The sequence below is a fragment of the Ectobacillus panaciterrae DSM 19096 genome, from assembly GCF_000430785.1.
Taxonomy (GTDB): domain Bacteria; phylum Bacillota; class Bacilli; order Bacillales; family Bacillaceae_G; genus Ectobacillus; species Ectobacillus panaciterrae.
This window is the reverse complement of sequence record NZ_AUMR01000047.1, coordinates 1-54,744: the sequence shown is the minus strand read 5'-3', so window position 1 is coordinate 54,744 and position 54,744 is coordinate 1. Positions and strand designations below refer to the sequence as shown.

49 protein-coding genes, 1 pseudogene and 3 other annotated features are annotated in these 54,744 nt (G+C 42.9%); of the genes and pseudogenes, 48 read left to right on the top strand and 2 right to left on the bottom strand.

Going from position 1 to position 54,744, the window contains the following annotated elements:
• The 22 genes and pseudogenes from H540_RS34575 to H540_RS0112320 form a co-directional block, all read left to right on the top strand.
• Positions 1-130 (top strand): hypothetical protein (locus H540_RS34575; protein ID WP_245592231.1); only part of this gene is annotated, 130 nt, incomplete at its 5' end.
• 19 nt (positions 131-149) lie between these two features.
• Entirely contained in the window at positions 150-1,088 is a 939-nt protein-coding gene (gene mdh / locus H540_RS0112420) for a malate dehydrogenase (protein WP_028400942.1), read from the top strand.
• Between the two features lie 205 nt (positions 1,089-1,293).
• Positions 1,294-1,767 (top strand): MaoC/PaaZ C-terminal domain-containing protein, encoded by a 474-nt coding sequence (locus H540_RS0112415; RefSeq protein ID WP_028400941.1) that lies wholly within the window; start codon positions 1,294-1,296, stop codon positions 1,765-1,767.
• A gap of 153 nt (positions 1,768-1,920) precedes the next feature.
• The gene (locus H540_RS0112410; RefSeq protein ID WP_028400940.1) at positions 1,921-2,637 is read left to right on the top strand and encodes a response regulator transcription factor; all 717 of its coding nucleotides are present in this window, start codon (positions 1,921-1,923) and stop codon (positions 2,635-2,637) included.
• Positions 2,630-4,384: a two-component system histidine kinase PnpS gene (pnpS, locus tag H540_RS0112405; RefSeq protein ID WP_028400939.1), complete on the top strand. Its 1,755-nt coding sequence runs from the start codon at positions 2,630-2,632 to the stop codon at positions 4,382-4,384. Before H540_RS0112410 ends, pnpS begins: the two co-directional genes overlap by 8 nt.
• 403 nt (positions 4,385-4,787) lie before the next feature.
• Entirely contained in the window at positions 4,788-7,421 is a 2,634-nt protein-coding gene (gene polA, locus H540_RS0112400; protein ID WP_028400938.1) for a DNA polymerase I, read from the top strand.
• A gap of 12 nt (positions 7,422-7,433) precedes the next feature.
• Positions 7,434-8,270 (top strand): DNA-formamidopyrimidine glycosylase, encoded by an 837-nt coding sequence (gene mutM / locus H540_RS0112395; RefSeq protein ID WP_028400937.1) that lies wholly within the window; start codon positions 7,434-7,436, stop codon positions 8,268-8,270.
• Between the two features lie 123 nt (positions 8,271-8,393).
• Positions 8,394-8,996, top strand: coding sequence for a dephospho-CoA kinase (gene coaE / locus H540_RS0112390; protein WP_028400936.1), 603 nt, complete (start codon positions 8,394-8,396; stop codon positions 8,994-8,996).
• Between the two features lie 110 nt (positions 8,997-9,106).
• Positions 9,107-10,135: a glyceraldehyde-3-phosphate dehydrogenase gene (locus H540_RS0112385; RefSeq protein WP_028400935.1), complete on the top strand. Its 1,029-nt coding sequence runs from the start codon at positions 9,107-9,109 to the stop codon at positions 10,133-10,135.
• A gap of 404 nt (positions 10,136-10,539) precedes the next feature.
• Positions 10,540-10,923, top strand: coding sequence for an adenosylmethionine decarboxylase (speD, locus tag H540_RS0112380; RefSeq protein ID WP_211241894.1), 384 nt, complete (start codon positions 10,540-10,542; stop codon positions 10,921-10,923).
• A gap of 86 nt (positions 10,924-11,009) precedes the next feature.
• A complete protein-coding gene (locus H540_RS0112375) occupies positions 11,010-11,411 on the top strand; it encodes a cytosolic protein (RefSeq protein WP_034670903.1) in 402 nt (133 codons plus the stop codon).
• A gap of 54 nt (positions 11,412-11,465) precedes the next feature.
• Positions 11,466-11,927 carry a transcriptional regulator NrdR gene (gene nrdR / locus H540_RS0112370; protein WP_028400932.1) on the top strand — a complete coding sequence of 154 codons (462 nt, stop codon included), beginning with the start codon at positions 11,466-11,468 and terminating at the stop codon, positions 11,925-11,927.
• 85 nt (positions 11,928-12,012) lie between these two features.
• Positions 12,013-13,281 (top strand): annotated as a pseudogene (locus tag H540_RS0112365) (replication initiation and membrane attachment family protein); the annotation flags it as partial.
• 126 nt (positions 13,282-13,407) lie between these two features.
• A complete protein-coding gene (gene dnaI / locus H540_RS0112360) occupies positions 13,408-14,337 on the top strand; it encodes a primosomal protein DnaI (protein ID WP_028400930.1) in 930 nt (309 codons plus the stop codon).
• 139 nt (positions 14,338-14,476) lie between these two features.
• Positions 14,477-15,319 (top strand): putative sporulation protein YtxC, encoded by an 843-nt coding sequence (ytxC, locus tag H540_RS0112355; RefSeq protein WP_028400929.1) that lies wholly within the window; start codon positions 14,477-14,479, stop codon positions 15,317-15,319.
• A gap of 62 nt (positions 15,320-15,381) precedes the next feature.
• Positions 15,382-15,602, top strand: a binding site (T-box leader).
• A 42-nt stretch (positions 15,603-15,644) separates the two neighbouring features.
• Positions 15,645-17,576 carry a threonine--tRNA ligase gene (gene thrS / locus H540_RS0112350; RefSeq protein WP_028400928.1) on the top strand — a complete coding sequence of 644 codons (1,932 nt, stop codon included), beginning with the start codon at positions 15,645-15,647 and terminating at the stop codon, positions 17,574-17,576.
• Positions 17,577-18,006: 430 nt separating this feature from the next.
• Positions 18,007-18,138: a sequence feature (ribosomal protein L20 leader region), on the top strand.
• A 62-nt stretch (positions 18,139-18,200) separates the two neighbouring features.
• Positions 18,201-18,704, top strand: coding sequence for a translation initiation factor IF-3 (gene infC, locus H540_RS0112345; RefSeq protein ID WP_155891014.1), 504 nt, complete (start codon positions 18,201-18,203; stop codon positions 18,702-18,704).
• A 21-nt stretch (positions 18,705-18,725) separates the two neighbouring features.
• Positions 18,726-18,926 carry a 50S ribosomal protein L35 gene (gene rpmI, locus H540_RS0112340; RefSeq protein ID WP_028400926.1) on the top strand — a complete coding sequence of 67 codons (201 nt, stop codon included), beginning with the start codon at positions 18,726-18,728 and terminating at the stop codon, positions 18,924-18,926.
• A 38-nt stretch (positions 18,927-18,964) separates the two neighbouring features.
• Entirely contained in the window at positions 18,965-19,324 is a 360-nt protein-coding gene (gene rplT / locus H540_RS0112335) for a 50S ribosomal protein L20 (RefSeq protein ID WP_028400925.1), read from the top strand.
• A 209-nt stretch (positions 19,325-19,533) separates the two neighbouring features.
• On the top strand, positions 19,534-20,151 hold the full coding sequence (locus H540_RS0112330; RefSeq protein ID WP_028400924.1) for an acetate uptake transporter: 618 nt from the start codon (positions 19,534-19,536) through the stop codon (positions 20,149-20,151).
• Between the two features lie 147 nt (positions 20,152-20,298).
• Entirely contained in the window at positions 20,299-20,790 is a 492-nt protein-coding gene (locus tag H540_RS0112325) for a dUTP diphosphatase (protein ID WP_028400923.1), read from the top strand.
• Between the two features lie 71 nt (positions 20,791-20,861).
• Positions 20,862-21,947 carry a M42 family metallopeptidase gene (locus tag H540_RS0112320; RefSeq protein WP_028400922.1) on the top strand — a complete coding sequence of 362 codons (1,086 nt, stop codon included), beginning with the start codon at positions 20,862-20,864 and terminating at the stop codon, positions 21,945-21,947.
• Positions 21,948-22,060: 113 nt separating this feature from the next.
• On the opposite strand, the gene sspI is transcribed toward H540_RS0112320, so the two are convergent.
• Positions 22,061-22,273, bottom strand: a complete 213-nt coding sequence (gene sspI / locus H540_RS0112315; RefSeq protein ID WP_028400921.1) for a small acid-soluble spore protein SspI — start codon at positions 22,271-22,273, stop codon at positions 22,061-22,063.
• A 104-nt stretch (positions 22,274-22,377) separates the two neighbouring features.
• Here sspI and H540_RS0112310 point away from each other — a divergent pair, with 104 nt between their 5' ends.
• The 24 genes from H540_RS0112310 to uvrC all read left to right on the top strand — a co-directional run bounded on the left by H540_RS0112310 (position 22,378) and on the right by uvrC (position 52,798).
• Complete coding sequence (locus H540_RS0112310) at positions 22,378-23,142, top strand: TrmH family RNA methyltransferase (RefSeq protein WP_028400920.1); 765 nt, start codon at positions 22,378-22,380, stop codon at positions 23,140-23,142.
• Positions 23,143-23,178: 36 nt separating this feature from the next.
• Positions 23,179-23,409: a binding site (T-box leader), on the top strand.
• Positions 23,410-23,463: 54 nt separating this feature from the next.
• Positions 23,464-24,498: a phenylalanine--tRNA ligase subunit alpha gene (pheS, locus tag H540_RS0112305; protein WP_028400919.1), complete on the top strand. Its 1,035-nt coding sequence runs from the start codon at positions 23,464-23,466 to the stop codon at positions 24,496-24,498.
• Between the two features lie 15 nt (positions 24,499-24,513).
• Positions 24,514-26,934, top strand: coding sequence for a phenylalanine--tRNA ligase subunit beta (gene pheT, locus H540_RS0112300; RefSeq protein ID WP_028400918.1), 2,421 nt, complete (start codon positions 24,514-24,516; stop codon positions 26,932-26,934).
• A gap of 599 nt (positions 26,935-27,533) precedes the next feature.
• Positions 27,534-27,797: a cell division protein ZapA gene (gene zapA / locus H540_RS0112295; protein WP_028400917.1), complete on the top strand. Its 264-nt coding sequence runs from the start codon at positions 27,534-27,536 to the stop codon at positions 27,795-27,797.
• A 3-nt stretch (positions 27,798-27,800) separates the two neighbouring features.
• Positions 27,801-28,343, top strand: coding sequence for a CvpA family protein (locus H540_RS0112290; protein ID WP_028400916.1), 543 nt, complete (start codon positions 27,801-27,803; stop codon positions 28,341-28,343).
• Positions 28,344-28,615: 272 nt separating this feature from the next.
• On the top strand, positions 28,616-30,334 hold the full coding sequence (gene polX, locus H540_RS0112285) for a DNA polymerase/3'-5' exonuclease PolX (protein ID WP_028400915.1): 1,719 nt from the start codon (positions 28,616-28,618) through the stop codon (positions 30,332-30,334).
• A 16-nt stretch (positions 30,335-30,350) separates the two neighbouring features.
• Positions 30,351-32,711, top strand: a complete 2,361-nt coding sequence (locus H540_RS0112280) for an endonuclease MutS2 (protein WP_028400914.1) — start codon at positions 30,351-30,353, stop codon at positions 32,709-32,711.
• A gap of 956 nt (positions 32,712-33,667) precedes the next feature.
• Entirely contained in the window at positions 33,668-34,408 is a 741-nt protein-coding gene (cas6, locus tag H540_RS0112265; RefSeq protein WP_028400913.1) for a CRISPR-associated endoribonuclease Cas6, read from the top strand.
• A gap of 888 nt (positions 34,409-35,296) precedes the next feature.
• Entirely contained in the window at positions 35,297-35,644 is a 348-nt protein-coding gene (locus tag H540_RS0112260; protein ID WP_028400912.1) for an RRXRR domain-containing protein, read from the top strand.
• 169 nt (positions 35,645-35,813) lie between these two features.
• On the top strand, positions 35,814-37,499 hold the full coding sequence (locus H540_RS0112255; protein WP_028400911.1) for an AMP-binding protein: 1,686 nt from the start codon (positions 35,814-35,816) through the stop codon (positions 37,497-37,499).
• Between the two features lie 108 nt (positions 37,500-37,607).
• Positions 37,608-38,195: a fatty acid metabolism transcriptional regulator FadR gene (locus tag H540_RS0112250; RefSeq protein ID WP_425388114.1), complete on the top strand. Its 588-nt coding sequence runs from the start codon at positions 37,608-37,610 to the stop codon at positions 38,193-38,195.
• A gap of 15 nt (positions 38,196-38,210) precedes the next feature.
• On the top strand, positions 38,211-38,984 hold the full coding sequence (locus tag H540_RS0112245) for an enoyl-CoA hydratase (protein WP_028400909.1): 774 nt from the start codon (positions 38,211-38,213) through the stop codon (positions 38,982-38,984).
• 79 nt (positions 38,985-39,063) lie between these two features.
• On the top strand, positions 39,064-39,837 hold the full coding sequence (locus tag H540_RS0112240; RefSeq protein WP_028400908.1) for an electron transfer flavoprotein subunit beta/FixA family protein: 774 nt from the start codon (positions 39,064-39,066) through the stop codon (positions 39,835-39,837).
• A 30-nt stretch (positions 39,838-39,867) separates the two neighbouring features.
• Positions 39,868-40,845, top strand: coding sequence for an electron transfer flavoprotein subunit alpha/FixB family protein (locus H540_RS0112235; protein WP_028400907.1), 978 nt, complete (start codon positions 39,868-39,870; stop codon positions 40,843-40,845).
• A 670-nt stretch (positions 40,846-41,515) separates the two neighbouring features.
• Positions 41,516-41,830: a thioredoxin gene (trxA, locus tag H540_RS0112230; RefSeq protein WP_028400906.1), complete on the top strand. Its 315-nt coding sequence runs from the start codon at positions 41,516-41,518 to the stop codon at positions 41,828-41,830.
• Between the two features lie 486 nt (positions 41,831-42,316).
• Positions 42,317-43,501: a hypothetical protein gene (locus H540_RS0112225; protein WP_028400905.1), complete on the top strand. Its 1,185-nt coding sequence runs from the start codon at positions 42,317-42,319 to the stop codon at positions 43,499-43,501.
• A gap of 71 nt (positions 43,502-43,572) precedes the next feature.
• Positions 43,573-44,520, top strand: a complete 948-nt coding sequence (locus tag H540_RS0112220; protein WP_028400904.1) for an SDR family NAD(P)-dependent oxidoreductase — start codon at positions 43,573-43,575, stop codon at positions 44,518-44,520.
• Positions 44,504-45,421: a lysylphosphatidylglycerol synthase transmembrane domain-containing protein gene (locus H540_RS0112215; protein ID WP_081415114.1), complete on the top strand. Its 918-nt coding sequence runs from the start codon at positions 44,504-44,506 to the stop codon at positions 45,419-45,421. The genes H540_RS0112220 and H540_RS0112215 overlap by 17 nt, the downstream gene beginning before the upstream one ends.
• Positions 45,409-46,881, top strand: coding sequence for an alkaline phosphatase family protein (locus tag H540_RS0112210; RefSeq protein WP_028400902.1), 1,473 nt, complete (start codon positions 45,409-45,411; stop codon positions 46,879-46,881). The genes H540_RS0112215 and H540_RS0112210 overlap by 13 nt, the downstream gene beginning before the upstream one ends.
• Positions 46,878-47,630: a glycosyltransferase family 2 protein gene (locus tag H540_RS0112205; RefSeq protein WP_028400901.1), complete on the top strand. Its 753-nt coding sequence runs from the start codon at positions 46,878-46,880 to the stop codon at positions 47,628-47,630. Before H540_RS0112210 ends, H540_RS0112205 begins: the two co-directional genes overlap by 4 nt.
• A 64-nt stretch (positions 47,631-47,694) precedes the next feature.
• Complete coding sequence (locus H540_RS0112200) at positions 47,695-48,444, top strand: hypothetical protein (protein WP_028400900.1); 750 nt, start codon at positions 47,695-47,697, stop codon at positions 48,442-48,444.
• A gap of 62 nt (positions 48,445-48,506) precedes the next feature.
• The gene (locus H540_RS0112195; protein WP_028400899.1) at positions 48,507-49,418 is read left to right on the top strand and encodes an FTR1 family iron permease; all 912 of its coding nucleotides are present in this window, start codon (positions 48,507-48,509) and stop codon (positions 49,416-49,418) included.
• A gap of 154 nt (positions 49,419-49,572) precedes the next feature.
• Positions 49,573-51,000 (top strand): hypothetical protein, encoded by a 1,428-nt coding sequence (locus H540_RS0112190; RefSeq protein WP_028400898.1) that lies wholly within the window; start codon positions 49,573-49,575, stop codon positions 50,998-51,000.
• Between the two features lie 16 nt (positions 51,001-51,016).
• Positions 51,017-52,798 carry an excinuclease ABC subunit UvrC gene (uvrC, locus tag H540_RS0112185; RefSeq protein ID WP_028400897.1) on the top strand — a complete coding sequence of 594 codons (1,782 nt, stop codon included), beginning with the start codon at positions 51,017-51,019 and terminating at the stop codon, positions 52,796-52,798.
• A 106-nt stretch (positions 52,799-52,904) separates the two neighbouring features.
• On the opposite strand, the gene H540_RS0112180 is transcribed toward uvrC, so the two are convergent.
• Positions 52,905-53,333, bottom strand: a complete 429-nt coding sequence (locus tag H540_RS0112180) for a YslB family protein (RefSeq protein WP_034670905.1) — start codon at positions 53,331-53,333, stop codon at positions 52,905-52,907.
• 340 nt (positions 53,334-53,673) lie between these two features.
• On the opposite strand from H540_RS0112180, the gene H540_RS0112175 reads away from it, so the two are divergent.
• Complete coding sequence (locus H540_RS0112175; protein WP_028400895.1) at positions 53,674-54,300, top strand: succinate dehydrogenase cytochrome b558 subunit; 627 nt, start codon at positions 53,674-53,676, stop codon at positions 54,298-54,300.
• Positions 54,301-54,313: 13 nt separating this feature from the next.
• A partial coding sequence (locus H540_RS29580; protein ID WP_034670899.1) for an FAD-binding protein occupies positions 54,314-54,744 on the top strand: 431 nt, incomplete at its 3' end.

Sequence of the window (54,744 nt, the reverse complement as noted above, 5' to 3'; positions counted from 1 at the left end):
GATTGCTTCTAAAGTTGTAACGTATGACTTCGCTCGTCTTATGGACGGTGCAACAGAAGTGAAATGCTCTGAGTTTGCGAATGAATTAATCAAAAATATGGACGTGAAGAAAGCGGTAGAAAACGCGTAATCGTGTAGGAGGAAAAATTATGACAATCACACGTAAAAAAATCACTGTAGTAGGCGCGGGATTTACAGGCGCAACAACAGCATTTTTAGCTGCTCAAAAAGAACTGGGAGACGTAGTGCTAGTTGACATTCCACAGCTTGAAAACCCGACAAAAGGTAAAGCATTAGATATGCTTGAAGCAAGCCCGGTACAAGGCTTTGACGCAAATATCATCGGTACGTCAGACTACGCAGACACAGCTGATTCCGATGTAGTGGTAATCACAGCTGGTATTGCACGTAAACCAGGCATGAGCCGTGACGATCTTGTTGCAACAAACTCCAAGATTATGAAGAGTGTAACGCAAGAAATTGTAAAATACTCTCCAAACTGCGTAATCATCGTATTAACAAACCCAGTTGATGCTATGACTTATACAGTATTCAAAGAGTCCGGCTTCCCGAAAGAGCGCGTAATTGGTCAATCCGGCGTACTTGATACAGCTCGCTTCCGTACATTCGTAGCACAAGAGCTTAACCTATCTGTAAAAGATGTTACTGGCTTCGTATTAGGCGGACACGGCGACGAAATGGTGCCGCTTGTACGCTACTCTTACGCTGGCGGTATTCCGCTAGAAACATTAATTCCAAAAGACCGCTTGGATGCAATTGTAGAACGCACGCGCAAAGGCGGCGGCGAAATTGTAAATCTATTAGGAAACGGCAGCGCATATTATGCACCTGCAGCTTCTCTAGTAGACATGACAGAAGCGGTTCTTAAAGATCAGCGCCGTGTGGTGCCGGCTATCGCTTATTTAGAAGGCGAGTACGGCTACAGCGATCTTTACCTTGGTGTACCTATTGTCCTAGGAGGCAACGGCATTGAGAAAATCGTTGAGCTTGATCTTCTTGATGAAGAAAAAGCAGCTTTAGATCGTTCTGCTGAATCTGTACGCAACGTTATGAAGGTTCTTGCTTAATAAAAGCAAAGCTTCATCAGTCAGAATGCAAGATTTCTTCACTGATGCCAGCATAAGAAAAAGATTCGGGAGCAAGTCCCGAATCTTTTTCCCTTATTAGGGGATTATTTTTGTGAAATAACTTGAAAGCGCTACCAAAAAGGTGCAGGACAATCTGTATGCCTAGAGTATGCAGTCGGAACAAAGACTCGGAGGTGGAGAGGATATGTTAAGGAAGAAGTTTAAGCTAGGCCGTAAAATGGATGAGATTTCAATAGGGGAAAAACTTACTATTACAGAAAAAATTGAAGACAAGGATTTGCTTTTATATTTAGGTCTGACAGACGATGCGAATCCTTTATACATTCAGCATGACTACGCTTCGCAAACTCCATATCAAAAGCCAATCGTTCCAAGTGTGATGCTGACAGGGATTGTAACTACTGCGGTTACGAAGTATTTGCCCGGCCCCGGCAGCCATGTTGTAAGACAAGAACTGGAATTTCCGAAATCCGTGCACCATTATGCGACGCTGCATTTTCACTTTGAAGTAATTGCTGTTTATCCGGATAAGCACGTAATTGAAATGCGAGTCGCTGCTTATGATGAGGAAGAAGATAAGGTCATTCAAGGACTTCTTGCAGTAGCTCCGCCCCATCACCTCACTTCTATGATGGAAAGAGCGCTCGATAATTTTTAAAGGACGACTTTTCGTCCTTTTTTTTTGTTCAATCACGGAATCTTTTCTTTTTCAATTGAGCATCCAATTATTTTCTAGTATCATAAAATTGATAGAGTAGACAAAGACTATATGGATGAAGATCGGTTTTACTTTGTGACTTGGAGGAATAGAATGAGTAACCGGATTTTAGTAGTAGATGACGAGGAATCTATCCTAACCTTAATTGAATTCAATTTGCAGCAGGCAGGTTTTGAAGTCATAACAGCCATAGATGGAGAGACTGGTTTAAAGAAAGCGACAGAAGAACGGCCTGATTTGATTATATTAGATCTTATGCTTCCAAAAATGGACGGTATGGAAGTATGTAAAGAGCTGCGTTTGCAGCGTATGATGACTCCAATCTTAATGCTGACGGCAAAAGATGATGAGTTTGATAAGGTGCTCGGACTTGAGCTGGGGGCGGATGATTATATGACAAAGCCATTCAGCCCAAGAGAAGTAGTGGCACGTGTAAAAGCAATTTTACGCCGTACAAAGCTTCAGGAGGAACATACACCAGACGAAAAGGAAGACGGAAAACTTACAATTGCCGATTTGAAAATTCTGCCGGAGTATTACGAAGCTTATTTCCAGGAGGATAAGCTGGAGCTTACACCGAAGGAATTTGAATTGCTTGTATACTTGGCAAAGCATAAAGGGCGTGTTCTGACGCGGGATCAACTGCTCAGTGCAGTTTGGAACTATGACTTTGCAGGAGATACACGCATTGTAGATGTGCACATCAGTCATTTGCGCGATAAAATTGAAAAAAACACGAAAAAACCAGTATATATTAAAACAATTCGGGGATTAGGGTATAAGTTAGAGGAGCCAAAGGCTGATGAATAAGTTTCGCTCGAGGCTTCTCTTTGCTTTAATTTCTCTTATCATCGCCGTGCTTGTTGGACTCGGCATCCTATTGGGCCAGCTTTTTAAAGGGTTTTATATGGAGAATTTCAACAAGCGCATGGAGAAAGAGCTTCAGTATGTTGCTTCCGTTATGGAATGGGAGGGAATTCGTTATTCCTTGTTTTATCCGGAAACGCTGCAGCGAGTAGAAGAGAATTTAAAGGTAAACCTCAGCTTGCTCGATGAAAAAGGAGAAGTTTTATATGACTCCAAAGGACGTAAGAAGCTTGCTGAGTCCAATGGAGCAGTTCAGGGAATTATTACAAAATTGGATAAAACTCCAGATGTAGTTGAAGCGAAAAGCGGAGATTCGGAAACATATTATTACGGCATCCTGCTTCGCGATAAGCATGATGACCGAGCGTACTTAATTGTTGATTTATCCGTAAGCTCGTTAACAGACATTCATAAAAAAATTTGGTACCTTCTTATTACGAATTTTCTGATCGCATTTGTCGTAATCGTGTTTCTCGGGATTAAGATTACCGCTCAATATACAAGGCCGATTGAGAATGTCGCGAAGGTCGCCATTGAACTTGCGAAAGGAAATTACAAAGCACGGGCATATGGCAGCAATGCAGATGAAACAGAAATGCTCAGCCAAGCGATCAATATTTTAGCGCGCAATTTGCAGGAGATGACCTCGGCACAAGAAATGCAGCAGGACAGGCTTCATACGCTCATTGAAAATATGGGAAGCGGCATGATTTTAATCGACAGCCGCGGCTATATTAATCTCGTTAATCGCTCGTACAAAGAAACATTCCATGTTACAAACGAACAATATCTTGACCGTTTATATTATGAAGCTTTTTATCATAAAGAAGTTGTTGCTCTTGTGGAAGAAATTTTTATGACAGAAGTAAAGGTGCGAAAGCAAATGCTCTTGCCGCTTCGCATTGAGCGCAAGCACTTTGAAGTGTACGGCGCTCCCATTATCGGAACAAACCATGAGTGGAAAGGGATTATTCTTGTATTCCACGATATAACGGAGCTGAAGAAGCTGGAGCAGATGCGGAAGGATTTTCTCGCTAATGTATCGCATGAATTAAAAACGCCGATTACCTCTATTAAGGGCTTCTCTGAAACGCTGCTGGACGGGGCGATGGAGGATCAAAAGCTGCGTGAGTATTTCCTTTCTATTATCTTGAAAGAAAGCGATCGGATGCAAAGCTTAATTGAGGATTTGCTCGATTTATCGAAAATCGAGCAGCAGGGTTTTAAATTGAACATGGGCATAGTGGACTTGAAGCTGCTGCTTGAAGAAATCGGCGTGATTTTACAAGCGAAGGCGGAGGATAAGCAAATAGAGCTTGCATTTCATATAGATGAGCATATTTCTGTGTCCGGTGATCCATATCGTCTAAAACAAATCTTTATCAATTTAATTAATAACGGAATTTCTTATACGCCTGCAGGAGGGCGTGTCAGTGTAACAGTAGAAGATGAGCAGAAATGGGCTCGCATCAAAATATCCGATACAGGAATCGGAATAAACAAAGAGGAAATCCCGCGTATTTTTGAACGCTTTTATCGCATAGATAAGGCACGCAGCCGCAATACGGGAGGAACAGGTCTTGGCCTGTCCATTGTAAAGCATCTTGTAGAGGCGCATCATGGCAAAATTACAGTGGAAAGTGAAGTAGGGGAAGGTACAGTATTTACTGTTATGCTTCGAAAAGAATAGATTTACATTATGTTAACAATACATTCATGTCTCGTTAATATATCTCTGTTATTCTAATTAACGAAAACCCCTTCATCCAAGGAGTAGTTTTGGGTGAGAATAGATTCTTTCTATTCTCATCCCTTCCCTTTTTTAAATCTTTCGTTATGTACAAAATATATTTTGGCAACAAACCGTTATTTTCCTTCTCTTATCAGGTCATGATATGATAGAGAGGGAAAATAACGGTTTTTTTGATGAGTAAGAAAGTATAAAATTCCGGGAGTATGTCTAGCGCAGCCTTCGCCGCAAAAAGGCAAAAAGCGCCTTTTCGGGCGGAGAACCTTGACCTCTGCGCCTCGAAGGCTGCGCTTTTCTCATGCAAAACACTTTATATAGAAAGGAAATGGGGAGAATGATGAGCTTGAAGAAAAAGGTCGTCTTACTTGATGGAAACAGCATCGCATACCGTGCATTTTTTGCATTGCCGCTGCTGAATAATGATAAGGGAATACATACGAATGCCATTTACGGTTTCACAATGATGTTAATGAGGATATTGGAGGAAGAAAAGCCAACACATATGCTTGTCGCGTTTGATGCTGGAAAAACAACATTCCGCCACAAAACATTTAGTGAGTATAAAGGCGGACGCCAAAAAACGCCGCCGGAGCTGTCTGAGCAGTTTCCGTTTATTCGCGAACTGCTGGATGCTTTTCATATTAAGCGTTATGAACTGGAGAATTATGAAGCTGATGATATTATCGGTACGCTCGCAAAAGAAGCTGACAGTGAAAATGTTGAGGTAAAAGTTATATCCGGTGATCGTGATTTGCTGCAGCTCGTTTCTGAGACTACAAAAGTTTCCATTACGCGAAAGGGCATTACAGAAGTAGAAGAATACACGCCAGAAGCATTGTTCGAAAAGTACAGCCTCACTGCCAAGCAAATTATCGACATGAAAGGGCTGATGGGGGATACATCTGATAATATCCCTGGCGTGCCCGGAGTAGGCGAGAAAACAGCTATTAAGCTGCTCAAAGAATTTGAGACAGTGGAAAATCTATACGAGAACTTGGAAGGTGTAAGCGGCAAAAAGCTTAAAGAGAAGCTCGAAGCGAATAAAGAGCAGGCGCTCATGAGCAAGGAACTGGCTACGATCAATACGACAGCGCCTATCGCTGTTCATTTACATGATATCGCATATAACGGCTATGAACCGGCAGATGTAGTTCCGATTTTCCAAAATCTTGGGTTCAACTCTCTTCTTGATAAGCTGGATGTAAAGCAAGAGGAACAAGAGCCGACAGCTTTGGACGAGCTGTCTTTTGAGCGAGCAGAAGAGTTTAACAGCGACGTATTGCGTACTGACAGCGCACTTATTGTGGAAGTGCAGGAAGACAATTATCACGGTGCAGCCATTCAAGGCTTCGGTATTGTAAATGATACGGGCTGTTATTTTGTTCCGGCAGAGCTGGCTTTAAAATCCGAAGAGTTTAAAGCGTGGCTTGCTGATGAAAATATTGCTAAGTCTACATTTGATGCGAAGCGAGCAATCGTTGCGCTAAAATGGAAAGGCATTGAACTGAGAGGAATTGATTTCGATCTTCTCGTCGCAGCTTACTTGCTCGATCCGTCGGACACGGATAAAGATTTTCGTTCTGTTGCTAAAATGAAGGGCGCTCACACTGTGCAATCGGATGAAGAGGTGTACGGTAAAGGGGCAAAGCGGGCGGTACCAGCTGAGGAAGTGCTGGGAGATCATATCGCGCGCAAAGCGAGCGTACTGTACAACGTCAAACAATCCTTTATAGAAGAGCTTAAGAGAAATGAGCAATATGAATTATTCACAGAGCTTGAACTGCCGCTTTCCCGCGTATTGGCAGATATGGAGTACACGGGCGTGAAGGTGGACACGGGTCGTTTGCGCGGCATGGGCAATGAACTTTCTGCAAAGCTTGGGCATATCGAGAAAGACATCCATGAGCTGGCTGGCGAAGGGTTCAATATCAATTCACCGAAGCAGCTCGGAACCGTGCTGTTTGAAAAGCTGAACTTGCCGGCTATGAAGAAGACGAAAACGGGATATTCCACATCCGCTGATGTTCTTGAGAAGCTGGTAGATCATCATGAAATTGTTGAAAAAATTCTGCTCTACCGTCAATTAGGAAAGCTGTATTCCACATATATTGAAGGTTTATTAAAGGTTGTTCATGAAAATACATCAAAAATCCATACGCGTTTTAACCAGGTGTTAACGCAAACGGGCCGGTTGAGTTCTACAGAACCGAATTTGCAAAATATCCCGATTCGTTTAGAGGAAGGGCGAAAAATTCGTCAAGCTTTCATTCCGTCTGAAGAGGGCTGGGTCATATTTTCTGCAGATTACTCCCAAATCGAGCTGCGTGTGCTGGCTCATATTGCAAGAGATCAGGGGCTGATTGATGCGTTCCGTCACGATATGGACATTCATACAAAAACAGCAATGGATGTATTCGATGTTGCAAATGATGAAGTTACATCCAATATGAGACGGCAGGCAAAAGCGGTTAATTTCGGGATTGTGTACGGTATCAGCGATTACGGCTTGTCGCAAAACTTAGGAATTACACGAAAAGCAGCTGCGGAGTTTATTCAAAAGTATTTAGAAAGCTTCCCTGGCGTAAAGGAATATATGGATGCCATTATTCAAGAAGCGAAACAGCAAGGGTACGTTACGACACTGCTCAACCGCCGCCGTTACATTCCTGAGATTACAAGCCGCAACTTCAATCTGCGCAGCTTTGCGGAGCGGACAGCAATGAACACGCCGATTCAAGGAAGTGCAGCCGATATCATCAAAAAGGCGATGATTGTTATGTTTGACCGCTTGCAGGAAGAAAAGGTGCAAGCGCGTCTATTGCTGCAGGTTCACGACGAACTCATTTTTGAAGTTCCGAAAGAAGAAGTAGAAAAAATGGAGAAGCTTGTACCGGAAGTAATGGAGCACGCAATTGAATTAATGGTTCCGCTGAAAGTGGATTATTCTTATGGTCCAACCTGGTACGACGCAAAATAAGGAAGTGAGACAATGCCGGAATTGCCAGAGGTAGAAACGGTTAGAAGAACATTGGAATTGCTTGTGAAGGGCAAACAAATTGAGGATGTTATCATTACGTATCCAAAGCTCATTAAAGAGCCGGATGATGCAGAGATGTTTAGAAGCATGCTGCAAGGCGAAACGATTGAATCGATTGACCGAAGAGGAAAATTTCTGCTGATTTATGTGACTGATTATGTAATTGTTTCGCACCTTCGCATGGAGGGGAAATATAGATTGCATGAAGCAGCAGATCCTGTGGATAAGCATACACATGTCCGGTTCCGCTTTACAGACGGATCGGAGCTTCGCTATAACGATGTCCGCAAGTTTGGTACGATGCACTTGTTCCAAAAAGGGGAAGAGAAAGAACGGCTTCCGCTCGCTGATTTGGGACCAGAGCCGTTTTCTGAAGAATTAACTGCAGCGTACCTGCAGAAGCATTTGCAAAAGACGAATCGAAAAGTGAAGGTTGTATTATTGGATCAGAGAGTGCTTGTCGGCCTTGGCAACATTTATGTAGATGAAGTACTGCACCGTTCAAACATTCATCCAGAGCGAGAGGCATCATCTCTGCTTCTGGAGGAAATTGAAAAGTTGCAGGAAGAGATTGTACTGACGCTGATGGAAGCCGTAGAAAAGGGCGGCAGCACAATCCGTACGTATATCAATTCGCAGGGCCAAATCGGGACGTTCCAGAAAAGTTTATTTGTTTACGGCAGAAAAGGAGAAGCGTGCGAAACATGCGGGGCCCCTATTGAAAAAACAGTTGTCGGCGGACGGGGCACCCATTATTGTCCCGTTTGTCAGCCTAAGAATTTTGAATAACATCGGATAGTTTTGTCATATACGTACAGAAAGCTGTGTATATGGAAAATGTAGAAAAGACGCAGAGCGGTTTGCTCTGTGTCTTTTGCGTTAGAGTATAATAAAAGAAAAGGAGGAATGTATATGACAGTAGTAATTGGTCTTACTGGAGGAATTGCAAGCGGAAAAAGCACGGTATCCGCTATGTTTCGTAATTTGCATATTCCGGTTATCGATGCAGATGTGATTGCACGAGAAGTGGTAGAACCGGGAAGAGAAGCATACAATCGAATTGTAGAAGAGTTTGGGGCGAATGTATTATACGAAAATGGAACGATTGACCGTCCAAAGCTCGGCAACATTATTTTCAATGATGAAAAGAAACGCTTGTTATTAAACAGCATCGTTCATCCGGCAGTTCGCGCTGAAATGAATGCACAAAAGGATGCTTACATACAAAAAGGCGAAAAGGCTGTAGTTTTGGATATTCCGCTTTTATTTGAAAGTAACTTAACATCTTTGGTTGATAAGGTGTTGCTTGTATATGTAGATGATGAAACACAATTGGAACGCCTTATAAAACGCAACGAATTAACGGAAGAAGAAGCAAAGGCGCGCATAGCTTCGCAAATGCCGCTGGCTCATAAAATTGCATTAGCAAATAAAATGATAAATAATAATGGCACAATTGAGGAGACAAAAGCCCAATTGGTATGCATTTTAGAACAATGGGGTGTAGTGAACTAAGAAATTTTTAAAATTAATGAAATTGTTTAGTGATTTATCCTCATTTTGTGCTATACTATTAATAGAATCTGAGATAAATAGTATAACTCAATCAAGGAGGATTAACTTATATGATTCGTGTGGCAATTAACGGATTTGGACGTATTGGGAGAATGGTATTTCGTCAAGCAGTGAAAGAAAGCGCATTCGAAATCGTGGCGATTAATGCAAGCTATCCATCAGAGACTTTGGCGCACCTAATCAAATACGATACAGTTCACGGCAAATTTAACGGAACAGTAGAAGCGTTTGAAGATTATCTGTTAGTAGACGGAAAAATGATCCAGCTTCTTAACAACCGCAATCCGCAGGAATTGCCTTGGGATACAATGGGTGTAGATGTTGTGATTGAAGCAACAGGGAAATTCAACTCCAAGGAAAAAGCAATTCTCCACTTAGAAGCGGGAGCAAAGAAAGTAATTTTAACAGCTCCGGGGAAAAATGAAGATATAACAATTGTAGTTGGGGTAAACGATGAACAATTGGATCTTTCAAAGCATGATGTCATTTCCAATGCTTCTTGCACAACAAACTGCCTTGCTCCTGTAGTGAAGGTGTTAGATGAGCAGTTTGGCATTGAAAACGGTTTAATGACAACAGTTCATGCATATACGAACGACCAAAAGAATCTTGATAATCCGCATAAAGATTTACGCAGAGCGCGCGCTTGTGCACAATCTATTATTCCTACTACAACAGGTGCTGCAAAAGCATTGGCAAAAGTGCTTCCGCACCTGTCCGGCAAGCTTCACGGTATGGCGCTTCGCGTTCCTACTCCAAATGTGTCACTTGTTGATCTCGTTGTGGACGTAAAGCGCGATGTAACAGTAGAGCAAATTAACGATGCGTTCTTTGCTGCATCTCAAGGGTCCATGAAAGGCATCATTGAATTTTGCGAAGAGCCGCTTGTATCTGTGGATTTTAACACAAATACACACTCCGCTATAATCGATGGTTTGTCTACTATGGTAATGGGCACACGCAAAGTGAAGGTTCTGGCTTGGTACGATAACGAGTGGGGCTATTCCCGCCGTGTTGTAGACCTTGTAGGAATCGTTGCGGAACATTTTGTTAAACAAGAAAACGTGCAACATATTTAATGTACACTGCCTAAATGCACAGGAGAGCATTTAGGCAGCTTATATTTTTTATATTGAATCCACCGGCTAGTTTAGGCGCAGAACCTTTTGTTCTGCGCCTAAACTAGCCGGTTCTGCGTTTCTTGTTTTGTTATATTCGTTACTTTTCAATGGGAAAATTAACAAACGAGTCGCTGCTATCATCCTTTAATATTTTGCAAAAAAATAGAAAAGACATGTTGCAAAATGAAAACAAACCAAGTATACTAACTTTCGTAAACGAAACGCGCGGATAAAGTAACTACTTAAAGGGTTAGGACCTCTTTGGACTAACTTTCCCCCGTGGTAGTTGAACGTATCGATTGCGGGTTAGTTTAAGTCGAACAGTTAAATATCGTTAAAGGGGGAAGTATTAAATGCATACTATGGACACTATGGGCCGCCATGTTATCGCTGAATTATGGGGCTGTGATTTTGACAAATTGAACGACATGCCGTTTATTGAACAATTATTTGTAGATGCTGCGCTAAAAGCTGGAGCTGAAGTACGCGAGGTTGCATTCCACAAATTTGCACCGCAAGGAGTTAGCGGGGTTGTTATCATTTCTGAGTCTCATTTAACAATCCACAGCTTCCCGGAGCACGGCTATGCGAGCATTGATGTATATACTTGCGGAGACCGCATCGATCCGAATGTTGCAGCTGAATTTATCGCAGAAGGATTAAATGCTAAGACAAGAGAAAGCATTGAGCTCCCACGCGGTACAGGAAGCTTTGAAATTAAAAAACGTGAAGCAAAAGTTCTTTAAAAAAAAAGATATTTGTTTTAAAATGTAAAGAGGTGTGCTATACACCTCTTTTTCATTTATTTTTTGCGATAGTGGAGGACCTGTATATGAGCATCATAGCGAAGGTAAAGCAGTTTTTTACTACGCAGGCAGAAACAACAGATACTCATAAATACGAACAGTTAAGAAGCCGTTACTATAAAACAAATACGCAAAATGCATTAAAAGTGACAGAGGAAATGCTGCAAGGCATAAAGGACTGCCGCATTACATCTGTTTCCCCTGAACGAGGAGAAATCAGCGCTGCTTTTACTGGAAAGACAAAGGCGCTTCTTGTAGTCACGGTTGTGACAATTCGTCCGTTTGAAACAGCTGTGGATTTCATGGTATTTACTGAAACTGTGCTGCCGACTGATTTCGGCTTTAGTAAGCGTTTGATTATTGATCTGTACAACATGCTGGACAAGCGGCTTGTGTTCATCGGCACGGGATTAGGCCAAAAGCTATAGCTTGTATACGTACACTGTTTTTTGTAACATAAGACTAAAATGGGAGTGATGGCATTGCGTTGTCCAGCCTGTCTTCATAATGGCACAAGAGTACTGGATTCTCGTCCTGTTGACGATAGTCGTTCCATTCGCAGACGACGCGAATGCGAGAGCTGCTTTTACCGCTTTACTACATTTGAAAGAGTAGAGGAGACGCCGCTCATCGTTGTAAAAAAAGAAGGCACACGCGAGGAATTCAGCAAGGAAAAGATTTTGCGGGGATTGATTAAGGCGTGTGAAAAGCGGCCTGTATCTCTGAAACAGCTTGAAGAAGTGACGCAGAGCATAGAGCGTGATTTGCGCAATCTCGGCATATCAGAGGTGAAAAGCGAAATGGTCGGAGAAATGGTGATGGAACAATTGCGCTGCATTGATGACGTCGCTTACGTTCGTTTTGCTTCCGTATACCGTCAGTTTAAAGACTTAAATGTATTCATTGATGAACTTAAGGATATTTTACAAAAGGGAAGAAAATAAAAAAGAGCTTGAAGCGAAGGCTGTCGGCTCTTTTTTGTACAATGAGGATGTTTTCCTCTACCTTGATGAGAAAGGACTTGCAGGCATGGAAAGAAAATCGTGGATGGATTTGCTGCCTATAGATCGTTATAAAGTATGCGCAGCCGGTCTGTTGCATGAGTATGACCGGAAAGTACTGACGATGCTCTATCAGCCGCTGATAGGCGCGGGGGCTTTCAGTCTGTATATGACCTTATGGAGTGAGCTTGAACAAAACAGTCTCAGCGGACAAGAAAACGGCCATCACGTATTAATGGTTAATATGTCCATGCAGCTGCCTGATATATATCAAGAGCGTTTAAAACTTGAAGCGATTGGGCTGCTTAAAGTATATATGAAAAAAGAAGAAGACATACGGAAATTTGTATATGAGCTGCAGCCTCCTCTTTCACCGAAGCAATTTTTTGATGAAATTGTACTTAATATTTTCTTATATAATCGTCTCGGGAAAAATAAATACAATCAAGTCAAGCAATACTTCCTTGAACAAGTGCATGATTTATCATTGTACAGAGAGGTTACGCACTCCTTTAACGATGTGTTTCAATCTATGACAACCGACCAGATGGCTCAGCTTCAGGAAGAAGTCGCAATGCCCGAGAGCTATAAAGCGCCGGAGCGCGCAAAAGGAAGCTCTTCCAAGATATACAACGAATTTTTTGATTTTGGCTTATTCATAGAGGGTTTGTCTTCTCTTGTACCGAAAAAGGCGATTACTTCACAAATAAAGGAATGCATTATTACACTGGCTTATGTGTATGGCATTGCTCCGCTGGTGATGCAAAATATTATTTTAGGCGCCGTTACGGATCAAAATACCATTGATATGGAAGCACTTCGAAAGAACGCACGCGATTGGTATCGTTTTGAACATGGACAAAACCTGCCGGTGCTTATTGAACGAACACAGCCGCTGAACGCACGCACAATGCAGACGAAAGAACCAGCCAGTCAAGAAGAGTTATTAATTAAGCAGCTGGAAGAACTGTCGCCGCGGCAGCTGCTCATAGAGATTTCTGGAGGAGCAGAACCGACTGCAGCAGACTTAAAAGTGATAGAAGAAGTTATGATGAAGCAGAAGCTGCTGCCGGGCGTTGTGAATGTGCTGATTTATTATGTTATGCTAAGAACAGATATGAAGCTTGCCAAATCCTATGTAGAGCGAATTGCCGGTCATTGGGCCCGCAAAAAAATTACAACAGTCACAGAAGCTATGGCGCTCGCTAAGGAAGAGCATCGGCAATATCAGCAATGGGCAGAAGGCAAAAAACAAAACAGACGCTCAACTCGTAAAGAAATGCTTCCAGATTGGCTTGAACAGCAGCAAATTTCTGCAGAAAAGGAACAGCAAGCTGAGGCAAATGTCGAAGAGCAAAGAAAACAATTAGAAGAGGCGTTAAAACAATACAAAAAAGAGTAACAGCGTTTTAGAGGTGAAAGAATGGAACCTATCCAAAATGCATTTGGAAAACTTATTCAAAAAGAAGGCTTTAAAGAAAGATACGAATCGCTTAAAGAAGAAGTAATTTCTCACCCGCATATACAGCAATTTATAGAAGAACACGAAGAAGTGACAACGTCCATGGTAGAGCGCAGTTTAATTAAGCTGTATGAGTACATAGGACAAAGCGTTGCGTGCAAAGAATGTCCGAGCTTAGAAGGCTGCAAAAATATGATTCAAGGCTATCACCCGCACCTCATCATACAGGGAAAAATGATTGATATTCAGTATGAGCGCTGTCCCCGAAAAGTGACCCATGATGAACGGAAAAAGCAGGAGTCGCTCATTCAAAGTGTATATATGCCAAAAGATATCTTGGAAGCTAGCATGGCATCAGTAGATTTGGGGGATCCACAGCGCTTTAATGCCATTTTGGCGGCTAAGCAGTTTTTGGATGAATACGAACCCGGCAAGCGTGTACAGGGCCTCTATTTATATGGAGCGTTTGGAGTAGGCAAAACGTATATCTTAGGAGCTGTTGCCAATGCTTTGGCTGAAAGGCAGATCGCATCTATGATTGTATATTTGCCGGAATTTTTACGGGAATTAAAAAGCTCGATTCAAGACAATACACTTCATGATAAGATTGATGCCGTAAAGCGTGTACCCGTTCTCATGATGGACGATATAGGAGCTGAAGCGATGTCCAGCTTTGTGCGGGACGACATTTTAGGCACAATCCTGCAGTTCCGCATGCTTGAAAATTTGCCTACCTTCTTCACATCTAACTTCGATTTTAAGGGATTAGAACATCACCTCACGTATACACAGCGGGGCGAAGAAGAAAAAATGAAGGCAGCGCGTATTATGGAGCGCATTAAATATTTGGCGAAGCCGGTCGAAGTGCTGGGCGGAAATCGTCGGTTATAAGGAGAATGGGGGAGATGCCCCATTCTCCTTATGTTTTTGTTACATTTCTTTTACAGGTACAGGTCCCCCTTATCATTTTTTGGACAGTTTTCTAATATACATAAGAACAGATGAGAAGCACCTTAAAGGGGGGACAAAATTGATCGAAATCCACTTTGACGAAGAGTACGATGCGAAAATATTGTACGAGCAGCTATTCCATGAGGCGAAACAGATGTATAAAGAGAGCATCCTTCTCGAGGAGCGAACCGTGATTGTATGCATGCCTGATACACATGCGCGTGATGTGGAAGAACGATTGGTTCAAAATCTTGTTCAATTCATTTTGAAGGTGAAAGAAAAAAAATGGATGAACGCTATATTAGAACAAGTATTTTACTATCGAGATGCGGAAGAGCAAAATCAAATTTTACATATCGCTCATGCGATTTTGGATGGAAGCCGGAAAGGGGTGCCCCGTAAAGGACTGGAGAAATCCAGGGAGCAGCTTTTGTATGAATCGCTGCAGGACGTATTGCAAGCTCCGACATCGTTCTCCTTCGAATCATACGTTCGTTTCCGGCTGCGAGAGTATCTTTCTTATTTGAGCCGGTGGGCGGAACTCGCGATTGACGAATATAAATTGGAGCAGGAATATCAAACATTTATTGAAATGCTGAGACAGCAGGTAAGCATACGGAAATCGCGTTTATCGTGTCTGCATCTTGTATTTCATGAAAGCTTTATTTTTTATGATGAAAAGGGCTCGCGTTTAAATCAAGATAAACTTGTTCAGTATATAGATGAGAAGATAATCCACAACAAGGAAATATACGTAGATGCAAATGTAATTGCACCGCTTGTATCCATTGCTCCAAAGACGATTCATCTGTATACAGCACATGCGGATCACAATATGGTCGTTACGATTCAGAACGTATTTCAAGAGCGGGTCAAACTATATTCTGTCAATGAATTTGAGAAAATAAGAGGGAATTTATAAAATAGGCGAATGCTCCCTTGATTTTCTCGTATGTTCAGCATATAATTACGTACATAATACAGGAATAAGTTATGATGAGGACATGAGCTTCTTTTTACGATTCTCAGAGAGGGAAGTCTTTGGCTGTGAACTTCCTAATACGAAAAAGCTGTTTACCGCCTCTGAACTTCAGCAGTGAATTCATAGTAATTGCTGACGGCACGCACCGTTATGACATCTTGAGCAAAGGACATCTGTCCTTTGAAACAAGGGTGGAACCACGAATACAACACTCGTCCCTTTTTTGGGTACGGGTGTTTTTTATTTTATTAAAGGAGTGAGACACATGGCAGAAGTAGTAAAAATGACTTTCCCTGATGGAGCTGTAAAGGAGTTTGCGGCGGGAACGACAACAGAAGATATCGCTGCTTCCATCAGTCCGGGTCTTAAGAAAAAGGCTATTGCTGGGAAGCTGAACGATGTACTCTTGGATTTAAAAACACCGATTCAACAGGATGGGGCCATCTCCATTATCACTTTAGATTCACAAGACGGCGTGGAAATTCTTCGTCACTCTACAGCCCATTTGCTTGCACAAGCACTGAAAAGGTTATATAAAGATGTAAAGCTGGGGATTGGGCCTGTAATTGAAAAAGGCTTTTACTATGACATTGACATGCCGGAATCCATTACTGTAGAAGACCTTCCGAAAATCGAGAAGGAAATGGAGCGCATCGCTAAGGAGAACTTGGAGATTATGCGCAAAGAAGTAAGCCGTGAAGAAGCGCTTGCGCGTTATGAAGAAATCGGCGATGAATTAAAGCTGGAGCTTATTAATGAGCTGCCGGAAGGCGAAACAATTTCCATCTACGAGCAAGGTGAATTTTTTGACCTTTGCCGCGGCGTGCACCTTCCGTCTACTGGCAAAATCAAAGCGTTCAAACTGTTAAGCGTAGCAGGTGCATACTGGCGCGGCGACAGCGACAACAAAATGCTGCAGCGCATTTACGGAACTGCATTCACGAAGAAGGAAGAGCTGGATGAGCATCTTCGTTTGCTGCAGGAAGCAAAGGAGCGCGATCATCGTAAGATCGGCAAAGAGCTGAAGCTGTTCACAAACTCGCAGAAGGTCGGACAAGGCTTGCCGCTTTGGCTGCCAAAAGGTGCGACAATCCGCCGCATCATTGAACGCTATATTGTTGATAAAGAAGTAAGTCTAGGCTATGATCACGTGTACACGCCGGTTATGGGAAGCGTGGAATTATACAAAACTTCCGGTCACTGGGATCACTATCGTGACGGCATGTTCCCTCCAATGGAGATGGACAATGAGCAATTGGTATTGCGCCCAATGAACTGTCCGCACCATATGATGGTATATAAACACGATATCCACAGCTATCGCGAGCTGCCGATTCGTATTGCCGAGCTTGGAACAATGCATCGTTATGAGATGTCCGGCGCATTATCCGGTTTACAGCGCGTACGCGGCATGACTTTGAATGATGCTCACATTTTTGTGCGCCCGGATCAAATTAAAGAAGAATTCATTCGCGTTGTACGTCTCGTGCTGGACGTATACAAAGACTTTGGGTTAGAAGATTACTCCTTCCGTCTTTCTTACCGTGATCCGGAAGATAAAGAGAAATACTATGATGATGATGAAATGTGGAACAAAGCGCAAAGTATGTTAAAAGAAGCAATGGATGACATGGGACTTGCGTACTATGAAGCGGAAGGCGAAGCTGCATTCTACGGTCCGAAGCTTGATGTGCAGGTTCGTACAGCTCTTGGGAAAGATGAAACACTTTCCACTGTTCAGCTTGATTTCTTATTGCCGGAACGCTTTGATTTAACATATGTCGGTGAAGACGGCAAGCCGCACCGCCCGGTTGTTATTCACCGCGGTGTTGTTTCTACAATGGAACGCTTTGTAGCCTTCTTAATTGAAGAATATAAGGGAGCCTTCCCGACATGGCTGGCGCCTGTACAAGTGCAAGTGATTCCGGTTTCTCCGCAAGTGCACTTAGACTATGCGAAGAAGGTACAAGAAGAGCTTCAGCTGGCAGGAGTGCGTGCGGAAGTAGATACTCGCGATGAGAAAATCGGGTATAAGATTCGTGAAGCGCAAATGCAAAAGATTCCGTACATGCTTGTGGTTGGTGACAATGAGGTAACTGAAAACGGCGTAAACGTACGTAAATACGGCGAGCAAAAATCCGAAACAATGCCGTTTGCGGCGTTTGCGGATATGATTGCGAAAGAAGCAAAGCGCTAACGGGAAGCTGCGGAGATTTCCGCAGCTTCTTTTTCAAGGGGAAGTGTAAGTTAAGGTGCATGTCTATATACAAGTGAATAAAAAAACCGTTGATAGTGGGGAGAGATCATCCGGCGGCGTGCAGAAGCGGTCAAACCTTTGGTTCATGCAAGGGGAAACCAGAGAGAAGAAGCATACCATACTCCCTTTTGCTTGCACATCGCACATGGAAATGCCGAAATTATCATTCACTCATATATTTGTGAGCACGATGCCCGCCTCAAAAGAACATAGCACGGGATACACGTGCTATGTTTTTTCTTATAAAAAAACTATTGCCATCTCGTGAATTGTCTGTTAAAATATTTTTTGTGTCAATTGATTGTTTTGTCTTCTTGACAAATCATTATGAACTATGATATAGTTTTCAAGGATAAATTGAATACGAACTTGTGAAAAGAAGGAGCACCCCGCTTCTCACCTGATGGACGCATAAAGCAGTTGCCAGGTTTGACGATAAATGTAACCAATGTGAACAGTTGCAGTGCGGGTGTATTATGTACACCCGCACTTTTTATTGTGTTCGGGGCACATCACAAACGTATTCCCATAAAACCTTGGAGGTGGCTTACTATTAGCAAGGACATGATGATCAACGAGCAAATTCGTGCTCGTGAGGTACGTCTCGTTGGACCAAACGGTGATCAGCTCGGAATTAAATCTCGTCAAGAAGCATTGGAAATAGCTGCAAATGTGAATCTCGATCTTGTAATGGTTGCACCAACTGCGAAACCGCCGGTATGCCGCATTATGGACTTCGGCAAGTTCCGCTTTGAGCAGCAAAAGAAAGATAAAGAGATGCGTAAGAACCAAAAAATTATTACTCTAAAAGAAGTTCGTTTGAGCCCGACAATTGATGAACATGACTTTAACACAAAACTTCGCAACGCAATCAAGTTTTTGGAGAAAGGCGATAAAGTAAAAGCGTCTATCCGTTTTAAAGGCCGTGCCATTACGCACAAAGAAATCGGACAACGTGTATTAGATCGTTTCTCAGAAGCTTGCAAAGAAGTGAGCACAGTGGAATCTTCTCCGAAAATGGAAGGCAGAAGCATGTTCTTAGTTTTAGCACCTAAAAACGATAAGTAATAAATAGAGGAGGAAACCTTCATGCCGAAACAAAAAACTCACCGTGGCGCTGCAAAGCGCTTCAAGAAAACAGGATCTGGTAAGCTTAAGCGTTCTCACGCTTACACAAGCCACTTATTCGCTAACAAATCTACAAAAGCTAAACGTAAGCTTCGCAAAGCTGGCGTAGTAAGTGCAGGCGACTTCAAACGTATTCGTCAAATGCTTGATAACATCAAATAAATCACGGTTTAATATAGATTATCTAGGAGGTAAACAATATGCCAAGAGTAAAAGGCGGTACAGTTACTCGTAAACGTCGTAAAAAGGTTTTAAAATTAGCTAAAGGTTTCTACGGTTCCAAACATACATTATACAAAGTTGCTAACCAGCAAGTAATGAAGTCCTTAATGTATGCGTTCCGTGACCGTCGTCAAAAGAAACGCGACTTCCGTAAACTTTGGATCACTCGTATCAACGCAGCAGCTCGTATGAACGGTCTTTCTTACAGCCGTTTAATGCACGGTTTAAAGCTTGCTGGTATCGAAGTGAACCGCAAGATGCTTGCAGACCTTGCTGTAACTGATGCAAACGCATTTGCTGAATTAGCAACTGCTGCAAAAGGCAGCTTAAATAAATAATAACAGTAAAGCCTTAGAAGACCGAGTCTTCTAAGGCTTTTTATTTTTGAGCAGGAAAGTATAAAATTTCGCAGCAATGCTTGTCCTGTTAGAAATTGTATATTAAAAACATATGAAGATTGCGCTTTCAATTTGAAATGAATATTGACACTTCTTGTCGAATTATGTATCTTTTTCTGGTATGTGTAAAAAAAACAAGGAGGAACATCATGAATCAACAACCTGTACAGCAAGTAAAAATTCAAACGGCAGATCCGTCTGCTATCGGCTTATTCGGACTTGCAATCGTGACGCTTGTGGCGTCTTCACAAAAGCTCGGTTTAACAGAAGGAGTATCTTTTATTTTGCCATGGGCCATTTTTTTAGGGGGTGTTGCGCAGCTGTTTGCCAGCATTCAAGACGCGAAGCATAACAATGTGTTCGGCATGACGGCATTCGGTGCATTCGGCTTGTTCTGGTTCGGTGTCGGCATGTCATGGCTCATTCAGCTTGGCGCATTCGGCAAGGCGCTGGCGGGAGCAGCAGATCCGAAGCAGCTTGGCATGGCGTTTGTCGGCTATTTAATCTTCAGCCTATTTATGACAGTCGGTGCAATGGAAACACATAAAGTGCTGTTCTCTATTTTCGTTCTTATTGATTTCTTGTTTATTGGTTTATCGTTCAGCACATTGGGTGTTATGCCGGAAATGATGCATGATTTAGCTGCGTTTTCTGAGCTTCTCATTTCATTAGTATCTTTTTATGCTTCTGCCGCAGCTGTATTAAACACGCATTTTGGCCGTGTGGTATTGCCTGTCGGTAAGCCGTTTGGCATTTTTAAAAAGTAAACGGGAAAGCCGGAGGAATTTTCCTCCGGTTTTTTTGTTTGTTTTTTTCGTTTCTGCATATACAATATTTAAGTATACAAAAAAAGAATCGGCATCTCATCAAGGCCGCTGTTATAATGGACATGAAAAGCTGAGGAGGAAATATAAATGGATTTATTGCATTTATTTAAGCTGCAAAAAGAGTTGGATGAACGGATTTTAGAAGAGCATAATCTTGAGTCGAAAAAATTGTTAAAAGAAAAAATGCTGGCGCTTCTTGTAGAAGTGGGCGAGCTTGCAAATGAAACGCGCTGTTTTAAATATTGGAGCAATAAGCCTGCTTCTGAACGTGAAGTCATTTTGGAGGAGTATGTAGACGGACTTCACTTCATCTTGTCTATCGGTATTGATTTAGGCGTGGATAAAAATTTCTTATTCTATAAATGCGCAGAGCCAAATAAAACAGTTGTGCAAATTTTCTTGGACGTATACAGCAAAGTGATTCGATTCCATGATCAGCCTTCCATTACAAATTACATCGAATTGTTTACAAGCTATCTTCTTTTGGGACAAGCTCTCGATTTTACGCAAGAGGAAATTGAAAAAGCGTATTTATCAAAAAATGAAGTGAATCACGAGCGTCAAACGCAAGGATATTAAAGTGTATTTTGAACATTGTCTCCCCTCTTGTATAATGAAAAAGATACTATATTCAAGGAGGGGTTTGGACAATGACAAAGCTGGACGATACGCTGAAAATGCTAAAGGCGTTAACAGATGCAAAAGGAATTGCCGGAAATGAACGCGAGCCTCGCGAAGTAATGAAAACATACATAGCTCCCTATGCAGATGAAGTCACAACAGATAACCTTGGAAGTTTAGTTGCAAAAAAAGTGGGCGATGGCAGTGGACCGAAAATTATGGTAGCCGGACACTTGGATGAAGTCGGCTTCATGATTACGCAAATTGATGATAAAGGATTTCTTCGTTTTCAAACAGTGGGCGGCTGGTGGTCGCAAGTGATGCTGGCACAGCGCGTAACAATTGTAACGAAAAATGGGGATATTACAGGCGTCATCGGTTCTAAGCCCCCGCACATCCTGCCTGCAGAAGCGCGCAAAAAGCCTGTTGATATTAAAGATATGTTTATTGATATCGGCGCTTCAAGCAAAGAAGAAGCAATGGAATGGGGCATTCGTCCGGGAGACCAAGTTGTCCCGTACTTCGAGTTTCAAGTAATGAAAAACGAAAAGATGCTGTTAGCCAAAGCGTGGGACAATCGTATAGGCTGTGCCATTGCAATCGATGTATTAAAGCAATTGAAAGATGCAAAACATCCGAACATTGTATATGGTGTCGGAACTGTACAAGAAGAGGTAGGACTGCGCGGAGCGAAAACTTCCGCAAACTATATCCAGCCTGATATCGCATTTGCGGTAGATGTAGGCATCGCTGGCGATACTCCGGGTATATCTGAGAAGGAAGCGCAAAGCAAGATGGGACGCGGACCGCAAATCATTTTATATGATGCTTCTACTGTATCTCATAAAGGATTGCGTGATTTTGTTGTAGAGGTAGCGGATGAACTAAGCATTCCGTATCAGTATGACTCAATTGCCGGCGGCGGAACAGATGCTGGCGCCATCCACGTATCCATGAACGGCGTGCCGGCACTATCCATTACAATCGCAACACGTTATATTCATTCTCACGCTGCGATGCTGCATCGTGACGATTATGAACATGCAGTAAAATTAATTGTAGAAGTTATTAAACGTTTAGATGCCAATACAGTAAATCAAATCACATTTGAGTAAAGAAATACAAAAGAGGAGGGATGCAGAGCATTCCTCCTCTTCTTTGCTGAGTTAGTCAAATAATGGCAGATGAAAAAAGCTCTGCTTGATCCAGCAGAGCCTTTTTCGTGTATTCAGTGATTTTTTAAACCATTTTCCAGTGTTGTTAACATCTCTTTTTTCTCGGCAGAATCAGCGTGCTCCCAAATCACCTCGAATAATACGCCGAGGCCGGGAAGCATCTTTTCTTCACCGCTTTGAATTGCATCTACAATGGTAGCCTCAAGTTCTTGCTGAGAATTTCCTGATACATTTGCGATAACTGCTCCGCGTAAATTAAAGTTCATGCTGGACACCTCTTTTCAAAGTATAGGATTAGTTTTTGATGTTTTTAGTGTAATTATGTATTTGAAATAGGCTATAATGAGAAGGTGTAAAGAGAGGGAAAAGCATGAAAAAAATTGATTCGCTTCAAAATCCGCGCGTGAAGCAGTGGAAGAAGCTGCAGACGAAAAAAGAGCGCGATAAATCGGGGTTATTTTTAGTGGAAGGCTTTCATCTTGCAGAGGAAGCATTACGAGCTCAGGATACGGTGCGAGAGCTTATTATAAGCGAAAATACGGATTTGCCTGTAAAATGGGACGTAGGAAGCGCCGAATTGTATATTGTATCTGAGGCAATTATGAAGACGTTAAGTGAAACGGAAACACCGCAGGGCATTCTTGCCGTCTGCGAAAAGCATGAGCAGCACATACAATTGTCAAATGGAAAGTTTCTTCTCCTTGACGGCATTCAAGACCCGGGTAATTTAGGAACGATTATCCGTACTGCTGATGCGGCTGGATTGGACGCTGTTATTATCGGAGAAGGCACTGTAGATGTATACAACAGCAAGGTGCTTCGCTCCACGCAAGGTTCCATTTTCCACCTTCCAATTATAAAAGGGCAGCTGGAGGAATGGGTTGCAAATATGAAACAAGAAAGCGTTCCAGTATACGGAACGGCTTTACAGCAGGCTGTACCCTATCCGCACGTAAATCCGGCTGGGAGCTTTGCTTTAATTGTCGGCAACGAAGGAAATGGTGTTCGCAAGGACCTATTGGAGCTTTGTGATCAGAACTTATATATTCCGATTTACGGACAAGCCGAATCGCTCAACGTAGCAGTCGCGGCAGGAATTTTGATGTATTATTTACAAAGTCCGGTTGCCAATTAACAAAAAACTTTCTATAATAGTAAAAAGTTAAATAGTACAAAAACGATGATGGAGAAAAGTAGCTCGCCGCTCGCCATGCAGGGAGAAAATGCCGAAGACTGCAAGCATTTTTATGGCAGAAGCAAGTGAATTCACCTCCGGAGTTGGCGCCGGGACCATGTGTGCTGCACACATATAAAGGCGTGCCGGTTTAGCCGTTATGACAATGAAGTGAACAGCCTTGTGCTGTTAATTAGGGTGGTACCGCGATCAAACCTCGTCCCTTTGCCAGGGATGAGGTTTTTTTATTTTGTAAGAAAGTATAAAATAGGAGGTTTTTTCATGGAAGCACGTTTAAAAGAGCTGCAGGAAGAAGCGCTCGGTAAAATTGAAACGGCTGGCGAGCTAAAAGAGTTAAATGATGTTCGCATAGCATACTTAGGGAAAAAAGGACCGATTACAGAAGTACTTCGCGGCATGGGCAAGCTGTCCCAAGAAGAGCGTCCGCGTATGGGAGCATTAGTCAACGAAGTGCGCGAGGCAATCCAAAAGCGTTTGGACGAAAAAGTAGAAGCTTTGGAAAAAGAAGCGATTGAAAAGCAATTGGCTTCTGAAACAATCGATGTAACATTGCCGGGCCGTCCTGTAAACGCAGGGTCTCATCATCCGTTAACAGCAGTCATCGAAGAAATCGAGGATCTATTCATCGGAATGGGCTATGAGATTGCGGAAGGTCCAGAGGTAGAACAGGACTATTATAACTTTGAAGCGCTGAACCTGCCAAAGGGACACCCAGCTCGCGATATGCAGGATTCTTTCTATATTACAGAAGAAATTTTGCTTCGTACGCATACCTCCCCGGTGCAGGCAAGAACGATGGAAAAGCATGAAGGAAAAGGACCGATCAAAATCATTTGCCCTGGTAAAGTATACCGCCGCGATGATGACGATGCGACGCATTCTCACCAGTTCATGCAAATCGAAGGTCTTGTCATCGATAAGAACATTCGCATGAGCGATTTAAAAGGCACATTGCAAACGTTCGCGAAAAAAATGTTTGGTGAAGAGCGCGAAATCCGTCTTCGCCCAAGCTTCTTCCCGTTCACAGAACCTTCTGTTGAAATGGATATTTCCTGTATGATGTGCGGCGGCAAAGGTTGCGGTACTTGTAAAGGAACAGGCTGGATTGAAATTCTGGGTGCAGGCATGGTTCATCCGAACGTATTGCGCATGGCGGGATACGACCCGGCTGAATATCAAGGATTTGCATTCGGCATGGGACCAGAGCGTATCGCGATGCTAAAATACGGCATTGATGACATTCGTCATTTCTATACAAACGATGTTCGTTTCTTAAAACAATTCAAACGGGCTTAAGGAGGGAGAAAAAACATGTTCGTATCTTATCGTTGGCTGCAAGAGTATGTGGACTTAGATGGCGTAACGGCATCTGAGCTTGCGGATAAAATTACAAAAAGCGGTATTGAGGTAGAAGGTGTTGAAGTATTAAACAAAGGCATCAGCAACGTAGTTGTCGGCTACGTTATGGAGCGGGAAAAGCACCCGGAAGCGGATAAGCTCAGCAAATGCTTAGTAGATATCGGAGAAGAAGAGCCGGTACAAATCATTTGCGGTGCACCGAACGTGGCGCAAGGACAAAAGGTTGCCGTTGCGAAAGTCGGAGCAAGACTGCCAGGCGGTTTGAAAATTAAAAAGGCAAAGCTTCGCGGTGAAGTATCACAAGGCATGATTTGCTCCTTGCAAGAGCTTGGCATGGATTCCAAGATGGTGCCAAAGGAATATGCGGAAGGGATTTTTGTATTCCCAAGCGATGCGGAAGTCGGAGCAGACGCAATTGAAATCCTAAACTTGAATGATGAAGTATTAGAGCTCGGCTTAACGCCAAACCGTGCAGACTGCCTGAATATGCTGGGCGTAGCGTACGAAGTAGCAGCTATTCTAGGTCGTGAAGTAAAGCTTCCGAAAGCGGAATTAAATGAAATAAGTGAAAAAACATCCGATTATATTCGCGTTACGGTAGAAGCACCGGAGCAAAATCCGCTTTATATTGCAAAAATGGTCAAGAACGTGAAAATCGGTCCTTCTCCAATTTGGATGCAAACGCGCCTTATGGCAGCAGGTGTACGTCCTATTAACAATGTAGTCGATATTACAAACTACATTCTGATGGAATACGGTCAGCCGCTTCATGCGTTTGATTATGATAAATTAGACTCCAAAGAAATCGTAGTCCGCTTTGCTTCTGAAGGCGAAACAATTGAAACGCTGGACGGCACGGAACGTACGCTAAAGGCAGATCATCTTGTCATTACGAACGGAACAAAGGCAGTCGCAGCAGCTGGTGTAATGGGCGGCGCAAATTCAGAGGTAGATGAAAGAACAATCAACGTGTTAATCGAATCCGCTTATTTCACAGGAGCAACCGTTCGCAAAGCCTCTAAAGATTTAGGGCTTCGCAGCGAATCCAGTGCACGTTTTGAAAAAGGAATTGATCCAACCCGCACATTCGAAGCAGCGCAGCACGCCGCAGCTTTAATGGCAAAATACGCAGGCGGTGAAGCGCTTGAAGGCGCAGTAGAAGCAGATCGTTTAAACCTTGCGGAAAATACGGTTTCCGTTACAGTAGAAAAAATCAACAACGTATTGGGAACAGCTGTTACAGCACAAGAAGTGGGGGCAATTTTCACAAACTTGAAGTTCCCGTTCACAGAAGCCGGGGGAACATTCCATGTCAACGTTCCGCCAAGAAGACCAGATATTACAATCGCGGAAGACCTAGTGGAAGAAGTGGGCCGTCTATACGGTTACGATCATATTCCTGCAACGCTTCCAGTAGCAGAAACAACGCGCGGCAAGCTGACTGCCAACCAATTAAAACGCCGCAAAGTACGCCGCTTCTTAGAAGGTGCGGGTCTGTATGAAGCAATCACGTACGCGTTAACAAGCGCTGATAAAGCGAAGCAATATGCAATTAAAGAAACAGCGGCAAATCCGGTTCGTCTCGCATTGCCGATGAGTGAAGACCGCAGCCAGCTTCGGCTGAGCTTGCTGCCTCATTTGTTAGAAGCGGTTGCTTACAATAACGCACGTAAAATCGACAGTGTGGCACTATATGAAATCGGAGCTGTCTTCCTTCCTTCAGGTGCAGATGAATTGCCGAAGGAAGAGCAGCATCTTGCAGGCGTATTAACAGGTCTCCATCTTCATCATGCATGGCAAGGCGAGAAAAAAGCTGTTGATTTCTATGTAGCAAAAGGTGTGTTAGAGGGATTATTTGAAATGCTCGGCGTTCTTGACTGCATTTCTTATAAAGCAGCAAAGCGTGAAGGTATGCATCCGGGCCGCACGGCAGTAATTGAGCTTGAAGGAGAAGAAATCGGCTTTATCGGCCAAATTCATCCGGAAATGCAAAAGCAGCTGGATATTAAAGAAACATACGTGTTTGAACTTTCCCTTGCAGCATTGTTCCAAGCGGATGTTCCAGAGATCCGCTATGAAAGCATGCCGCGCTTCCCATCCATGACGCGCGATATGGCACTTGTCGTAGAAACATCGGTTCTTGCCGGCGACGTTCGCAGTGCAATTGTAGAAGCAGGCGGAGAATTATTGAAAGAAGTAATGCTGTTCGATTTATATGAAGGTGACAAAATGGAGCCGGGCAAAAAATCACTTGCTTTCTCCTTACGCTACTTCGATCCGGAACGCACGTTAACGGATGAAGAAGTAACAGAAGCGCACAATCGTGTGCTTGAAGCGGTAGAAGCGAAGTTTGGTGCAGAATTGCGTAAGTAATAAAACAAAAAGAAGTTTCTCCTATAGGAGGAGCTTCTTTTTTTGCCTTGAAGTTGTATGCATCTTGTCATAATATTGCACATTGCTGTTATGAAAAGGTAACAAGGGAGTGATATGATTAAATAAAAGAATACTCGACAAAGAAAGAATCCATAGAAAAGGAACGGAAGATGGTAAAGAAACAGAATGTTATATTTGTGGTTTATAAGGAAGAGAGTGTGGGCATATTGTCAATAAATATATATAAGTGAATAAAAAACCGTCTTTTTATAGTGGGGAGAGATCATCCGGCGATGTGAAGAAGCGGTCAAACCTTTGTAGTGGTTCATGCAAGGGTAAACCAGAGAGAAGAAGCATGCCATACTCCCTTTTGGTTGCACATAGCACATGGACATGTCGGAAAATTAAGAGGGATTTATATATTCTATACAATCTCGCAATGCATTTTAAAAACATGTAGTTCGTTTTATATAGTCTGCTAAGAGTGCAATAAAAGCCTTATGTTTCTTCATCACAAGGTTCCATTTCTATTTCCATCTGCCGCCAATTCATGTTATGATAGAATTTAGGATTCTGTATGTTGATTGGAGGACAGTGAGTTGTCACAGCAAAACCCAAATCGTACTAAAATTAATGTGGAAATCTACGGCCAGCAATATTCTGTTGTTGGAGATGAGAGCACAAGTCATATCCGTATGGTCGCAGCCATCGTCGATGACAAAATGCGTGAAATAAACGCCAAGAATCCTTCTCTTGACATAAGTAGACTGGCAGTGCTCACGGCAGTAAATGTTGTGCATGATTACATAAAATTAAAAGAAGAAAATGAACGATTGAAAGAACGAGTAAAAAGGAATGGGTGAATTATGATCGATTTAATCATCATAGCATTGCTTCTTATGGGATTTATTATCGGCTTGAAACGGGGGCTCATTTTGCAAGCAGTACGTTTAGTAAGTTTTATCGCAGCTTATTTTGTAGCGTATCTGTATTGCGATAAGTTGGCGCCTTCTTTAAAATCCATTATTCCGTATCCGCTTCACGCGACAGCACAGCAAGCTCCGGCCTGGCTGAACACAGGCAGTGTTGAAGATGTATTTTACCGGGCAATTGCCTTTGTTATTTTGTTTTTCATAACGAAAATCGCGTTCTCCTTACTGGGGCATCTTTTAAACATGTTTGCGCAAATTCCGGTATTAAAGCAAGTGAATGCTGTAGGCGGGGCATTTCTTGGATTTGTAGAAACATATATCGTGTTGTTTGTGTTGATTTTAATCGGTACGTTGCTGCCGGTTCAACAAGTACAAACTTCCATAGGGCAGTCTGTGCTGTGTAAAGTAATCGTGGACGACACACCAGTGCTCTCTGATAAAGTAAAAGAGTTATGGGTGCACGGCGACAGAGTATGACTTCTCTTTATACAAAGAGAAGTTTTTTCTATACAAGAAAAGCGGAGCTATATACAAGTGAATAAAAAAACCATCTTTTTATAGTGGGGAGAGATCATCCGGCGACGTGCAGGGGCGGTCAAACCTTCGTAGTGATTCATGCAAGGGTAAACCAGAGAGAAGAAGCATACAATACTCCTTTTGGTTGTACATAGCACATAGAAATGTCGAAATTATAATTCACTCATATATAGACACCGACAAGGAGAGAATGATAGAAAGGCGGGGGAAACATGAGTATGAATAAAAAGCAGGTTATAAAACTGTTAGAAACTATCGCATTATATATGGAACTAAAAGGTGAAAATCCGTTTAAAATCTCTGCCTTCCGCAAAGCTGCCGCTGCCTTAGAAAGTGATGACCGCAGTCTTGCAGAGATTGAAGATTTCACGAAAATCAGCGGGATTGGCAAAGGAACGGCAACGGTTATTATAGAGTATATAGAGACCGGAAAATCTGCCGCCCTTGAGGAGCTGGAGAAGGAAGTGCCAAGCGGTTTGATTCCGCTTTTGAAGCTCCCGGGGCTTGGCGGAAAAAAGCTGGCGAAGCTGTATAAAGAGATCGGTGTTATGGATTTAACGACATTAAAGCAAGCGTGTGAAGAGAATCGTGTGCAGGAGCTTGCTGGATTTGGCAAGAAAACGGAAGAAAAAATTCTGGATGCTATCGCCCAATTCGGTACGCGGCCGGAGCGCCTTCCAATTGCTGCTGTGCTCCCTATTGCCGAGGAAATAGAGCGAAAGCTTTCGGTAATTCCGGAGGCAGAGCGCTTTTCCCGTGCCGGCAGCTTGCGCCGAGTGCGTGAAACCGTGAAGGATTTGGATTTCATTATTGCGACAAATCACCCGGCTGCTATGCGGGAGCATCTGTTGAAGTTTGAGGATATTGCGGAAGTAATCGCAAGCGGCGACACGAAGGTATCACTTCGCCTTCAATACGAATATGATATTTCAGTTGATTTTCGCTTAGTAAAGCCGGAGGAATATATTACGACATTGCACCATTTTACGGGTTCAAAGGACCATAATGTAAGAATGCGGCAAATCGCGAAAGCGCAAAATGAAAAGATTAGTGAATACGGCGTAGAAAATTTGGAGACTGGTGAGGTATTGACGTTTACATCCGAAGAAGAATTTTTTTCTCATTTTGGCTTGCCGTTTATTCCGCCAGAAGTTCGTGAAGACGGGAAGGAAATTGAACTCATTCAGAACTGCAGCAATTTGGTCGATATGAAGGATATCAAAGGCGATTTACATATGCATACAACATGGAGCGACGGCGCCTTTTCTATTGAAGAAATGGTGCAGGCTTGCCGTGCGCGCGGCTATCAATACTTGGCCATCACAGACCACTCGCAATATTTAAAGGTAGCAAACGGTTTAACGAAGGAGCGTCTGCTTCAGCAAGGAGAAGAGATTCGCCGTATAAATGAAAAGTACCCGGATATCACGATTTTACGCGGTATTGAAATGGATATCCTGCCGGACGCAACGCTGGATTTTGATGACGATGTGCTGCAAGGGCTCGATTTTGTCATTGGTGCCATTCACTCCAGTTTTTCACAAGACCGGGAGACGATTATGAAGCGCCTCCGTGCGGCAATTGAGAATCAGCATGTTACAATGATTGCACATCCGACCGGGCGTCTGATCGGCAGACGGGAAGGATATGACGTGGATACGGATATGCTTATTCAGCTTGCGAAGGAAACAGATACAGTGCTTGAATTGAATGCAAATCCGAACCGCCTGGATTTAAGCGCGGAATTATTGAAAAAAGCGCAAGATGCGGGCGTTAAAATTGCTATTAACACAGACGCGCATACGCTGGATATGCTGGAGCACCTTGAAATTGGCGTGGCTGCAGCGAAAAAGGGATGGATTCAAAAAGATACTGTCATCAACACATGGGAGACAGAAAAGCTGTTGGACTTCATCCGCCGGCACAAGTAATTAGGAGGAATTTCACGTGTTACAACGAACTTTACGCGTTTTAGAATATGATAAAGTAAAAGAACAGCTGCTCGAGCACGTTTCTTCTTCTCTTGGTCGGGAGAAGGTCAAACAATTGGTGCCGAGCAAGGATTATGAAGAAGTCATTGCATTGCAAGATACGACAGATGAAGGCGCAACGGTGCTTCGTTTAAAAGGACATGCACCGCTTGGCGGCGTAACGGACATCCGTCCGAACGTGAAACGGGCAAAAATCGGCAGTATGCTGCATCCGCATGAGCTGTTGGATATTTCCACAACGATGTATGGAAGCCGTCAAATGAAACGATTTATTGAGGAAATTGTAGAAAATGGACAAGAGCTCCCGATTCTTCTTTCCTATACGGACCGTATGATCTCTCTTTATGATTTGGAAAAGAAAATTAACAGCTGTATCGGGGACGGCGGCGAAGTATTAGACAGCGCGAGCGATAAGCTGCGTACGATTCGCCAGCAAATTCGGACGGCAGAATCACGCATACGTGAAAAGCTCGAAAGCACGGTACGCTCTTCTAGCGCATCTAAAATGCTATCCGATGCGATTATTACCATTCGAAATGATCGCTATGTGATTCCTGTGAAGCAGGAGTATCGTAGTGTGTACGGCGGAATCATCCATGATCAATCTGCTTCAGGGCAAACGCTTTTCATCGAGCCGCAAGCGGTTGTAGATTTGAATAATACACTGCAAGAGGCGCGTGTGAAGGAGAAGCAAGAAATCGAACGAATTCTCCTCATGCTGACGGAGGAAGTAGCAAATGATGCAGATGCCGTGTTGGAAAATGTGGAAGTGCTGGCAGAGCTGGATTTCATCTTTGCTAAAGCAGCATATGCAAAGCGGCTGAAGGCAACAAAGCCGAAAATGAACAACAATCGCTATATGAAGCTTTTTAAAGCTCGTCATCCCCTTATTCCGCAGGATGTTGTAGTCGCGAACGACGCGGAGCTCGGCGGAGATTTTACGACAATTGTAATTACCGGTCCGAATACGGGCGGTAAAACAGTAACATTGAAAACAATTGGATTGTGCGTACTCATGGCACAGTCTGGTCTGCAGATTCCGGCGCTTGACGGTTCAGAAATTTGTATCTTCCAGAACGTGTTTGCAGATATCGGAGACGAACAATCTATTGAGCAAAGCTTAAGTACGTTCTCCTCCCATATGGTGAACATTGTGGATATACTGGAACAAGCAGATTTTGAAAGCCTTGTTCTTTTCGATGAGCTGGGAGCAGGAACAGATCCGCAGGAAGGTGCTGCACTTGCTATTTCTATTCTAGATGAAGTATATAATCGCGGCGCGCGTGTGGTAGCGACAACGCATTATCCGGAGCTCAAGGCATATGGTTACAACCGCGAGAAGGTCATTAATGCAAGTGTGGAATTTGATGTAAATACATTGAGCCCGACATATAGGCTATTGATTGGGGTTCCAGGCCGAAGCAATGCCTTTGAAATTTCTAAACGCCTTGGTCTGTCAGATCGCGTTATCGATAGAGCGCGCAGTCATATCAGCACGGAATCCAACAAGGTAGAAAACATGATTGCGAAGCTTGAGGAAAGCCAAAAGAACGCAGAGCGCGAATGGAAAGAAGCAGAAGAGCTGCGCAAGGAATCCGAAAAGCTGCATAAAGAACTGCAGCGTCAAATTATTGAATTCAATGAACAGCGTGATCAAATGCTGCTTAAAGCGCAAAAAGAAGCAGAAGAAAAAGTGGAAGAATCGAAGAAGGAAGCAGAAACGATTATTCGCGAGCTTCGCCATCTTCGCAAGGAACAGCTGGCTAATATAAAAGAGCACGAGCTGATTGAGGCAAAAAGCCGTTTGGAAGGAGCGGCGCCTAAGCTTGCAACAAAAGAAAAGAAACAAGTAAAGCTGGAAGGACCAAAGAAAACGCTTCGCCCGGGCGACGAAGTAAAGGTTCTTACATTCGGTCAAAAAGGCCAGCTTCTTGAAAAGGTAAGCGACAAAGAATGGCAAGTGCAAATCGGAATTTTGAAAATGAAGGTAAAAGAATCCGATATGGAATACGTAAGTAGTCCAAAGCAAGTCGAGAAGCGTCCGCTTGCAACAGTAAAAGGAAAAGACTATCACGTTAACTTGGAGCTTGATTTGCGCGGAGAACGTTATGAAGATGCAATGCTCCGTGTAGAAAAATACTTGGATGATGCAATGCTTGCCAGCTATCCGCGCATCTCCATCATTCACGGAAAAGGAACGGGAGCGCTTCGCCAAGGCGTACAGGATACATTGAAAAAGCACCGCGGTGTCAAATCCTTCCGTTACGGAGATATGGGAGAAGGCGGCCTCGGCGTAACTGTGGTAGAATTGAAGTAGTATAAGCAAAAAGGGGTATATACTATGTTCATGGAAAAGCTGGCAAAGGTGCTGCTTGCGCTTTGCGGTGCGTTTTTAGTGATTGGGGTTATATATTTGACGTTTATCGCAAAGTAAATTTGTCGCCGGTCCGCACAGCGGACCGGCGATATTTGTTTAAAACTATAAGAAATTATAAAATTCTGCGCCTTGGCTGCACATAGCACATGGACATGTCGAAATTATCATTCACTCCTATATAAAAGGTGAATATAATACAATTGGTTCTTTATATATTTACAATATTGAATATGTCTGTTATCATAAACTAATATAATAACCTAGTTTAGAAGGGGGTGTACCATCGATAGAAGCTGATTTGCGCGATTTCATTCAATTGGAATCCGAAGTGCGTCCATTGGCGCTATTGCGGAATACACAATTAATGTTACAAGATTAATGGAGTTTACATACAGAACGAAGCGCATGCATTACTTAGAAAATCAGGCTCTTCTCGTTCGTAATAAAGAAATCATGCTGCAATATTTTTTATATAAGTGAATAAAAAAACCGTCTTTTTATAGTGGGGAGAGATCATCCGGCGAGGTGCAGAAGCGGTCAAACCTTTGTAGTGGTTCATGCAAGGGTAAACCAGAGAGAAAAAGCATACAATGTTCCCTTTTGGTTGCACAGAGCACATGGACATGCCGAAATTATCATTCACTCATATATAGAAGAGCGAAATTTAGGAGAAGTACAATCCTGCTTATTCGAGGAGAATAGGAAAACAGTTCATGCTCGGCTTGCTATCGTATGGATAGAAGCGGAGAAAACATCATGTTTTTGCAAGCCTTCTATTGCTAAAAACAACATCATATTGTTCTTTTTAAAGAACTGAAAATTCAAATTACGGCCCTCCGCCATGAAGACTTCACATGCGGAATTTATCATGCAGAGTCCAAAAGGGGATTATCATTATGAGATTATCTGTTACATTCAGACCGATCAACAGAACGCTGCAATTGCCGTTAAATTATCAATATGTACTGCAGGGCTTTTTATACCGCTCTTTAACGGAAGTACACTTTGCGAACTTTCTTCATGAGGTCGGATTTCAAAAAGGAAATCGGACATTTAAACTATTTACGTTCAGCCGACTGTCCGGACCGCACCGCATCTTAATCAAACAAAAGAAAATTGAATTTGGCGAAACGATTACATGGCATGTGAGCAGTGTGCTGGAAACGCTCATTCAGCAGCTGGCGGAATACCTTATGTTTTCAGAAACGATTCAGCTTCACGGCCAGCTGCTGACAGTAGATAAGGTGGAATTTCAAAGAACAAAGCTGGATAAGAAAACGTACAGGATTGAAATGCTTTCTCCTGTGACGATATATAGTACATATGAAAAGGAAGAACGCAAGAAAACACATTACTTCCAGCCTATGGACCCGGTTTTTCCTCTCCTCATCGAGTCAAATTTCGAAAATAAATATGAAGCATACCATGGGATGAGACCGAAGCACAAATTCAGCATTCGCCCTATTCAAGTACTGGACAAATATAAAGTTGTCACAACATTTAAAGGTCATATTATTACAGGATGGCTTGGGAAGTTTGAAATTGAATCCTCACCAGAGCAATTGGCATTTGCTCATGATACAGGAATTGGAGGGAGGAACTCACAAGGTTTTGGGATGTTTGAGGTTATAGAATGATAAACGGCATCGATTTACAGTGATTAACAATCACGAGAAAATCGATGCCGCTTTTATTCAATAATTTGATAGTTCATTCTCAGGACACTGAATCATTACCACGCTTGAATTAATATTTAACTTCCGATAACGAATCTTATCTTATGTCAACTGCAATAAGATTTATATAAGTCCAATTTAAAAATACGACATAAGAAACGAGCATGATGGTGCAGCCGCATTCCTGGATGAAAAAAAACTATTTTTTGCGGGAGAGGCTAGATCGCCGCGTGCAGAAGCGGTCAGACCCTTCAAGATGTCCTTCTTGGGCAATAGATGGTACGGTTGCACCTTAATATCCAGCACGTCAATGGATATCATAAACGCTTGAAAAAGTGGATGGATAGATTTCAAGGTGCTGCAACAAAGTATAGCATCTTTAAAAAATCAAGAACATGTTTTTGTGTTGATCCTTTATTTTAATAAAAAATTCTCCTCGTCCGCAAAGAAATTCTCGTTTTACTCCTTAAATAGTAAGAATATTATGATAATATGTGGTGTTTCATGGTATAATTGGAGCGAAAAAATGAGGTAGGCACAAGGAGCTATGAACAGTTGATTTTATTTCGTATAAAATCGTAAAAAACTATATAAAACCGTGACCTTTGGGCTTGTATAGTCTGTTCCTTGCTTTCAAGCCCCAGTGAGTGTAGAAGCAGGAAACTGTTTTAGCACGATGAACTACGTTGGCGAGTCAGGTCAAGACACACCGTCGATGCTTCGCTAGTCTGCCGCTCTGTGAGTTTCACTTTACGACCGTTCTCTAGGTCATGAGAACGAACACGGTGAAACATGTCCTCTCGTTGACATGGGCAAAGCGAACCATCCCCGAAAGGAGTTTGGTCAGAGATGACTGCTTATTGTTTTGTGGTAGACAAAAATGGGGAGAAATTGACGCCGACAAAGGAAGCAAAAGGATGGTATCTCATCCGTAAGAATCGTGCCATTCTTCGATCCAAGTTTCCTATGGTCATCCAACTTCTCAAGGTGATTCCAAAGGAACAAATAGACACAACCCCGATTGTATTAGGAATTGATGATGGTTCGAAACAGGCAGGGATTGCTTTGGTTCAAAAATGCCAAACCAAAAACAAACCTCTATGTAAAGGAACAATCGAACAACGAAATGATGAAACGGAGAAACATATGACGCATATATCACAGCTCTCTATCCGGAGAAAAGGCAATGTAATATGACCACGACAGATGGTAAAATCCTAAAGCGTTATGGATTGAAACCTGTAACGTTAATCTGGAGGTTTCAAAACATATATTGGTTCTAAAAAATAAAATGAGAGAGGAGGACTGGTTGATTTGAGATGGTTTTATATATTTTTATACATTTCAAATTGACTAGGGAACATATATGGAGAAACCATGGCTTGCCAGTTATCCAAAGGAAATTCCGCATACGATTTCCTATGATATAAAACCGCTGCACCATTATTTACAGGAGACTGCATCTCGTTACCCATTTAAGAAAGCTCTTCACTTTTTAGGCAAGGATATTACGTTTCGAGAAGTGCATACGATGGCCAAGAAGTTCGCGGCTTATTTGCAGTCACTCGGTATACAAAAAGGCGATCGTGTAGCTGTTATGCTGCCGAACTGTCCGCAAGGAGTCATCGGTTACTACGGTGCTTTAATAGCAGGGGCCATTGTCGTGCAGACGAATCCTCTTTATACGGAGCGTGAATTGGAGTATCAGCTGAAAGACTCAGAAGCAAAAGCCATATTATGCCTCGATTTATTATATCCAAAGGTAACAAGCGTAAAGAACGCAACATCTTTAGAACATATCATCCTTACAAGCATCTCAGACTTTTTGCCTTTCCCGAAAAATCTTCTCTATCCATTCGTTCAAAAAAAACAAAACAATATAGTAGTAAAAGTAACAGAAACAAAAGAGCTTCATTTATGGAAAACTGCCATGAACGCAGGTGCAGAACCGCATGAAATACCTTGTGATCATGATGAGGATTTGGCGCTGCTGCAATACACAGGGGGAACGACCGGTTTCCCAAAAGGTGTTATGCTGACGCATAAAAATCTTGTCTCTAATACAGTGATGGGCATTTATTGGCTGTACAATTGTGTTCCTGGTGAGGAAGTTGTACTGGGTGCCTTACCATTTTTCCATGTATACGGCATGACAGCTGTTATGAATATTTCTATTATGCAAGCATATAAAATGGTGCTTATTCCGAAATTTGATGTAGAAGGTATGCTGAAGGCAATTAAGAAGCATAGCGTTACGCTCTTTCCTGGAGCGCCTACCATGTATATCGCGCTTTTGAATCATCCGAAGCTGCATGAATATGATTTGTCTTCCGTTCGCGCCTGTATTAGCGGATCGGCACCGCTTCCGGTTGAAGTACAGGAGCGATTTGAAGAGGTGACGGGAGGAAAGCTTGTAGAAGGCTACGGTCTGACAGAAGCATCCCCTATCACGCACAGCAATTTCTTATGGGCAAAGAGAGTATCCGGAAGCATTGGCGTGCCTTGGCCGGATACAAAAGCACAGGTTTTGTCGCTTGAAACAGGAGAAGCGCTTCCGCCGCGTGAAATAGGAGAAATCGCAGTGAAAGGACCGCAAATTATGAAGGGGTATTGGAAAAAGCCGGAGGAGACAGATGCGGTGCTTCGTGACGGGTGGCTGTATACCGGCGATGTTGGCTATATGGATGAAGACGGTTTCTTTTATATTGTAGACCGCAAGAAAGATATGATTGTAGCAAGCGGTTTTAATATTTATCCGCGCGAGGTAGAAGAGGTATTATATGAATATGAAAAAGTAAAAGAAGTTGTCGTGGCAGGAATACCAGATCCTTATCGTGGGGAAACTGTAAAAGCCTACATTGTATTGAAAGAGGGCGCTGCATGTACGGCAGAAGAAATCGATCAATATGCCCGCAAATATTTAGCTGCATATAAAGCACCGAAGCTATATGAATTCCGCCAAGAACTTCCAAAAACGATGGTTGGAAAGATTTTGCGAAGAGCGCTTGTCGAAGAAGAGGTCCAAAAAAACAGTGATGAAAAATTGGGCTGAAGAGAGCCCTTTCTTTTTTGTGGATATCTTGTTGACAATATTTTAAATTGTCAGTATTATGGGGTTATGAATGATGATTCATTCATCTTTTTGAAGGGGACATTGAAAGTGAAAAAACATAAACCAAAATACAATCAGATTATTGATGCGGCGGTAATTATCATCGCCGAAAATGGATATCATCAGGCGCAGGTTTCCAAAATTGCGAGGCAAGCAGGCGTTGCGGACGGTACCATTTATTTATACTTCAAAAATAAGGAAGATATTCTAATATCCCTTTTTCAGGAGAAGATGGGGGATTTTGTCGAGAGAATTCGACTAAAAACGGCAGGAATTGAAAGCGCTGTAGAGAAATTATTAGTGTTGGTTGAAACGCATTTCATGTGGCTTTCCGAGGATCGTCATCTTGCGATTGTAACGCAATTAGAGCTTCGTCAGTCCAACAAAGCGCTTCGTTTTAAAATCAACGAAGTACTTAAGGCGTACTTGCGAATTATAGATGAAGTTTTGCAAGCGGGGGTTGAACAGAAAGAATTCCGAAGCGATCTAAATATCCGCGTGGCACGTCAAATGGTATTTGGGGCAATTGATGAAGTCGTAACCAACTGGGTGATGAGCGATCATAAGTATGATTTGGTAGAACTGTCAAAGACAGTTCACGAGCTATTAGTAGGGGCTTGGGAATATAGCGAATAAAGGGGAGGATTATGAATGAATTTCCTATCAGTAACAGTCGAGGAACAGGTAGCGGTTGTGAAGATTAACCACCAGCCGGCAAATGCGATGTCTTCTCAAGTGATTAAGGAAATTGCCAAGGTTCTTGACCAAGTAGAGAAGGACGACAGCGTACGCGTTGTGCTTGTGCATGGCGAAGGACGCTTCTTCTCTGCGGGGGCGGATATTCGTGAATTTACTGCCATTGAAAATGCAAAGCAGGCTGCCGAGCTGGCGCAGCAAGGACAAATCGTATTTGAGCGCGTAGAAAAGTTTTCGAAGCCGGTTATCGCAGCCATTCACGGTGCGGCATTAGGCGGGGGACTTGAGTTCGCGATGTCATGCCATATGCGAATTGTCGGGGAGAATGCCAAAATTGGCTTGCCTGAATTAAATCTTGGCCTCATTCCTGGCTTTGCCGGAACACAGCGTCTGCCGCGTTATGTAGGCAAAGCGAAGGCGTTGGAAATGATGCTTACAGGAGATCCGATTATAGGCACTGAAGCTGTTAAGTGGGGACTTGCAAATCATGCTTATCCAGAAGAAAGCCTTTTCGAAGAAGCGCTGAAGCTGGCGAAGAAAATGGCTTCTAAGAGCCCGGCTTCAGCCCGCGCCGTGCTGGAGCTTCTACAAACATCAAAAACATCCGAATACTATGAGGGTGTACAGCGCGAAGCGCAGTTGTTTGGAGAAGTATTCATAACGGAAGACGGCAGAGAAGGTGTGGCTGCCTTTTTAGAGAAGCGCAAGCCCGTGTTTAGCGGCAAGTAATTCCCTAATATTTTTTTAAGTTTAAAAGACTGAAAAATCAAAATCGAGTTAATGTTTCTGAACTTTAGGAGGGAATACAATGAACATCTACGTACTAATGAAAAGAACATTCGACACAGAAGAAAAAATTGTGATCAAAAATGGAGCAATTTATGACGGTGAAGCTGAATTCATTATCAACCCTTACGATGAATATGCAATTGAAGAAGCAATTCAAGTAAGAGACGCTAACGGCGGTGAAGTGACAGTCATTACAGTAGGCGGCGGGGATGCTGAAAAAGAGCTTCGCACTGCACTTGCGATGGGCTGCGATAAAGCTGTTTTGCTTAATGTAGAAGATGATGTGGAAAACGGCGACCAATATACAACTGCTAAAATTTTGGCAGAGTACTTAAAAGATAAGGATGCTGACTTGATTCTAGGCGGCAATGTGGCAATTGACGGCGGTTCCGGTCAAGTAGGTCCCCGCGTTGCCGAAGCGCTTGGCATTCCTTACGTAACAACAATTACAAAGCTTGCAATCAATGGCAAAAATGTAACGGTTGAGCGCGACGTAGAAGGTGACACAGAAATCATCGAAACTACATTGCCTCTTTTAGTAACAGCGCAGCAAGGCTTAAATGAGCCGCGCTATCCGTCTTTACCTGGTATTATGAAGGCGAAGAAGAAGCCTCTTGATGAAGTGGAGCTTGACGATCTTGATTTAGAAGAAGATGACGTAGAAGCGAAGACGAAAACAATCGAAATTTATCTTCCTCCTAAGAAGGACGCAGGCAAAGTGCTGCAAGGCGAGCTTCAGGACCAAGTGAAAGAGCTTGTTTCATTATTGCATACGGAAGCGAAAGTAATCTAATTCAAACAGCAGAAATCGGAGGGGAAACAGATGGCTCGTAAAGTATTAGTAATGGGTGAAGTGCGTGACGGTTCTTTAAGAAACGTATCTTTTGAAGCGATAGCAGCAGCAAAAACAATTTCAGAAGGCGGCGAGGTAGTAGGTCTTCTTATTGGTGAAACGGTTTCTTCTTTAGCAAATGATTTAATTGCTTACGGCGCAGACCGCGTTGTAACAGTAGAAGACGCTAAATTAAAATCTTATACATCTGACGGCTATGCACAAGCTGTTTTGGCAGCGGTAGACGCTGAACAGCCGGAAGGTATCGTGTTCGGTCATACAGTTCTTGGAAAAGACCTTTCTCCAAAGCTTGCGGCTAAGCTTGATGCAGGACTTGTTTCTGACGTGACAGCTTTAGAAATAGCAGGCGGAAACGCAGTGTTCACTCGTCCGATCTACTCCGGAAAAGCGTTTGAGAAGAAAATTGTGACGGACGGCATCATCTTTGCGACAATCCGTCCAAACAACATTCCGCCGTTAGAGCAAGACACATCCCGTACAGGAGAAGTAACATCCTTAGCGGTTAATATTAAAGACTTGCGCACAATCATTAAAGACGTAGTACGCAAGGCTGCAGAAGGCGTAGACCTTTCTGAAGCGAAAGTGATTATCGCAGGCGGACGCGGCGTGAAGAGCGCAGAAGGCTTCAAGCCGCTGCAAGAGCTTGCGAATGTCCTTGGCGCGGCAGTAGGTGCATCCCGCGGTGCATGTGACGCTGAGTATTGCGATTACTCCTTGCAAATCGGGCAAACCGGTAAGGTTGTAACGCCAGACCTTTACATTGCGTGCGGTATCTCCGGCGCAATCCAGCACTTGGCAGGTATGTCCAACTCTAAGGTAATCGTTGCAATTAACAAAGACCCAGAAGCTAACATCTTCAAAGTAGCTGACTACGGCATTGTAGGCGACTTATTTGAAGTAGTGCCTCTTTTAACTGAAGAATTTAAGAAGCTGAAGGTACATTCTTGATCTAAAGAGCAAGTGAAGTTTCTGTAGGTTCCCCCTAAACATATAAGAAAGCGAGAAGTCTCCTGCTTCTCGCTTTCGTCTCGTATAAGAAGCACTCAATTTGGTACAATACATAAGGTGAAACTTCATTCGTGGAACGCTTTACTCCACGAATGTTAGTTGAGCCAACCGGGTTGCTAGCGTCCGTTGTGCATCTTGAAGATACATCCCAGTTACGGACGGTTAAAACGCGGTAAGGTGAAACTTCATTCGTGGAACGCTTTACTCCACGAATGTTAGTTGAGCCAACCGGGTTGCTAGCGTCCGTTGTGCATCTTGAAGATACATCCCAGTTACGGACGGTTAAAACGCGGTAAGGTGAAACTTCATTCGTGGAACGCTTTACTCCACGAATGTTAGTTGAGCCAACCGGGTTGCTAGCGTCCGTTGTGCATCTTGAAGATACATCCCAGTTACGGACGGTTAAAACGCGGTAAGGTGAAACTTCATTCGTGGAACGCTTTACTCCACGAATGTTAGTTGAACCAACCGGGTTGCTAGCGTCTGTTTAGGTTGTGATTTTACGGCTTTGCTTCGGACGATTAGAACATGATGACAGTACATAATATTCGCCACAGCCGGGAGAGAGTGTTATACTCTTCGTAGATTTACATTATAAGGAGGAAGAAAAATGGCTATTGTAAACGCAACTGACCAAACATTTACTGCTGAAACAGAAAGCGGTGTTGTATTAGTAGATTTCTGGGCGCCTTGGTGCGGACCTTGCAAAATGATTGCTCCGGTTTTAGAAGAGTTGGAGACAGAAATGGGCGGCAAAGTAAAGGTTGTTAAAGTGGATGTAGATGAGAACCAAGAAACAGCTGCTAAATTCGAAGTAATGAGCATCCCGTCCTTATTCGTAATGAAAGACGGCCAAGTGGTAGATAAAACATTAGGCTTCCAGCCAAAAGAAGCTTTAGCTGAGCTAGTATCCAAGCATTTCTAATAAATGGTCCGGTGTATAAACACCGGGCTATTTATTTTGCGCTCTTTTTAAAAAAGGAGCTGTCCCCCCTGCTTATAAAGTCAGAGAGAAACTTTGATGAAGTCTTCAAACTTATAGAGCATACGCTTTTTTTATAAAGTAAGAAAGTATAAAATTCCGAGTCAATGCTCTCTATTTCTTTTTTCTGGTTGCGATTGTTCGCAGTATATCAAACCTATATGCTGAGTAAAAGGACACAGGGGAGAGCATCTGGAAGGCTCTGACCGTTACTATACTCGGCAGGCGCACTATGCCCATCTAAAAAGGATCGGGCGGTTTTTGCTCGGTTTTTCTTACTGCCTCGTACTTGTATATCCATTCCTTGCGTTTCTGCAAAATATTACAATGTTTTCGAAAATTTCATTGACACTGATAATCGTTCTCTTTTATAATGAAAGTAATTAAAATGAAAATCATTATCATTTGGGGTTCGGGAGGAAACGAGACATGTCAGTGAAATGGAAAGTATTATCCGCAGCAGCAATTGCATCGCTTCTATTTGCAGGTTGTGCAAAAGAAGAGGCTTCAAAGAACACAGAGACTAAGAAAACTTCACAAACAGAAGCGAAAGATAAAACAGAAAAGAAAGAAGCAGAACTGGCACCATCAGAGGTCGTCCAAGCTTATAAGGACGGAGTTGCAGAGCTTGACAAAGCAAAGCAAGGACAGCCGGTAGACTTTGATAAAGTAACGACATTATATAAAGAAAAATTACAAGCACTTGTGCAAGGCCGTGATGGCGAATTCACCGAACAAATTGACCAGACAATCGTCGCAGCACTAGAAGCGGGCAAAAATAAGCAAATGGAGCCGATGGTTGTAAGGCAGCTTTTCGATAAATTAATGCAAAAAGAATTCTTCCAAACAATGCGTCATGACTTCACTGAAGCTGATAAAAACTGGGATAAGAAGGGTGCAGCGCAAAAAGAATACGAAGAAGCAATGAGTTTTTATAAAGCCCTTGAAACTACAGTTGAAAAGCGTGATACTGCAAACGGCACAAAAATGAAGGATACGATTGCTTCCGGCTTCAGTGAAATGAAAGCTGCGATTGAAAAAGGAGATAAGCTTTCCTTCGCTCTCGGCAAACAAGTAGTGGACAAAACATTGATGAAAACTTTCTACCTTGCAACAGGGGATATTCCAAACGGCTATGCAGCAAAAGTAGCAGAAGCCGCTAAGAAAGATGAAAAAGAAGCAAAAGTAGAACAAGCTGAAGGATGGGCATTCTATCAAGCAGTATATCCTTACGTGAAAAAGCATGCGAGCGAAGAAGCTGATTTGATCTTAAAACAATTCGACTTGCAAACAGATGCGAAAACATTGGATGCACAAGCAGTAAACAAAGCATTCGTGCGCGGTCTTGCAAAAGTAGCGCTTGACGAATATAAGGAGAGCAAAGAAAACTTCGGTCAAGATAAAGGTGTCATCACAGGCCTTGAGGGCGCATTGTTTATCAACGTGATCGAAAAAGATTTAAAAGCGTTGCTTGGCGATCAATCGGTAACGAACTTAACTGCAACTGCACAAGCATATATTGATGCAGCGAAAGCAAAAGATAAAGCGAAAGCAGATAAAGCGATGGCAGAGCTTGAAACAACATTGAATAAAGTCGTGCAAACAGCGAAATAACAAAAAGAAGCAAACCTTGTTTTGGACAAGGTTTCTTCTTTTTGTTACCGTTATTGCGGAGGGATTTATATATGAAAATCATGATTACAGGAGGAGCCGGCTTCATCGGGAGCCATTTGGCTCTTCGGCTTTTGCAAGAAGGGCAGCAAGTTGTGCTCCTGGATAGCTTTCATCCTTATTACTCAAAAGCGCGTAAGCACAATCAATTAGAACGTGTTCTAAAGAGGGATGATGTATTATTTTATGAATGTGATATCTTAGACAAAGAAAAACTGGAAGCAATTATGCTTAAAGAGAAAGCGGATGCAGTTGTCCATCTCGCGGGTTTACCGGGCGTCCAATTATCGCTTATTGACCCGGCTTCTTATCTTGATATTAATGTAAAAGGGACGGGTAACGTACTTGCCTGTGCCGGGGAAGCAGGAGTCAAGCATATTGTGTTTGGTTCATCATCATCTGTATACGGAGAACAAGCTGGTGTGCCGCTTCAGGAGCATATGGCAAACGGAAAAGTATTGTCTCCTTATGCCGCTTCCAAGTTCGGGGCTGAATCGCTATGCTATGCGTATCAGTATATGTACGGGTTTCAATTGAATATCTTGCGTTTCTTTACGGTGTACGGTCCATGGGGGCGTCCTGATATGGCAATTGGAGGCTTTTTGCGCAAGCTGCAAAACGGAGAAGAAATCACGATATACGGTACAGGAACCGGGCGTGACTATACGTATATCGATGATATTGTACAAGGCATTTGGCTTACGCTGCAGTCGCGTGATAGCGATGTATATAATCTTGGCTCAAGCTCTCCTGTTTTAATGAAGGAGCTGCTGCAGGAGCTTCAGCAGCATTTTCCGGATATGCGCATCACATATGAAGCAAGCCGCAAGGGAGATGTTACATCTACGTGGGCTGATATTTCAAAAGCAAAAGAAAAGCTTGGCTATGAGCCGAATGTATCGTTTCAAGAGGGGTTAAGACGAACAGTGATGTGGGCGAAAGAGTATGCGCATCTTCTTTAAAGCTATTGGGGTTTTGCTGCTGCTTACTTTCATTGTTCTCTCGGTACAAACGTTTGAGGCTGCGTCGCTCTTGCATGAGCTTCGTTTTTTCATCGGTAAGCCGCATATATTTATTATGCTTGTCATCATGTATGGATTTGCTTTCATTTTGCGTGCTTACGCATGGCGGCTTTATCTTGGAAACCGCATTACTGTAAGAGAAGGGTTGTACGGTTTGTTGTACAGCTTACTTGTAAATCATATCTCACCTGTTAAGGCTGGGGATGCGGTAAGGGTTGCAGTTGTTACGAAAAAGGAGCGTATTTCTTTTGCTGAAGCGGCACAATCGGTTGTTGTGCTGCGCGTGCTCGATTTCGTCGTGCTGGGGAGCTTTGGTGCAGTAGGATTGTTTCTGATGTTTGGCAAATTTGCATTAAACGCTGCCTTTATTGTTTCAGCGATTATTATGGCGGCTGCCGGCCTGCTTTTACTAAACCGCATCGCACCGAAATTTCTGAAGGCACAGATTTCTCAGCTCCGAGCCGCTGTTTGGGGATGGAGAGGCATCTTTATTTTGCTGCTGACAGCAGGAAGTTGGGTGCTGGAGGCATTTGTGGTATTCGGAGTCGCACGTACCATTCCATTTTTACAGGCATTATGGGTGAACAGCGTGACGATAGCCGGACAAGTTTTTCAATTTACGCCAGGGGGAGTCGGCACATATGAAACTGTCATGACGTTTGCGCTGAAGGCACTCGGAATGTCGACTGCGAAGGCTTATGAGTGTGCGCTTTTAAGCCACGGTTTTAAATTTCTTTTCTCTTACGCAGCGGGAGCTATTGTGCTGCTTGTGTATCCAATACAACTTACATCATTTCTGCGCCAGAAACGGAAAGGGGAAACATTCGGGTGGAAGAAGTAAAAAAAGCATCAAAATTTGAAAAAACAGCAGCGCGCTGCTGGAATTTATTGAATGAAGGAAAGCCGTTTACTCCGATTTTCGTTACGGGTACTTTTCTGTTGTTTTTTATAGGACGAATAGGAGACGGAGCGTTTTGGCCTGCATTTCTTGGCAGCTTTCTGCTTATCCTGCCTTTGTTCGTTTTGTATTATTTATATGATTTTCCTTTGTTTTTACGCAATTATTTATGGCTTCCTTTTATCGCCTATTTAATGCTGTTCAAAATATTTAATTTGCCTCTGCTGCTGTTTGCGATCGGTCTCTATTTCTTTTTTACGGTCTTCTTTTGGGGAACGTTTTACTATCATTTGCGCATCGGTACGTCATGGCTGAACTTTACGCGTTTTTGGAAGCTTGTGTTAAAGAACAGCGATTCAACAAGCGGCAACGCGCAGGAACAGCTTCCGAAGTTTTTGCTGCTGCTTTCGGTTTGGTACTATTATTTTCAAGAATTTTTACAAGGCCATGCTTTTGCTGATGTGGATTGGGCACAATTGCTTGTGTTTTATGCGGGGGTTGCATTGTATGCGTTTATCCTGCATCGCAATTTATTCGATTGGAAGCCGAAAGCTGTGTCTACGTATACGAATAACGCAGAAGTTCCAACAGAACCGCTTAACGATAAGATTGTTGTTATTGTCATTGACGGTATGCGCAAGGATCGCTTTGAAGCGGCGCACACTCCTTATTTGGACTCTCTACGCAAAAATGGTACGGAATTTACAAATATGGAAACGGTGTATCCGGCAAGAACGGTTGTCTGTTTTTCTTCTATGTTTACAGGAACGTATTCGTTTGAGCATGGCATCAAATCCAATATGGTATGGAGTCTTGGCGTGAAGACAGAGAGCATTTTTGATTCGCTCCGCAAGGTCGGAAAAAAAGGAAAAATGCTTGCAGTCGCACATCTTGTGGACGCGTTCGGCAAAGATGTGGAAACATATACAGCTGTTATGAAGAATGATATCGTAGATTCGCAAATCATGAAGAAGGCGAAGCAAATCATGGACGAACAGAATCCGGATTTATTCATTGTGCAGCTCATCTCGACAGACCAAACCGGCCATAGCCGCGGTGTATTGTATGATGAGTATCTTCAAAAAATATATGAAGCAGATCAGCATGTAAAGGACTTCATTGCACATTTAGAACGAACAGGAAAAGCGGAAAATACAACCTTTATTATTTGCGCTGACCATGGCCAAGCGGACGGCATTGGCGGTCATGGGCACTTAGATGAAGGGGAACGCATTGTACCATTTTTCATGTACGGACCGAAAATCAAACAAGGTGTTCGCGTAGAAAAGCGTCATAGTTTGGTTTCTGTTGCACCAACCCTTGCTTACTTGCTCGGGGCGCCATATCCATCGCACAGCCGCGGGCCCGTTTTACTTGAAGGAATTGAGGAGAGTAAGAAATGAAACAGCATGTAATCGTTTTTTTGCCTGCTCATAATGAGGAGGAATCCATTGGTGAAGTGATTCGCCATGTGCCGCGTCACTTTCATCCCGATGTACTAGTCGAGGTGCTCGTTATTGATGATGGTTCTAGAGACCGAACTGTGCAGGTTTCCAAAGAATCCGGGGCAGATTATATCGTTTCTTTCCCGCAAAACCGCGGTCTCGGAGCTGCGGTTCGTGCGGGTTTGCAGGAAAGCTATCGTCTAGGCGCTGATATTGGTGTCATGATCGATGCCGATAACGAGTATCCGGCAGAAGAAATTCCGAACATTCTGCAGCCTCTTTTTAGAGGAGAAGCCGACTATGTGATGGGATCGCGTTTCTTAGGAACGATCCGCGGCATGAAGCTGCATCGCAGGCTTGGCAACTATTGTTTCACTTTTCTACAATCACTGTTGCTGCGTAAATGGATTTACGACGGTCAATCCGGCATGCGTGCCTTTTCTAGACAAGCGATGGAGCATGCTGAAATCATTCATGATTACAACTATGCACAGGTTGTTACGCTCAATCTGGTGCGAAAAGGATTTCGAGTGCTGGAAGTGCCGATTACGTATAAAGTGAGAGCGACAGGGCAATCATTTATCAAATTTGGAAAGTATATGACGTCCGTTCTTCCGGGGATTTGGAAGGAAATGAGACGCCCGGTTAGAAAGGTAAAAATTGATCAATCTGCACATATTCTTGGTCAAGATAAGAAATGTTCCTGAAGGACATTTCTTATCTTGACAATAATAATGATAATTATTATCATTTTCAATAGGAGGAGATTTGATGAAGAAAAAAATTGCAACATTTATTGTAACTATTTTCGCACTATTCTCAATACATAATACTGCTTTTGCTTATTCATATGGAAATCCAAATGAAGAAAAAATAGCACAGGTCTATAAGGATATGGTTGTAAAGCTGGATGAAAATCCGCCAAACTATAAGGCGGCGAAGGACATCTATAAAACGGTGCAAGAAGAAATTGACATGCATATGGGGGCAGAGCCTTCCAAGGTTATTTACAAAGATTTTGACAAAGAGCAAAAAGACCAAATCATTGAGGATATGGAAAGTATACTTGCATTGAATATAAACAGACGTTTATCAAACGTAGACGAAAAATTCTCTGAGTATGATACAAGCAAGCGTCTGCTAGCTAAAGCGTTTGCTACGTATGAAGCACTGTCGCCAAAAATAGCAGCTAAAAATAAGGAGCTGGATACGCAGCTGCGTGATGAATTCAATAAAGCACTCGAATCTCTCGGAAATCCAGGGCTGTTCGGAGTGGGACAAAAGCAGGCAAATAAAGAAGAATTTAAGAAAAGCAAAGATTTTATTTTAGATAAGTTAAAAACAGAATTTAACATTAAAGACTATAAAGTTGGACATTTCAACGCAAAGGAAGACACTTCCGCAGCTTCTCAGAAAACGGAATGGACAGATTTAAGCAACTTGAAAAACTGGCTGCCGATTGTTGTTATTGTCGTTGTACTGGCAGCGGTAGTGATTTATGCGATAAGAAAGCGTAGATAGCACCAGTAAGAGTCTGTATCCCTGCTGATGTTACAGCGGGATAAGAAGAGGGAGGAAAAACGATGCAGCTTCAGGCGTTTCTCATTGCGTTTCGCGAAGTACTCGAAGCATTGCTGATTGTCGGCATTATTACAACGTACCTGAAACGTACCGATAACAAAAAATTTGTCAAATATGTTTGGATAGGGGCCGGTCTTGCGGTAGTGGCCAGCTTCCTTGTCGCTCTTCTGTTTCAGGTCGTATTTACGGGATTTGCGGCAATGGGAAGCGAGACATATCTTAAGGTTTCTATCATTCTCATCTCATCCATGCTATTGACGCAAATGGTATTCTGGATGGCAGAGCACAGCAAGGACATGAAATCGAATGTTGAAGGAAAAATGAGTAAATACATAACTACTGGAAACGTCGTCGGTATGGTTATTCACTCTTTCCTTGTTGTTGTGCGTGAGGGGGTAGAAACGGTATTCTTCTTCGCAGCCATTACAGGAGGAAACATCGGTGCAGCGTTGCAAGGATGGGGATCGATCTCCGGTCTGCTTGTAGCAGCGGCGGTAAGTTACATGTTCTTCAAAGGAACGATGCGTGTTCCGCTAAAAACCTTTTTTAAAGTAACGGGAGCTTTTATCGTATTAGTCGCAGCAGGACTTCTTGTGCAAGGCATTTCCATACTGCAGGATATTAAGCTGCTCGGCAGCGTAGCGCCGCATGTATATGACATTACGTGGTTTTTGCCGGAGCATCCAATCGATTATGCCCACTATTTGCGTGACCATGGAACGGCACCGCTGCTGTCCGGTGATATTGGCATCTTCTTAAAAGCCTTTCTAGGCTACTCGGCCATGCCGTCCTTAGAAGAAGTGATGGCATATATCGGTTACTTTGTAGTCCTTTACATGCTGATTGTTTTTAAAAAGCAGCCTGCTGAGACAAAAAAACAAAAAGTGTTAAAAACAAATAAATCCGTAAGCTAAAAAGTACAAGGTGCGCCTTGTACTTTTTTCTGCGAAAAGAGAGTTTTGTCACGCATTAACGGGCAGTAAAATCCCCACTTCAAAACTTAGTGTATATGAAGTGGTGTAAGTGGGGGAAAGAACCCGAAGTTTCACTTTATGAGGAGAGAGAGCTATGAAGAAGCGAATTATCGCGTTTGGCGCTGTTTTATGTATGCTGTTGTCTGTATTGTTTCGTTTTATGTATCCAAGCCCGTTTGCGGCGACTTGGGACGATGTAGATTTTGCACTTGCACTTGATAAATATGATTTATCGGCAATGCAGCCGCATTTTCCCGGATACCCCTTTTTCATTTTAGGGGGAATGGTTGTTCATCTGTTTGTGGTAAATCCGGCCGAAGCATTAGCTATTTTTAACACATGTATGCTAGTATCCGCTGTGATACCGATGTACGCTTTGGCACGCCGGCGAATGGAATGGAATGCTGCGCTTCTTGCAACAGCCGTTTTGCAAACAGGAAGCTATCTTTCTATTCTAGCAGCGCAGCCGATGTCAGAAGGTATGGCAATTGCCGTTTTATGGTGGTACCTTTGGAGCTTGGAAACAGCGTTTCGCAAAGAGTGCCTTCGTTATCAAATACTGCCTCTTATGTTCTTTGCCCTGTTAATGGGTGTACGTCTTTCATATGCTCCGTTCGGTTTTGGGCTGCTCCTGCTTTGGCTGCATGACTGGAAGAGACAGAAAGTTCGCGTCCTTCCTTTAATTGGCCTTGCTGCGCTTCTTCAATGCATATGGGCAGGCGCGCTTGTTTGGAACGTAGGCAGTGTGGATGGTTTATTAAAGCTGGCATTCGGGTTTATAGGCGGCCATTTTACAGAATGGGGCGGAGCGGTAACAGAAACGAGCGAGCCTGTTTGGTCGCGTTTATATCGCCTTGTTTTCGAGAACATTATTTGGACAGGCCTTTTTGCGCATTCCATCGCACTAGCAGGTGTTTTTCTTTTCTTGTTTGCCGTATTTGTTTTACAATGGAAGAACGTACGTTTTGCAATGCGTCAAGATAGACTGTTTCTTATTTTGACAGCCGTATATTTCCTATGGAATTTATTTGCGCAAAATATTGATAAGCCGCGACACTCTTATCCAATTGTGCTGCTTTTATTATTTATGGTTATCTCCATTATGCTGCAGCGTAAACAACTGATGCTGCCGCTGTTCTTGTTTGCAAGTGCACAAACAGGAATCGGTGCGCTGCTTATTCAGGAACAGGCGGCCGTTCCGCCGGCTACATATCAGCTTGCCGGCTATATTGCTGAACAAAGCAGCGAAGCAATCGTCTATACGTGGGAGGAAACGCGAGTGATGGAATATTTGCGTGTTCCATATGAGCATAAGAGATTCTATCAGTATGCCTATTTTTTACAAGACAAAAAATATCATCCAAATGATACAATATACGTTACGAATCACCTGCTTGCCGGCTTTCGCGGTCAAGGCGTGAAAATGGATGGGCACTTGGAGAAGGTGAAAGTGTTTCGGTCCAATCCGTTGTTTGATCCAGTTTACAGTGAGATTGTTTTATATAGATGGATAGAAAAGTGAGAGGAGGAATGAGAGAATGCATGAACATTTGCGCGAAAAACTAGCTATTTTACCCGATCAGCCGGGCTGTTATTTGATGAAGGATAAGCAAGGAACTGTGATTTATGTGGGCAAGGCAAAGGTATTGAAAAATCGCGTTCGTTCGTATTTTACAGGTACTCATGACGGGAAAACATATCGTCTTGTAAATGAGATTGTGGATTTCGAGTATATTGTTACATCCTCAGACTTAGAAGCGCTTATCTTAGAGATGAACCTGATTAAGAAGTATGACCCAAAGTACAATATTATGCTGAAGGACGATAAGGGCTATCCATTCATTAAAGTGACCGGAGAACAGCACCCGCGTCTTATCATTACGAGAAATGTAAGGAAGGATAAAGGAAAATATTTCGGACCGTATCCGAACGCGCAGGCTGCGAACGAAACGAAGAAGCTGCTCGATCGCATGTATCCGCTTCGCAAATGCACGAACCTGCCTGATAAAGTATGTTTATATTACCATATGGGTCAATGTCTCGCACCGTGCGTAAAACATATTACAGATGAACAAAATAAGGAGATTGTCGATCAAATTGCCCGCTTCTTGAACGGCGGTCATAAAGATATTCGTGCAGAGCTCGAAAAGAAAATGTACGATGCGGCCGAAAAGCTTGAATTTGAACGAGCGAAGGAGCTTCGGGATCAAATCGCTCATATAGATGCGCTAATGGAAAAACAAAAGATGATTATGGCAGATTTAGTAGACCGAGATGTATTCGGCTATGCGGTGGATAAAGGCTGGATGTGCGTCCAGGTATTCTTCGTTCGGCAAGGAAAGCTCATTGAGCGCGATGTTTCCATGTTCCCGACTTATAATGAACCGGAAGAAGAATTTTTAACCTTCATCGGACAGTTTTATGCGCAAGAAAATAACTTCAAACCAAAGGAAATTGTACTGCCAAACAGCATCAATCAAGAGATTGTGGAGAAGTTTTTGGAGGTTGAAATTACACAGCCAAAGCGCGGAAAGAAGAAAGAGCTGGTAGACCTTGCGTCCAAAAATGCATCTATTGCATTGCATGAAAAGTTCCATCTTATTGAACGCGATGAAGAGCGTACGATTAAAGCTGTTGAAAATCTCGGCATAAAAGCGGGGATCCCGACGCCGCATCGCATCGAAGCCTTCGATAATTCCAACATTCAAGGGACAAATCCGGTTTCTGCAATGATTGTATTTATTGATGGGAAACCGGAGAAGAAGGAATACCGAAAATATAAAATTAAAACGGTTCAGGGACCGGATGATTATGAGTCTATGCGTGAAGTTGTGCGCCGCCGCTATTCCCGTGTATTGAAGGAAGGTTTGCCTTTGCCGGATTTAATTGTGATTGACGGCGGAAAAGGCCATCTCGCCGCTGCTGGAGATGTTTTAGAAAATGAGCTAGGCTTATCTATACCGCTTGCCGGTCTTGTAAAAGATGATAAGCACCGCACATCCCACCTTATTATCGGTGATCCGCCGGAACCTATTGATTTAGGGCGAAGCAGTCAGGAATTTTATTTGCTGCAGCGCATTCAAGATGAAGTACACCGCTTTGCCATTACGTTTCACCGGCAGCTTCATGGAAAGTCTGCTATCCAGTCCATCCTTGATGATATTCCTGGGATTGGCGAGAAGAGGAAGAAAATGCTGCTGAAGCACTTTGGATCAGTGAAGAAGCTAAAAGAAGCTTCCGTAGAAGAAATGATAGAAGCAGGGCTTCCGCGAAACGTGGCCGAGATCATGCAGGAGCGTTTTCAACAAAAGCCGTTGTAAGGCGCAATGCCTTTTGCTATTATTTTTATAATTATTCAAAAATATGTACAGCGATTTTGAGCTAAAGGTGGAAAACGGCCAAGCTGTAAAAGCTTGGCCGCGGACATTAGTCTTCCAGTATGTCTTTTGGGTCCCATTGCACAATAAACAGCACTTTATCTGAGCGTTTCTTTTGCTCTTCATATGTTTCTGCGATTACATTGCGCTGCTGCTGTATTTGCTCGGCAAGAAATCCGGCTTCAAGCTGGTATGTAGTATCCCGTTTGCTGCGGTAGCGTTCAGAAATCAGGGGGCCTGTAAGCTGAAGATGCATCTCGCGGCGTTTTTGCTCCACAATAGTCAATGTGCCCCAGCACGCTTGTTCAAAGAAGCGAATCACATCATCGAATGTTTCAAGCGGATATTTACGGGCCAAATTTTTTCCCGCCCAATATAATATACGGTTCAGCTCCTTGCCCATTAAATCCGGGATAAGCTGTTCACGAAGAAGTTCGTACGCAAAAGTATTCATTGGTATATCTTGTAATTGCTCCATTGGAATTTGATTAGTCAATGCATTTCCCCTCTTTCTATTCTGAAATTATTATATAACATTTCAGTTAAAGAAACACAGCTATTTGTTGGGAATGTTGCAAAAGTGTTACAATAATAAGACAAATACAAATATATTTTTTGAATTTTATGTCGAAATTCTGTATACGTTTTCTTGACGCTTTTATGGCATAGGAGTAAAATGGACTTGTCATAAATTATGCTTAAATATTTCGAATAAATTTTTCGCTTTTCAGTATAACAATAGGAATAAAAATTTACTATTGTTATAAACTAAATAATTTATGATTTTGAGCTAAACATTCAAGGGGGGTAATGGGGAGATGAAAGGCCGTGAGTTTGCATTCCGCAAATGGCACTCTTTGCTAGGAGTAATTCCTGTAGGTGTCTTTTTGTTGGAGCACTTAGTAGTAAACAACTTTGCAACAGGAGGAGCAGAATCGTTCAACAAAGCTGCTCACTTTATGGAATTGTTGCCATTTAGAATGTTTTTGGAAACCTTTGTGATATTTTTACCATTGTTGTACCATGCAGTATATGGACTTTATATCGCTTTTACTGCTAAAAACAACGTAACTTCTTACACTTACTTCCGCAACTGGATGTTCATGTTGCAGCGAGTAACAGGCGTGATTACTCTTATTTACATTTCTTGGCACGTATGGGAAACTCGCATTCAAGCAGCTCTTGGACAAAAAGTGGACTACGAAATGATGCATAACATCTTGGATAATCCGGCAATGTTTGCATTCTATGCGATAGGTGTTGTTTCTACCGTGTTCCACTTTTCAAATGGATTATGGTCTTTCTGCATCAGTTGGGGCATTACAGTGACACCTCGTTCGCAGCGCATCGCTACGTATGTTACAATGGTAATTTTTCTTGCGCTTGCAGTGATGGGGGTTAGCACATTGTTTGCATTCGTAAATCCACAGTTAGCAAATATGTAAGGAGTGGGAGAGCATGAAAGGGAAACTTATTGTAGTCGGCGGCGGCTTAGCCGGCTTAATGGCAACGATTAAGGCAGCGGAAGCAGGCGTCAAAGTTGACTTGTTTTCGTTAGTACCAGTAAAACGTTCTCACTCGGTTTGTGCGCAAGGCGGTATTAACGGCGCCGTTAACACAAAGGGTGAGGGTGATTCCCCATGGGAACACTTTGATGATACCGTTTACGGCGGCGATTTCTTAGCGGATCAGCCTCCGGTTAAAGCGATGACAGAAGCTGCTCCTGGCGTTATTCACTTGATGGACCGCATGGGCGTTATGTTCAACCGTACACCGGAAGGACTTTTGGACTTCCGTCGTTTCGGCGGAACGAAGCATCATAGAACAGCATTCGCAGGTGCAACAACAGGACAGCAATTACTATATGCATTAGATGAGCAAGTACGCCG

Excerpts from the sequence above, each read along its gene's own strand:
- mdh (WP_028400942.1), top strand. The coding sequence starts at position 150 with ATGACAATCACACGTAAAAAAATCACTGTAGTAGGCGCGGGATTTACA.
- H540_RS0112415 (WP_028400941.1), top strand. The coding sequence starts at position 1,294 with ATGTTAAGGAAGAAGTTTAAGCTAGGCCGTAAAATGGATGAGATTTCA.
- H540_RS0112410 (WP_028400940.1), top strand. The coding sequence starts at position 1,921 with ATGAGTAACCGGATTTTAGTAGTAGATGACGAGGAATCTATCCTAACC.
- pnpS (WP_028400939.1), top strand. The coding sequence starts at position 2,630 with ATGAATAAGTTTCGCTCGAGGCTTCTCTTTGCTTTAATTTCTCTTATC.
- mutM (WP_028400937.1), top strand. The coding sequence starts at position 7,434 with ATGCCGGAATTGCCAGAGGTAGAAACGGTTAGAAGAACATTGGAATTG.
- coaE (WP_028400936.1), top strand. The coding sequence starts at position 8,394 with ATGACAGTAGTAATTGGTCTTACTGGAGGAATTGCAAGCGGAAAAAGC.
- H540_RS0112385 (WP_028400935.1), top strand. The coding sequence starts at position 9,107 with ATGATTCGTGTGGCAATTAACGGATTTGGACGTATTGGGAGAATGGTA.
- speD (WP_211241894.1), top strand. The coding sequence starts at position 10,540 with ATGGACACTATGGGCCGCCATGTTATCGCTGAATTATGGGGCTGTGAT.
- H540_RS0112375 (WP_034670903.1), top strand. The coding sequence starts at position 11,010 with ATGAGCATCATAGCGAAGGTAAAGCAGTTTTTTACTACGCAGGCAGAA.
- dnaI (WP_028400930.1), top strand. The coding sequence starts at position 13,408 with ATGGAACCTATCCAAAATGCATTTGGAAAACTTATTCAAAAAGAAGGC.
- thrS (WP_028400928.1), top strand. The coding sequence starts at position 15,645 with ATGGCAGAAGTAGTAAAAATGACTTTCCCTGATGGAGCTGTAAAGGAG.
- infC (WP_155891014.1), top strand. The coding sequence starts at position 18,201 with ATGATGATCAACGAGCAAATTCGTGCTCGTGAGGTACGTCTCGTTGGA.
- rpmI (WP_028400926.1), top strand. The coding sequence starts at position 18,726 with ATGCCGAAACAAAAAACTCACCGTGGCGCTGCAAAGCGCTTCAAGAAA.
- rplT (WP_028400925.1), top strand. The coding sequence starts at position 18,965 with ATGCCAAGAGTAAAAGGCGGTACAGTTACTCGTAAACGTCGTAAAAAG.
- H540_RS0112330 (WP_028400924.1), top strand. The coding sequence starts at position 19,534 with ATGAATCAACAACCTGTACAGCAAGTAAAAATTCAAACGGCAGATCCG.
- H540_RS0112325 (WP_028400923.1), top strand. The coding sequence starts at position 20,299 with ATGGATTTATTGCATTTATTTAAGCTGCAAAAAGAGTTGGATGAACGG.
- H540_RS0112320 (WP_028400922.1), top strand. The coding sequence starts at position 20,862 with ATGACAAAGCTGGACGATACGCTGAAAATGCTAAAGGCGTTAACAGAT.
- sspI (WP_028400921.1), bottom strand. The coding sequence starts at position 22,273 with ATGAACTTTAATTTACGCGGAGCAGTTATCGCAAATGTATCAGGAAAT.
- H540_RS0112310 (WP_028400920.1), top strand. The coding sequence starts at position 22,378 with ATGAAAAAAATTGATTCGCTTCAAAATCCGCGCGTGAAGCAGTGGAAG.
- pheS (WP_028400919.1), top strand. The coding sequence starts at position 23,464 with ATGGAAGCACGTTTAAAAGAGCTGCAGGAAGAAGCGCTCGGTAAAATT.
- pheT (WP_028400918.1), top strand. The coding sequence starts at position 24,514 with ATGTTCGTATCTTATCGTTGGCTGCAAGAGTATGTGGACTTAGATGGC.
- H540_RS0112290 (WP_028400916.1), top strand. The coding sequence starts at position 27,801 with ATGATCGATTTAATCATCATAGCATTGCTTCTTATGGGATTTATTATC.
- polX (WP_028400915.1), top strand. The coding sequence starts at position 28,616 with ATGAGTATGAATAAAAAGCAGGTTATAAAACTGTTAGAAACTATCGCA.
- cas6 (WP_028400913.1), top strand. The coding sequence starts at position 33,668 with ATGAGATTATCTGTTACATTCAGACCGATCAACAGAACGCTGCAATTG.
- H540_RS0112260 (WP_028400912.1), top strand. The coding sequence starts at position 35,297 with ATGACTGCTTATTGTTTTGTGGTAGACAAAAATGGGGAGAAATTGACG.
- H540_RS0112255 (WP_028400911.1), top strand. The coding sequence starts at position 35,814 with ATGGAGAAACCATGGCTTGCCAGTTATCCAAAGGAAATTCCGCATACG.
- H540_RS0112245 (WP_028400909.1), top strand. The coding sequence starts at position 38,211 with ATGAATTTCCTATCAGTAACAGTCGAGGAACAGGTAGCGGTTGTGAAG.
- H540_RS0112240 (WP_028400908.1), top strand. The coding sequence starts at position 39,064 with ATGAACATCTACGTACTAATGAAAAGAACATTCGACACAGAAGAAAAA.
- H540_RS0112235 (WP_028400907.1), top strand. The coding sequence starts at position 39,868 with ATGGCTCGTAAAGTATTAGTAATGGGTGAAGTGCGTGACGGTTCTTTA.
- trxA (WP_028400906.1), top strand. The coding sequence starts at position 41,516 with ATGGCTATTGTAAACGCAACTGACCAAACATTTACTGCTGAAACAGAA.
- H540_RS0112225 (WP_028400905.1), top strand. The coding sequence starts at position 42,317 with ATGTCAGTGAAATGGAAAGTATTATCCGCAGCAGCAATTGCATCGCTT.
- H540_RS0112220 (WP_028400904.1), top strand. The coding sequence starts at position 43,573 with ATGAAAATCATGATTACAGGAGGAGCCGGCTTCATCGGGAGCCATTTG.
- H540_RS0112215 (WP_081415114.1), top strand. The coding sequence starts at position 44,504 with ATGCGCATCTTCTTTAAAGCTATTGGGGTTTTGCTGCTGCTTACTTTC.
- H540_RS0112205 (WP_028400901.1), top strand. The coding sequence starts at position 46,878 with ATGAAACAGCATGTAATCGTTTTTTTGCCTGCTCATAATGAGGAGGAA.
- H540_RS0112200 (WP_028400900.1), top strand. The coding sequence starts at position 47,695 with ATGAAGAAAAAAATTGCAACATTTATTGTAACTATTTTCGCACTATTC.
- H540_RS0112195 (WP_028400899.1), top strand. The coding sequence starts at position 48,507 with ATGCAGCTTCAGGCGTTTCTCATTGCGTTTCGCGAAGTACTCGAAGCA.
- H540_RS0112190 (WP_028400898.1), top strand. The coding sequence starts at position 49,573 with ATGAAGAAGCGAATTATCGCGTTTGGCGCTGTTTTATGTATGCTGTTG.
- uvrC (WP_028400897.1), top strand. The coding sequence starts at position 51,017 with ATGCATGAACATTTGCGCGAAAAACTAGCTATTTTACCCGATCAGCCG.
- H540_RS0112180 (WP_034670905.1), bottom strand. The coding sequence starts at position 53,333 with ATGGAGCAATTACAAGATATACCAATGAATACTTTTGCGTACGAACTT.
- H540_RS0112175 (WP_028400895.1), top strand. The coding sequence starts at position 53,674 with ATGAAAGGCCGTGAGTTTGCATTCCGCAAATGGCACTCTTTGCTAGGA.